This is a genomic window from Opitutus sp. sgz309028 (assembly GCF_059821195.1).
Genome location: NZ_JCAMRR010000002.1, coordinates 1,379,669 through 1,437,042 on the forward strand (window position 1 = coordinate 1,379,669; position 57,374 = coordinate 1,437,042).

48 protein-coding genes (2 of these 48 running past the window's edge) are annotated in these 57,374 nt (G+C 64.7%); 28 read left to right on the top strand and 20 right to left on the bottom strand.

The genetic code is table 11. From position 1 onward, the window contains the following. The 4 genes from AC6RV7_RS11410 to glmS form a co-directional block, all read right to left on the bottom strand. On the bottom strand, positions 1 to 406 hold the 5' portion of the coding sequence (locus AC6RV7_RS11410) for a glucoamylase family protein (RefSeq protein WP_500094103.1). 2,345 nt of this gene lie to the left of the window's left edge; only the first 406 of its 2,751 coding nucleotides appear in the window; it begins with the start codon at positions 404 to 406; its stop codon lies beyond the left edge, outside the window. Between the two features lie 324 nt (positions 407 to 730). Further along, positions 731 to 1,789, bottom strand: coding sequence for a sigma-70 family RNA polymerase sigma factor (locus AC6RV7_RS11415; protein WP_500094104.1), 1,059 nt, complete (start codon positions 1,787 to 1,789; stop codon positions 731 to 733). A 173-nt stretch (positions 1,790 to 1,962) separates the two neighbouring features. Next, positions 1,963 to 3,444 carry an anthranilate synthase component I gene (gene trpE, locus AC6RV7_RS11420; protein WP_500094105.1) on the bottom strand — a complete coding sequence of 494 codons (1,482 nt, stop codon included), beginning with the start codon at positions 3,442 to 3,444 and terminating at the stop codon, positions 1,963 to 1,965. 140 nt (positions 3,445 to 3,584) lie between these two features. Next, the gene (gene glmS, locus AC6RV7_RS11425) at positions 3,585 to 5,438 is read right to left on the bottom strand and encodes a glutamine--fructose-6-phosphate transaminase (isomerizing) (RefSeq protein ID WP_500094106.1); all 1,854 of its coding nucleotides are present in this window, start codon (positions 5,436 to 5,438) and stop codon (positions 3,585 to 3,587) included. Positions 5,439 to 5,518: 80 nt separating this feature from the next. Between glmS and AC6RV7_RS11430 the strand changes: the two genes are divergently transcribed. Continuing rightward, complete coding sequence (locus AC6RV7_RS11430) at positions 5,519 to 6,808, top strand: glucose-1-phosphate adenylyltransferase (protein ID WP_500094107.1); 1,290 nt, start codon at positions 5,519 to 5,521, stop codon at positions 6,806 to 6,808. A 70-nt stretch (positions 6,809 to 6,878) separates the two neighbouring features. Here AC6RV7_RS11430 and lgt read toward each other — a convergent pair whose 3' ends face one another. Continuing rightward, positions 6,879 to 7,700 carry a prolipoprotein diacylglyceryl transferase gene (gene lgt, locus AC6RV7_RS11435; RefSeq protein ID WP_500094108.1) on the bottom strand — a complete coding sequence of 274 codons (822 nt, stop codon included), beginning with the start codon at positions 7,698 to 7,700 and terminating at the stop codon, positions 6,879 to 6,881. A gap of 133 nt (positions 7,701 to 7,833) precedes the next feature. Between lgt and gcvT the strand changes: the two genes are divergently transcribed. The 4 genes from gcvT (at position 7,834) to AC6RV7_RS11455 (ending at position 13,770) form a co-directional block, all read left to right on the top strand. After that, the gene (gene gcvT, locus AC6RV7_RS11440; protein ID WP_500094109.1) at positions 7,834 to 8,937 is read left to right on the top strand and encodes a glycine cleavage system aminomethyltransferase GcvT; all 1,104 of its coding nucleotides are present in this window, start codon (positions 7,834 to 7,836) and stop codon (positions 8,935 to 8,937) included. Between the two features lie 30 nt (positions 8,938 to 8,967). Continuing rightward, positions 8,968 to 9,351, top strand: a complete 384-nt coding sequence (gene gcvH / locus AC6RV7_RS11445; RefSeq protein ID WP_500094110.1) for a glycine cleavage system protein GcvH — start codon at positions 8,968 to 8,970, stop codon at positions 9,349 to 9,351. A gap of 181 nt (positions 9,352 to 9,532) precedes the next feature. Next, positions 9,533 to 10,630 carry an efflux RND transporter periplasmic adaptor subunit gene (locus AC6RV7_RS11450; RefSeq protein WP_500094111.1) on the top strand — a complete coding sequence of 366 codons (1,098 nt, stop codon included), beginning with the start codon at positions 9,533 to 9,535 and terminating at the stop codon, positions 10,628 to 10,630. Then, a complete protein-coding gene (locus tag AC6RV7_RS11455; protein WP_500094112.1) occupies positions 10,627 to 13,770 on the top strand; it encodes an efflux RND transporter permease subunit in 3,144 nt (1,047 codons plus the stop codon). The genes AC6RV7_RS11450 and AC6RV7_RS11455 overlap by 4 nt, the downstream gene beginning before the upstream one ends. 70 nt (positions 13,771 to 13,840) lie before the next feature. Here AC6RV7_RS11455 and AC6RV7_RS11460 read toward each other — a convergent pair whose 3' ends face one another. The 4 genes from AC6RV7_RS11460 to AC6RV7_RS11475 all read right to left on the bottom strand — a co-directional run bounded on the left by AC6RV7_RS11460 (position 13,841) and on the right by AC6RV7_RS11475 (position 18,012). Beyond that, on the bottom strand, positions 13,841 to 15,181 hold the full coding sequence (locus AC6RV7_RS11460) for a pyruvate dehydrogenase complex dihydrolipoamide acetyltransferase (RefSeq protein WP_500094113.1): 1,341 nt from the start codon (positions 15,179 to 15,181) through the stop codon (positions 13,841 to 13,843). 50 nt (positions 15,182 to 15,231) lie between these two features. After that, positions 15,232 to 16,209 carry an alpha-ketoacid dehydrogenase subunit beta gene (locus AC6RV7_RS11465; protein ID WP_500094114.1) on the bottom strand — a complete coding sequence of 326 codons (978 nt, stop codon included), beginning with the start codon at positions 16,207 to 16,209 and terminating at the stop codon, positions 15,232 to 15,234. Between the two features lie 57 nt (positions 16,210 to 16,266). Continuing rightward, positions 16,267 to 17,364 (bottom strand): pyruvate dehydrogenase (acetyl-transferring) E1 component subunit alpha, encoded by a 1,098-nt coding sequence (gene pdhA, locus AC6RV7_RS11470; protein ID WP_500094115.1) that lies wholly within the window; start codon positions 17,362 to 17,364, stop codon positions 16,267 to 16,269. A 144-nt stretch (positions 17,365 to 17,508) separates the two neighbouring features. Further along, a complete protein-coding gene (locus AC6RV7_RS11475) occupies positions 17,509 to 18,012 on the bottom strand; it encodes an NUDIX hydrolase (protein ID WP_500094116.1) in 504 nt (167 codons plus the stop codon). 316 nt (positions 18,013 to 18,328) lie between these two features. Here AC6RV7_RS11475 and pilM point away from each other — a divergent pair, with 316 nt between their 5' ends. Genes pilM through AC6RV7_RS11500 form a run of 5 tightly spaced genes read left to right on the top strand, consistent with a single transcriptional unit; the run spans position 18,329 to position 24,566 of the window. Continuing rightward, positions 18,329 to 19,990 (top strand): pilus assembly protein PilM, encoded by a 1,662-nt coding sequence (gene pilM / locus AC6RV7_RS11480; protein ID WP_500094117.1) that lies wholly within the window; start codon positions 18,329 to 18,331, stop codon positions 19,988 to 19,990. 11 nt (positions 19,991 to 20,001) lie between these two features. Then, positions 20,002 to 20,811, top strand: coding sequence for a hypothetical protein (locus tag AC6RV7_RS11485; protein ID WP_500094118.1), 810 nt, complete (start codon positions 20,002 to 20,004; stop codon positions 20,809 to 20,811). A gap of 10 nt (positions 20,812 to 20,821) precedes the next feature. Then, the gene (locus AC6RV7_RS11490; protein WP_500094119.1) at positions 20,822 to 21,637 is read left to right on the top strand and encodes a hypothetical protein; all 816 of its coding nucleotides are present in this window, start codon (positions 20,822 to 20,824) and stop codon (positions 21,635 to 21,637) included. Between the two features lie 5 nt (positions 21,638 to 21,642). Then, positions 21,643 to 23,553, top strand: coding sequence for a type II secretion system protein GspD (locus AC6RV7_RS11495; RefSeq protein WP_500094120.1), 1,911 nt, complete (start codon positions 21,643 to 21,645; stop codon positions 23,551 to 23,553). Between the two features lie 59 nt (positions 23,554 to 23,612). Continuing rightward, a complete protein-coding gene (locus AC6RV7_RS11500; protein WP_500094121.1) occupies positions 23,613 to 24,566 on the top strand; it encodes a 5'-3' exonuclease in 954 nt (317 codons plus the stop codon). Between the two features lie 80 nt (positions 24,567 to 24,646). Here the strand turns inward: AC6RV7_RS11500 and AC6RV7_RS11505 are convergent, their stop codons facing one another. Continuing rightward, the gene (locus AC6RV7_RS11505; protein ID WP_500094122.1) at positions 24,647 to 25,399 is read right to left on the bottom strand and encodes a response regulator transcription factor; all 753 of its coding nucleotides are present in this window, start codon (positions 25,397 to 25,399) and stop codon (positions 24,647 to 24,649) included. 161 nt (positions 25,400 to 25,560) lie between these two features. Between AC6RV7_RS11505 and hisG the strand changes: the two genes are divergently transcribed. The 7 genes from hisG (at position 25,561) to AC6RV7_RS11540 (ending at position 33,836) form a co-directional block, all read left to right on the top strand. Continuing rightward, complete coding sequence (gene hisG / locus AC6RV7_RS11510; protein ID WP_500094203.1) at positions 25,561 to 26,421, top strand: ATP phosphoribosyltransferase; 861 nt, start codon at positions 25,561 to 25,563, stop codon at positions 26,419 to 26,421. Positions 26,422 to 26,508: 87 nt separating this feature from the next. Further along, positions 26,509 to 27,393, top strand: a complete 885-nt coding sequence (locus AC6RV7_RS11515; protein WP_500094123.1) for a carbon-nitrogen hydrolase — start codon at positions 26,509 to 26,511, stop codon at positions 27,391 to 27,393. A 202-nt stretch (positions 27,394 to 27,595) separates the two neighbouring features. Then, positions 27,596 to 28,600, top strand: coding sequence for an agmatine deiminase family protein (locus tag AC6RV7_RS11520; protein WP_500094204.1), 1,005 nt, complete (start codon positions 27,596 to 27,598; stop codon positions 28,598 to 28,600). 180 nt (positions 28,601 to 28,780) lie between these two features. Further along, entirely contained in the window at positions 28,781 to 29,293 is a 513-nt protein-coding gene (locus AC6RV7_RS11525) for a hypothetical protein (protein ID WP_500094124.1), read from the top strand. A gap of 211 nt (positions 29,294 to 29,504) precedes the next feature. Next, on the top strand, positions 29,505 to 31,166 hold the full coding sequence (rpsA, locus tag AC6RV7_RS11530; protein WP_500094125.1) for a 30S ribosomal protein S1: 1,662 nt from the start codon (positions 29,505 to 29,507) through the stop codon (positions 31,164 to 31,166). Positions 31,167 to 31,335: 169 nt separating this feature from the next. Continuing rightward, entirely contained in the window at positions 31,336 to 33,138 is a 1,803-nt protein-coding gene (locus AC6RV7_RS11535; RefSeq protein WP_500094126.1) for a GMC family oxidoreductase, read from the top strand. A 50-nt stretch (positions 33,139 to 33,188) separates the two neighbouring features. Next, positions 33,189 to 33,836, top strand: coding sequence for a gluconate 2-dehydrogenase subunit 3 family protein (locus AC6RV7_RS11540; protein WP_500094127.1), 648 nt, complete (start codon positions 33,189 to 33,191; stop codon positions 33,834 to 33,836). Between the two features lie 4 nt (positions 33,837 to 33,840). Here the strand turns inward: AC6RV7_RS11540 and AC6RV7_RS11545 are convergent, their stop codons facing one another. Continuing rightward, entirely contained in the window at positions 33,841 to 34,071 is a 231-nt protein-coding gene (locus AC6RV7_RS11545) for a hypothetical protein (RefSeq protein ID WP_500094128.1), read from the bottom strand. 278 nt (positions 34,072 to 34,349) lie between these two features. On the opposite strand from AC6RV7_RS11545, the gene AC6RV7_RS11550 reads away from it, so the two are divergent. The 3 genes from AC6RV7_RS11550 to AC6RV7_RS11560 all read left to right on the top strand — a co-directional run bounded on the left by AC6RV7_RS11550 (position 34,350) and on the right by AC6RV7_RS11560 (position 36,528). Next, on the top strand, positions 34,350 to 34,538 hold the full coding sequence (locus AC6RV7_RS11550; protein WP_500094129.1) for a hypothetical protein: 189 nt from the start codon (positions 34,350 to 34,352) through the stop codon (positions 34,536 to 34,538). Positions 34,539 to 34,703: 165 nt separating this feature from the next. Next, positions 34,704 to 35,165, top strand: a complete 462-nt coding sequence (locus tag AC6RV7_RS11555; protein WP_500094130.1) for a hypothetical protein — start codon at positions 34,704 to 34,706, stop codon at positions 35,163 to 35,165. Between the two features lie 79 nt (positions 35,166 to 35,244). Next, positions 35,245 to 36,528: a class I SAM-dependent methyltransferase gene (locus tag AC6RV7_RS11560; protein ID WP_500094131.1), complete on the top strand. Its 1,284-nt coding sequence runs from the start codon at positions 35,245 to 35,247 to the stop codon at positions 36,526 to 36,528. A gap of 22 nt (positions 36,529 to 36,550) precedes the next feature. Here AC6RV7_RS11560 and AC6RV7_RS11565 read toward each other — a convergent pair whose 3' ends face one another. From AC6RV7_RS11565 to coxB, 6 genes are read right to left on the bottom strand one after another with little or no spacing between them, the layout of a single operon-like run. Then, on the bottom strand, positions 36,551 to 38,005 hold the full coding sequence (locus AC6RV7_RS11565) for a cytochrome b N-terminal domain-containing protein (RefSeq protein ID WP_500094132.1): 1,455 nt from the start codon (positions 38,003 to 38,005) through the stop codon (positions 36,551 to 36,553). Next, positions 38,002 to 38,559: a QcrA and Rieske domain-containing protein gene (locus AC6RV7_RS11570; protein ID WP_500094133.1), complete on the bottom strand. Its 558-nt coding sequence runs from the start codon at positions 38,557 to 38,559 to the stop codon at positions 38,002 to 38,004. Before AC6RV7_RS11570 ends, AC6RV7_RS11565 begins: the two co-directional genes overlap by 4 nt. Beyond that, the gene (locus AC6RV7_RS11575) at positions 38,534 to 38,782 is read right to left on the bottom strand and encodes a hypothetical protein (protein ID WP_500094134.1); all 249 of its coding nucleotides are present in this window, start codon (positions 38,780 to 38,782) and stop codon (positions 38,534 to 38,536) included. Before AC6RV7_RS11575 ends, AC6RV7_RS11570 begins: the two co-directional genes overlap by 26 nt. Continuing rightward, positions 38,779 to 39,549, bottom strand: a complete 771-nt coding sequence (locus AC6RV7_RS11580) for a cytochrome c oxidase assembly protein (protein WP_500094135.1) — start codon at positions 39,547 to 39,549, stop codon at positions 38,779 to 38,781. Before AC6RV7_RS11580 ends, AC6RV7_RS11575 begins: the two co-directional genes overlap by 4 nt. Beyond that, positions 39,546 to 41,777, bottom strand: a complete 2,232-nt coding sequence (gene ctaD, locus AC6RV7_RS11585) for a cytochrome c oxidase subunit I (protein ID WP_500094136.1) — start codon at positions 41,775 to 41,777, stop codon at positions 39,546 to 39,548. The genes AC6RV7_RS11580 and ctaD overlap by 4 nt, the downstream gene beginning before the upstream one ends. Then, positions 41,774 to 42,709, bottom strand: a complete 936-nt coding sequence (gene coxB / locus AC6RV7_RS11590; RefSeq protein WP_500094137.1) for a cytochrome c oxidase subunit II — start codon at positions 42,707 to 42,709, stop codon at positions 41,774 to 41,776. The genes ctaD and coxB overlap by 4 nt, the downstream gene beginning before the upstream one ends. A 171-nt stretch (positions 42,710 to 42,880) precedes the next feature. On the opposite strand from coxB, the gene AC6RV7_RS11595 reads away from it, so the two are divergent. The 3 genes from AC6RV7_RS11595 to AC6RV7_RS11605 all read left to right on the top strand — a co-directional run bounded on the left by AC6RV7_RS11595 (position 42,881) and on the right by AC6RV7_RS11605 (position 45,697). Further along, entirely contained in the window at positions 42,881 to 43,531 is a 651-nt protein-coding gene (locus AC6RV7_RS11595) for a DUF47 domain-containing protein (RefSeq protein WP_500094138.1), read from the top strand. Positions 43,532 to 43,624: 93 nt separating this feature from the next. After that, on the top strand, positions 43,625 to 44,083 hold the full coding sequence (locus tag AC6RV7_RS11600) for a DoxX family protein (RefSeq protein WP_500094139.1): 459 nt from the start codon (positions 43,625 to 43,627) through the stop codon (positions 44,081 to 44,083). A gap of 69 nt (positions 44,084 to 44,152) precedes the next feature. Then, complete coding sequence (locus AC6RV7_RS11605) at positions 44,153 to 45,697, top strand: glycosyl hydrolase family 28-related protein (protein WP_500094140.1); 1,545 nt, start codon at positions 44,153 to 44,155, stop codon at positions 45,695 to 45,697. A 78-nt stretch (positions 45,698 to 45,775) separates the two neighbouring features. Here the strand turns inward: AC6RV7_RS11605 and AC6RV7_RS11610 are convergent, their stop codons facing one another. From AC6RV7_RS11610 to AC6RV7_RS11620, 3 genes are all read right to left on the bottom strand, one after another. Next, positions 45,776 to 47,458 carry a GH39 family glycosyl hydrolase gene (locus AC6RV7_RS11610; RefSeq protein ID WP_500094141.1) on the bottom strand — a complete coding sequence of 561 codons (1,683 nt, stop codon included), beginning with the start codon at positions 47,456 to 47,458 and terminating at the stop codon, positions 45,776 to 45,778. 166 nt (positions 47,459 to 47,624) lie between these two features. Then, positions 47,625 to 48,074 carry a Fur family transcriptional regulator gene (locus AC6RV7_RS11615; protein WP_500094142.1) on the bottom strand — a complete coding sequence of 150 codons (450 nt, stop codon included), beginning with the start codon at positions 48,072 to 48,074 and terminating at the stop codon, positions 47,625 to 47,627. A 127-nt stretch (positions 48,075 to 48,201) separates the two neighbouring features. Further along, entirely contained in the window at positions 48,202 to 48,573 is a 372-nt protein-coding gene (locus AC6RV7_RS11620; RefSeq protein WP_500094143.1) for a response regulator, read from the bottom strand. A 225-nt stretch (positions 48,574 to 48,798) separates the two neighbouring features. Here AC6RV7_RS11620 and AC6RV7_RS11625 point away from each other — a divergent pair, with 225 nt between their 5' ends. The 5 genes from AC6RV7_RS11625 to AC6RV7_RS11645 all read left to right on the top strand — a co-directional run. After that, positions 48,799 to 50,949, top strand: a complete 2,151-nt coding sequence (locus tag AC6RV7_RS11625; protein WP_500094144.1) for a DUF4838 domain-containing protein — start codon at positions 48,799 to 48,801, stop codon at positions 50,947 to 50,949. Between the two features lie 167 nt (positions 50,950 to 51,116). Further along, entirely contained in the window at positions 51,117 to 52,286 is a 1,170-nt protein-coding gene (locus tag AC6RV7_RS11630; RefSeq protein ID WP_500094145.1) for a DegT/DnrJ/EryC1/StrS family aminotransferase, read from the top strand. Beyond that, complete coding sequence (locus AC6RV7_RS11635; RefSeq protein WP_500094146.1) at positions 52,280 to 52,924, top strand: sugar transferase; 645 nt, start codon at positions 52,280 to 52,282, stop codon at positions 52,922 to 52,924. The genes AC6RV7_RS11630 and AC6RV7_RS11635 overlap by 7 nt, the downstream gene beginning before the upstream one ends. Then, positions 52,905 to 54,752 carry a polysaccharide biosynthesis protein gene (locus AC6RV7_RS11640; RefSeq protein WP_500094147.1) on the top strand — a complete coding sequence of 616 codons (1,848 nt, stop codon included), beginning with the start codon at positions 52,905 to 52,907 and terminating at the stop codon, positions 54,750 to 54,752. Before AC6RV7_RS11635 ends, AC6RV7_RS11640 begins: the two co-directional genes overlap by 20 nt. 259 nt (positions 54,753 to 55,011) lie before the next feature. Beyond that, positions 55,012 to 57,374: the 5' portion of a PAS domain-containing hybrid sensor histidine kinase/response regulator gene (locus AC6RV7_RS11645; protein WP_500094148.1), read on the top strand. Its footprint extends 28 nt past the window's final position; only the first 2,363 of its 2,391 coding nucleotides appear in the window; the start codon lies at positions 55,012 to 55,014; the stop codon falls past the right edge of the window.

Below are 57,374 nucleotides of genomic sequence, written 5' to 3' on the forward strand. Positions count from 1 at the left end.
TTTCCATGAAATGGTAGAAAAATCCGTGCTGCCGCTGCGCCCGGGTGGCGAGGAAGTGGAGCATCTGGCGAACCCGCTCGAGTGCGCGCGGGCGGTCCACCCAGCCTCGTTCCGTTGCGACCGCCCAGGAGGCGAGGGCGAAGCCGGACGCGGAAATGCTGGCCTTGCCCTCGCTTGGCGAACCATCAGCGCGGGCGCGGTCCCGGATGAGACCCGTCTCGGGATGAGCCTGCTCGACGAAGAACTGAAACGATGCGCGCTGGAGATCCTCGAGCAGCGCGTGATCGTCGGCGTCGAAGTTGGCGGCGGGATTCAGACGTAGTGCCAATCTGGAGACGGAGTCCGCGTTCCCGGGCTGCGCCACCAGCGGCGGCGCGAAACCGCACGCGGAAGCAAGCAGAGGCACGAACGCGAGGTGCCGAAACCGTAGGGGCAAAAGAAACGGCATGGGGGCAGGGCGATGAAGACGATGAAGGTCATGATAACGTTTGCAATGCAAATGGAAATTTTCCATCGCGGGCCGAATCAGCCGGCCGGCACCCTGGAGAACGCCGGATTATCACAGGTAAACGGCACGAAACCGGAGGAGCGATGCGGAGGCCGGGAGGCTCTCGACCGGGCAGCGCGCGACGATGACTGCAAAGCTTGTCTTGCACGGCTTGCGCGGCGGTGGACGCAAAAAAGCCGGCGCGGGTGGCGCCGGCTTTGATTCTACAAAGTGCGAACGGGATCAGTTGCGACCCGCGCGGGCGTTGCGTTTGGACTTCGCCTCGATGAACTCGCGGATCACGTCCATGCGCTGACGGGCGCGGTCTTCCTCCTGGATTTCCTCGCTGGAGCGGATGGCTTCGTGCTTGGCCATGGCCTTCCGCATTTTCGACAGGGCCAGATACTCGAGCTGGCGGATGCGCTCGCGGGTGACGTGGAAGCGTTTGCCCACCTCTTCGAGAGTGAGCTCGTCCTTCCCATCGAGGCCGAAACGCAGGCGGATGATTTCCGCCTCGCGGGCATCGAGCGACGCGACCATCGCGTGGAGGTCGAGATTCATGTTCTTGTCACGGAGACCCTCGAACGGATTCAACGCCGATTCGTCGCCGACGATCTCGCCGAAGGTGGCGGAATCGCCTTCGTCGCCGACCGGTGCGTCGAGCGACGCCGGGCGCACGCTGACGGACTTCAGGTGAGCGACCTTGCTCGTCGGGATCTGGAGCTCGATCGCGAGCTCCTCGTCCGTCGGTTCGCGGCCGAGTTCCTCGGTCAACGCCATCGCGGTGCGGCGCATCTTCGAGATCTTGTCGACGAGATGGACGGGCAGGCGGATCGTCTTCGACTGGTTCGCGAGCGCGCGTTTGATGGATTGCTTGATCCACCAAGCGGCATAGGTCGAGAGCTTGCCGCCCTTACGCGGATCGAAGCGCTCCACGGCCTTGATGAGGCCGATGTTGCCCTCGCTGATCAGGTCGAGCAGCGGGAGGCCGAAGTCTTTGTAATCCATCGCGATTTTCACGACGAGCCGGAGGTTGGCCTTGATCATGTGATCGCGAGCCTCCTTGTCGCCGCGGCGGATGCGCTTCGCGAGCGCGATCTCCTCGTCGATGGTCAGAAGCGGCGTCTTGCCGATCTCCTGAAGATAAAGTTGGAGGTTGCTGCGGTCGCCATGGGCCACGGTTTCCGCGGGCGCGCGCTCCTGTTTCTCCAGAAAAGAAGGCGGAGCATCGGGCACGTGAAGTTCAGCCGGCACAAAAGCGTCGAGTTCCTCAGTGGACAGGGTCTTGGATTTGAGGGGCATGATTGTGTGATGAGTTAGAAGGCTGGGCTATGCGTTTTGTTCCCGAACTGTAGCTAAGCCTGTTCCAATTACATTTACGCACGGCACCCTCGAAGGTTTCACAAAACCGCACCTTTATGCGTGCGAAGGTGGCGCGTCTGCGCCGGGTGGGCGCGCCAGCATGGCGCAATGCCCTAGAATCTCTCCGCCATGGCCACCGCTTTGAAAAGTGCGGAAGCTTTGTTGATCGTTTCCTGATATTCGGAGCTCGGGACGGAATCGGCGACCACGCCTGCGCCCGCCTGGATGTGAATCCGACCGTTTTTCAGGAGCGCGGTTCGCAGCATGATGCACGTATCCATATTGCCGTCGTAACCGAAATAACCGAGCGCACCGGCGTAGAAGCCGCGTTGGGAAGGCTCGTATTGCGCAATGATTTGCATCGCTCGGATCTTGGGCGCGCCGCTCACCGTGCCGGCGGGAAACGTGGCCCGCAGCAAGTCATACGCGGTGCGTTCGGGTGCGATGTCGCCTTCCACCTGCGAGACGATGTGCATGACGTGCGAGTAGCGCTCGATCACCATGAGCTCGGGCACGCGGATCGAACCGAAGCGGCAGACGCGGCCGATGTCGTTTCGCGCCAGATCGACGAGCATGAGGTGCTCGGCGCGTTCCTTCTCGTCGGCGAGCAAATCCTTTTCCAGCGCAAGATCCTCGGCGGGCGAGGCCCCGCGTTTCCGGGTGCCGGCGATCGGGCGAATCTCCACCAAACCATCCGTGAGCCGTACGTGCACTTCAGGCGAGGCGCCGACGATGGAGAAGTCGCCGGTCTCGAGGATGAACATGTAGGGCGAGGGATTCACCGTCCGCAGCGCGCGGTACAGATCGAGCGGCGATTTCTTGAATTCGCGCGAAAAGCGCTGCGACGGCACGAACTGGATGATGTCGCCGGAGCGGATGAACTCCTTGCCGTCGTCGACGACTTTCTCGAACGCCGGCTGCGTGAAATTTCCGTCCGGCACCGTGACCGGTCCCGGTTCGATCAAGGGTGCAGGGGCGATCTCGCGCGGATGTTTCAGAATCGCGTAGAGGTGCTGCAGCTCGGCCACCGCGGCTTCGTAGGCGGCCGCGGCGTCGCCCCGAATGTGGGCGTTGACGCAGAGGCGCAGGGTTTGCTTCGCGCGATCGAAGATCAGCAGCGAATCCGAGATCATGAAATAGAGCAGGGGCAGGCCGAGTTCGTCCTGCGGCGCAGCCGGCACGGTTTTTTCGATGCGCGTCACGTATTCGTAGCCGACGAATCCCACCGCGCCGCCGGTGAAACGCGGCAGTCCGGGAAGCGCGACCGGCCGGTAGCCGTGCATTTCCTGCTCGATCAACGCGAGCGGATCGGCCGGCGTGGGCACCGTTTTCGTGGCTTCGCCGGGCGTGCGGATTTCGGTCGTGTGCGGGCCGCAGATGAAGATTTTGCGCGGGCGGCAGCCGATGAAGCTGTAGCGCGAGAGGGTCTCGCCGCCTTCCACCGATTCCAGCAGGTAGGACGGACCGGCGTCCTTCAACTTCGCGTAGGCGGAAACAGGAGTCTCAAAGTCCGCCATCAGGTCCGCGCAGACGGGCACGACGTTGCCCTGTTTGGCGAGATCGGCGAACGCTTCGCGGCTCGGGTGAATGTTCATCTTCGGTGGGGGCTTATGCGGGCGGCCGCGACGCCGGGCAAGGTCAATGCGGGTCCTGGAACTGTGGCGTCGCGAATTCGCCGCCGTTGTTTCGGCGTGCCGGATGTGACCGCGCCGCGACGAGGAGCGCGGCGGGTTTGCTATTCGACCGTGACGGACTTCGCGAGATTGCGAGGCTTGTCGACGTCGCAGCCGCGTTCGACCGCGATGTAGTAGCTCAGCAGCTGCACCGGGATCGCGGCAACGATCGGCAGCACGGCCTCGTGACAGGCGGGAATCGAAATCACTTCATCGGCCAGGTCGGGCGGCAGCTCGGCGCCTTCCGTCACGATCGCGATCACCTCGCCGCGGCGGGCTTTGATCTCCTGCATCGAGGAGACGATCTTGTTGAAGATCTCGCTTTGGGGCGCGAAAAACACGCTTGGGCAATCTTCGCTGATGAGCGCGATCGGGCCGTGTTTCATTTCCGCCGCCGGATACCCCTCGGCGTGAATGTAGGAGATTTCCTTCAGTTTCAGCGCACCTTCGAGCGCGAGCGGGAACAGCGACAGCCGGCCGAGGAAAAGCATGTCCGACGCACGCGCGTAGCGCTTCGCGATCCGGCGGATATGCGGCGCCTGCTCGAGGACCTTGCGCACGAGATCGGGCGCGCCCTTCAGCGCGTTCACATATTGCACCCCGTCCGTGAAACTCATGTCGCGCATGCGACCGAGATAGAGCGCGATCATCGCGCCGATCAGGATCTGCGAGGTGAACGCCTTCGTCGACGCCACGCCGATTTCCGGGCCGACGTGCTGGTAAATGCCGCCGTCCGCCTCGCGCGCGATGCTCGAACCGACGACGTTGCTGACGGCGAGGACACGGTGGCCCTTGCGCTTCGCCTCTCGCAGCGCGGCGAGCGTGTCGATCGTCTCGCCGGACTGGCTCATGACGAAGAAGAGGGTGTTCGGATCCAGCGGCGAGTTGCGGTAGCGGAACTCCGACGCGTAATCGACCTCCACGGGCAGACGCGCGAACCGCTCGATCAGGTGCTCGGTCACGAGGCAGGCGTGCCACGCGGTGCCGCAGCCGCAGAACATGAAGCGCTCGATCTGGCGGAATTCGCCCGGCGTGACGTTGAGGCCGCCGAACTGCGCCGTGCTGCCGTCGGCCGAAAAACGGCCGCGCATCGCATTTTCGAGCGCCGCGGGCTGCTCGAAAATCTCCTTCTCCATGAAGTGCGCGTAGCGGCCTTTCTCGGCGTCGGCGATCGACCACGTGATCTTGTCGACCACTGGTTCGACGTCGGACTGGTCGTTCGTCGAAATCGAGAACGTCGACGACGTCAGGTGCACGAGCTCGCCATCCTTGAGGTAAACGACGTTCTGGGTGCGGCTGATCAGCGCCGATGCGTCGGATGCGATGATGTATTCGCCGTCGCCGACGCCGAGGATCAAAGGCGAAGCCTGGCGTGCCGCGACGATCTCCGCGGGGAAATCCACGCAGAGCACCGCGATGCCGTAGGTGCCCTCGACATGGCGAAGTGCCTTGCGCACGGATTCGAGAAACACGCTGTGGCCGTTCTGTCCGGCCGTTTCCTTTGCGTAGTGATACGCGATCAGATTGCAGAGCACCTCGGTGTCTGTCTCGGAGCTGAAGGTGTAGCCCTTCTCGAGGAGGAAGCGCTTGATGTGTGCGTAATTTTCGATGACGCCGTTGTGAATCAGCGCGAACTTGCCGTCGCTGCTCAGATGCGGGTGGGCGTTGGCGTCCGTGACGCCGCCATGCGTCGCCCAGCGCGTGTGGCCGATGCCGGTCGTGCCGGTGAATTTGCGATTCGCCGCTTCCTTGACGAGGGCGTCGACGCGTCCGGTTTTCTTGGCGACGTCAAGCCGGCGATCCTGCAGCACGCAAAGGCCCGCGGAATCGTATCCGCGATACTCGAGGCGTTTGAGCCCCTCGAGAATGATGCCTGACGCCTTTTGCTTACCCACATAGCCGACGATTCCGCACATATTTCCGATTTTTGTTTGGCGAAATTAAGCGAGCCGGCCAATCGTGCTTCAAGGTTTTAAACCCCCAAACCCGCTTTCTCATGACCACTCAGAAACGTGTGCTCGCCGTCATCATGGGAGGAGGACGTGGCACCCGCCTGCATCCCCTCACGCAAGAACGCTGCAAGCCGGCTGTCCCGCTCGCTGGTAAATATCGTTTGGTCGATATTCCGATCAGCAACTGCATCAACTCCGACATCAATCGGATCTTCGTGTTGACCCAGTTCAACACCGCGTCGCTTCACCGCCACATCCAGAACACCTACCACTTCGATCCGTTCGGCGGCGGCTTCGTCGACATCCTCGCGGCGGAGCAGACCGAAAAGAGTCTCGACTGGTATCAGGGCACGGCCGACGCCGTGCGCCGCAATCTCCTGCACTTCCGCTCCTTCCCGCACGACATCGTGCTCATCCTCTCCGGCGACCAGCTCTACCGGATGGATTTCCGCGAGATCATCGAGCAGCACCTGCGGACGAACGCCGACGTCACGATCGCCACCGTGCCGTTTCCTGTATCCAAAGTGGAAGGACTCGGCCTTTGCCGCGTGAACGATGATCTCTCCATCACCGAATTCGTCGAAAAGCCGAAGGATCCGGAGATCATCAACGGGCTAGCCTTGAGCCCGACGCTGGAGGCGAAGCTGAAGACGCCCTCGAAGGAGCACCACTGCCTTGCGTCGATGGGCATCTACGTGTTCAACCGCGGCGTCCTCGCCGACGCGCTGGACAACACCATGACCGATTTTGGCCGCGAGGTGATCCCCGGCCTGCTCGGGAAACAGAAGATCTTCGCGCACATCTTCGAAGGCTACTGGGAGGACATCGGCACCGTGCACGCGTTCTTCGAGGCCAACCTCGCGCTCGCGCAGCCGCTGCCGCCGTTCAACTTCTTCGAACCGAACGCGCCGATTTACACGCAGGACCGCTACCTGCCGGCCTCGAAGCTCAACAAGTGCGACATCAATCACGTCGTGATCGGCGACGGCTCGATCCTCACGGATTCCTCGCTCACGCATTGCGTGCTCGGCATTCGCTCGTTCGTGGGCGAGGGCAGCGTGCTGGAAGACGTGGTGATGATGGGCGCGGATTATTATGAAACCACGGAGCAGCTGGCCGCCAACGTGGCGCAAGGCCGCCCGCATCTCGGGGTCGGCAAACGCTGCCGCGTGAAGCATGCGATCATCGACAAGAACGCCCGCATCGGTGATGACTGCGTCTTGAGCGCCGAAGGCAAAGCCGACGGTTCCTACATCGGCGGCGCTGTGATCATTCGCGATGGCGTGCTCGTAGTGACGAAGGGCGCGATCCTGCCGTCGGGCACGGTCGTCTGACGCGAGGGGACGCGTTTCAAACTCTCACGCCTCCTTCCGGTTTTCGCTACCGGAGGGAGGCTGGCGACAGTCACGCGGCGGCCTTGCGTCGCGCATGCACGATCATCGCGACCCCAACCGCCACGAGGAAGATCGAGTAAAACGTTCCGCGGCTGAGGCCGAGGATCAGCGACGCATCCGGCTCGCGGAAAATTTCCCCGATCGAGCGGACGAGCGCATAAAGAATGAAGAACTCGCCCGTGAGCCGGCCGGGCGTCTCTTTCACAGCGTCAGTTTTCCAGAAACGCCACTGCATCACGCCGAGCAACAACAGCCCTTCGAGGGCGGCTTCGTAGAGTTGGGAAGGGTGACGCGGAAAAGGTCCGCCGCCGGTGTTCGAAAAGATGATCGCCCACGGCACGTCGGTCGGTTTGCCCCACAATTCGCCGTTGATGAAATTCGCGATCCGGCCGAACAGCAGACCCGCCGGCGCCGTGGACGCCACGAGGTCGCCGAGATGCAACATCGGGATGTGGTGGCGCCGGCTGAACCACCACAGCGCGATCGCGACGCCCGCCATGCCGCCGTGACTCGCCATGCCGCCTTCCCAGACGCGAAAGAAACTCAGCGGATCGTGAATCAACTGCTCCGGGTGGTAGAGGAGAAACGAGCCGAGTCGTCCGCCCACCATCACGCCGACCACGAGGGTGACGATGAAATCCGACACCTTCGCCGCGGGCAGTTGCGAGCGGCCGGCGTGCCAGTATTTCGCGAGCAGCCACGCCGCGACGAGGAAGCCCATCAGATAGGCCAGCCCGTAGTAGCGAATCCCGAAGTTGTCGGTGAAGCGGATCAGGAACGGGCTCAGGTCGTGCGTCCAATACGCGGCCGGAAAACGGAGAAGAATCGACATGGTCTCGCGGAGAAACGGCCGACATTTGCGCCGGCCCACCGGCCGAACAATCCAATTCGCTGCCGCCACCGCGTCGACGCACACAAGAAAACCTTGCAGATCGCGGCGCGCGGGTGAGCGTAGCGGGCTCAAGATGAGCGAACTGAAACGCACACCGTTGCGCGATTTCCACGCGGCCCATGGCGGCCGGTTGGTCGACTTCGCCGGTTGGGAAATGCCGGTCCAATACCGCAGCATCCTCGAGGAGCACAAAGCGGTGCGCCGCGCGGCGGGTATGTTCGACGTCAGCCACATGGGCGAAGTCGACGTGCGCGGGCCGGAAGCGGCGAAATTCCTGAATCACCTCGTCACGAACGATGTCACGAAGCTGTTCCCCGGCCGCGTGCTCTACACGCCGATGTGCTACCCGAACGGCGGCGTCGTGGACGACCTGCTCATCTACCAGCGGGCGCCGGACGACTACCTGCTTTGCATCAACGCGGGGAATATCGCGAAAGACCTTGCCTGGATCCGGGAGCAGGCGACGGCGTTCCGGGTGGACATCACCGATCGCTCCGACGACTACGCGCTCCTCGCCGTCCAGGGACCGCGCGCCGCGGAAATCGTGCAGTCACTCACGGGCGCGAAGCTCGGCGCCGTGAAATACTATCATTTTGTGGAGGCGCCGGTCGCCGGCGTGCATTGCCTGGTGAGTCGCACCGGCTACACCGGCGAGGACGGTTTCGAACTTTATCACTCCGCCGAAGAAGCCGCGCAGCTGGCGGAGGCGCTGCTCGCCGCCGGCCAGGCCCACGGTTTGGAACTCGCCGGACTGGGAGCGCGGGACAGCCTGCGGCTCGAGGCCGGGTATCCGCTTTATGGACACGAGATTTCGGCGGACATCTCGCCGCTCGCGGGCGGACTGGGGTGGACGGTGAAACTCGAAAAAGGCGCCGACTTCATCGGTCGCGCGGCGCTGCTCGCCGAGAAACAGCAGGGCCCGGCGCAACGCATCGTGTTTTTCAAGACCGGCGACCGCCGCATCGTCCGCGCGGATACACCGGTCGTGAATGAGGCCGGTGTCACCGTCGGCCGCGTCGTTTCCGGCACGCTGTCGCCGATCCTGAACGAAGCGATCGGCTCGGCGCTCGTCGCGGCGTCGGCGGCGACACAGCCGTTGTCCGTGGATATCCGGGGGACGAAGTTGACGCTGCAGCTCACGAAGCCGCCGTTTGTCCCGCTGAAACAGGGCGCCTGAACGTTTTTCCTTCACCGATCCTCAAATCCCATGAGCAATATTCCTGCCGGTCTGCGCTACGCGAAATCCCACGAATGGCTGAAGCTGGAGAGCGACGGCACCGCGAAGGTCGGCATCACCGACTACGCGCAGAACTCGCTCGGCGACATCACCTACGTGCAGTTGCCCAAGGTCGGCGCGACGTTGACCGCCGGCCAGACCTTCGGGGTCGTGGAGTCGGTCAAGGCCGCCAGCGATCTTTACGCGCCGGTAGCCGGCACGGTCGTGGCGGTCAACCCGGCCTTGGACGCGGCGCCGGAAACGTTGAATCGCGACCCGTATGCCGAGGGCTGGATGCTGCAGATCAAAGTTTCGAATCCGGCCGAGGCCGACGCGCTGCTCGATGCGTCTGCCTACGAAAAAACGCTGGGTTGAGGGCCGGATTTAAGGCGTCGGGTCATTGTCCGACGCCGGTCCTGACGCCCGGCGAAAAACGGTAACAGTCCGGCCGAGGCACCGTCTTTCGGCGGCAACGGCGCGAGCTGCCCGCATCCTTAATCGCTGCATTGCGTCAGGCGGGCCATTGCGACTGCGCAACTCATTTCATTTCACCTTCATGTTTCCCGGTAGACTGGTTTCGGTCGTGTTGACGGTTGGTTTCGCCCTGACGGGCTGCGCCAAAAAGCAGGCGCCGGTGGCGCGCATGTCGGACCAGTTGCAACCGGTGGAGGTGACGCGGTTGTCGCGACAGGATCTGGAAGAAACCGTGAGCCTCGTCGGTTCGGTGGCGGCCAACGAAGCGGCGACGATCCGGCCGGAAACGACCGGCCTCGTGCGCGAGATTCATTTCGAAGAGGGCCAGCGCGTGAACAAAGGCGATCTGCTGGTGAAGATCGACGACGCCGAATTGAAGGCGCAGTTCGCGCAAAGCGACGCTCGTTACCAGTTGGCGGAGCAGAACCTGCAACGCGCGGAGCTGCTCGGCGCTTCCCAGAGCAACAGTCTGGCGGAGGTCGACCGCGCGCGCTCCGAGTTCGCCGCCGCCAAATCGGAGCGGGAACTCATCCGCGTGCGGCTCGACCGCTCGGAAGTGCGCGCGCCGTTCGATGGCGTGCTCGGCGCCCGCACGCTTTCGCCCGGAGATTACGTCAATCCCCAGTCCGTGATCACGACGATCGACGATCTCTCGCGGCTGAAGATCGAGTTTCAGGTGCCGGAACGGTTCGCGGCGAAGGTGCGACCAGGCACGAAGTTCGCGCTGCGTTCGTCGGCGCTGCCGGCGGACGCGGCGTTGAGCGGCGAGGTCTATTTCGTCTCGGCCGTCGTCGATCGGGAAACGCGGTCCAGCGCGGTCAAAGGCTACGTCGTCGCCGCGGACTCGGGGCTGAAGCCCGGCATGTTCACCAACGTCGATCTCGTGCTCGATGTCCGGCGCGGCGTGCTGACGGTTCCGGAAGGCGCGATTCTCACGACCACGGCGGGCACCCAGATCGTGACGGTGAATGAAAGCACGACGCCGCCGACCGCCGCCTTCGTGCCGATTCGCACCGGGTTGCGCGCGAAGGGCGTGGTCGAGGTCGAGCCGTTGCAGGGGCAATTGTCCGATGCGACGCAAGTGGTGGCCTCCGGCGTCGGCGCGTTGATCCTTTACCCCGGGACCAAGCTCGAGCTGAAGCCGCAGGTGAAGGAACTGCGCACCGCGTCGCTGCCATGATCCTGTCCGATGTTTCCATCCGGCGTCCGGTCGTGTGCCTGGTGGCCTCGATCTTGGTCGTGCTGATCGGCGGCCTGTCGTTCAGCCAGCTCGCCGTGCGCGAGTATCCGAACATCGATTCGCCGATCGTTTCGGTGCAGACGTCCTATCCCGGCGCGTCCGCCGAGGTGATCGAAACCAAGATCACGGAGCCGCTCGAAAAGGAGATTTCGTCGATCGACGGGATCCGCGTCATCCGCTCCGTGTCGCGCGAGGAACGCTCGGAAATCACCGTCGAGTTCACGTTGAAACGCGACGTCAACGAGGCCGCGAACGACGTGCGCGATCGCGTGAGCCGGGCGCGCGGGCGTTTGCCGGACGAGGTGCTGGAGCCGCAGGTCACGAAAACGGAAGCCGATGCGGATCCGATCCTGAGCTTTTCGCTCAACTCCGACCGCTACTCGCGTCAGGAGCTTTACGATATCGCGGAGCGTTTCGTGGTGCAGCGGATCCAGACGGTGCCAGGCGTCGGCTCGGTGCAGATCCGCGGTCCGCGTTTTGCGATGCGGCTGTGGATCGATTCGGACCGGCTGGCGGCCTACGGGCTGACCGTCGCGGACGTCGAGCGAGCCCTGACGCAGCAGAACGTCGACATTCCCGGCGGACGCATCGAATCCGTGACGCGGGAGTTCACGGTGCGGACGCAGGGCAACATGACGGAGGTGCCGGATTTCGAGAACCTCGTGCTGGCGGTGCGCGGCGGCTATCAGGTGAAGTTTTCCGACATTGGGCGCGTGGAGTTGGGCAAGAACGATTATCGCGGCGAAAGCTTTTTCCGCGGCCGGCCGACCGTCGGCATCCAGGTTTACCGGCAGTCGCAATCGAACCTGCTCGATCTGGCGGAAGGCGTGAAGGGGCAGATGCCGAACATCATGTCCGACCTGCCGCAAGGCGTGAGCATCGACGTCGGCTTCGACAGCTCGGTGTTCGTCGAACGCTCGGTGGGCGAGGTTTACAAGACGCTGTGGGAAGCGGCGGGGCTCGTGATCCTGATGATCTTCATTTTTCTCCGCGACTGGCGCGCAACCTTCATCCCGCTGCTCGCGATTCCGGTGTCGGTGATCGGCTCCTTCGCGGTGATGAGCTGGCTCGGTTTTTCGCTGAACGTGCTGACGCTGCTTGCGCTCGTGCTCGCGGTCGGCCTCGTTGTCGACGACGCGATCGTGATGCTCGAAAACATCTACCGGCGCATCGAGCTCGGCGAGTCGCCGATTTATGCGGCGGTGCATGGCGCGCGGCAGGTGGCGTTTGCGATCATCGCGACGACGCTGACGCTGGCGGCGGTGTTTCTGCCCGTGGCGTTTCAATCCGGCCAGACCGGGCGGCTGTTCTTCGAGTTCGGCGTCACGCTGGCGATCGCCGTGATGGTTTCGGCGTTCGTGGCGCTGACGCTCACGCCGATGCTCAGCTCGCGGATGCTCAAGACCAAGGTGGTCGATGGCGAGCGGCGGCACGGCTGGCTCTACGAGAAAACGGAACCGTTTTTCGCGACGATCAACCGCTGGTATTCATCCTGGTTGGACGCCGCCTTTGCGCACAAGACGTGGGTGCTGCTGGGCGCGGGCGCGATCGCGCTGCTGGGACCCTTGCTTTATACGCAGCTGCAGCGCGAGCTCACGCCACTCGAGGATCGCAGCTCGTTTCGCGCGCAGTTCATCGCTCCGGTCGGCTCCACGCCGCAGTATTCCCATTACTACACCGGCAAGATGGAGGAGATGATCCTCGCGGTGCCGGAGATGGATCGCACCTTCCGCCGCAGCGGCGACAGCAATCGCGCGTTCATCTACGCGACCTTGAAACCGTGGGAGGAACGCGAGCGGACGGCGCAGGAGGTCATCCTCGAATTGCGCGAAAAATTCCGCAGCGAAATCACGGGTGGCCAGGCGGTGCCGATCGCGCCGCGTCCGTTTGGCCAGCGCGGCGGCGGCTCGGGCGTGCAACTGGTGCTGCAGGGATCCGATTTCGACAAGCTCCAGCAGCTCGGCGAGCAGATGCTCGCGGCGATGCGGGAGACGAACCTGTTTTTCCAGCCGCGGCTGGATCCGTCGCCGACCAAGCCGCAGCTCGACGTGCACATCGACCGCGCGAAAGCGGCGGATTTGAGCGTGCCGGTTTCCGCGATCGCGACGACGCTGGAGACGCTGTTCGGCGGCAAGCAGGTGACGACCTTTCAACGCGGCAATCAGGAGTTCGACGTCATCGTGCAGGTGGCGGATCAGGATCGGATGACGCCGTCGGACCTCAGCCGGGTTTACGTGAAGTCGAGCACCGGGCAGCTGATCCAGTTGACGAATCTGGTGCGGGCGAACGAAGCCGTGGTGCCGGAGAATTATCCGCATTTCGCGCGGTTGCGCGCGGTCACGATTTCCGCGCAGCTCTCGGGCAACGCGACGATCGGCGATGGAGTGGACTTTTTGAAAGCGGAAGCCGATCGCATCCTGCCCGCCGGCTACACCTACGCGTGGGACGGGGAAACGCGGGAATACGTCGAGAGCGCCAGCGACACGTGGATGCTGTTCACGCTCGCGCTCGTGTTCACGTTTCTCGTGCTCGCGGCGCAGTTCGAATCCTGGATTCACCCGATCACGATTTTCACCGGCATCGTGCTCGCGCTCGCTGGCGGCGTGATCGTGCTGTATTGCACGCGCTTCTTCGGGCCGGCGATGACGGACAATCTCTATTCGCGCTTCGGGTTGATCATGCTGATCGGCCTGGTGGCGAAGAACGGCATCTTGATCGTGGAGTTCGCGAACCAGCTTCAGCTCGAAGGGCGGTCGGCGTTCGAGGCGGCGCGCGAGGCGGCGATTCTGCGCTTCCGGCCGATTCTGATGACTGCGATCGCGACGGTGCTCGGCGCGGTGCCGATCGCATTTGCGAGCGGCGCGGGCGCGGAAAGCCGCAATCCGATGGGCATCGTGATCGTCGGCGGCTTGAGCATCGCGACCTTCCTCACGCTCTTCGTCGTGCCGATCTTCTATATTCTCGTCGATCGGTTGTGCGTTCGCGTCACCGGCCACTCCAGCGCGCATGGCTTGAAAAAGGCGCAGGAGATCGAGCGTGAGACGGCGACGACGACGCCCGAGATCGCGCTGGCGAAGTAAGCCGGCCGGATAAAAAGAAAGCGCCGGCGAAAAGCCGGCGCTGAATCGGAAGGGCGCGGACGCGACAGGCTCAGACGAGCAGAAGCGCGGGCGCTTCGAGGATCTGCTTCAATGCCGCGAGGTATTGCGCACCGACCGCGCCATCCACGACGCGGTGATCGCAGGAAAGCGTGAGCACCATCGTCTGGCCGATTACGATCTGATCGTTTTTGACGATGGGTTTTTTGACGGTGGTGCCAACGGCGAGGATCGCGGCGTTCGGCGGGTTGATGATCGCGCTGAAGCGGGCGACGCCCATCATGCCCATGTTCGAGACGCAGAAAGTGCCGCCGGTGAACTGGTCGGGCTTGAGCTTCTTGTCCTTGGCGAGCTTGCCGAGGGACTTCGCCTCGGTGCTGATTTGGAAAACGCTCTTCTGGTGCGCGTCGCGGATGACCGGCGTGATCAGGCCGTCTTCCATCGCGACGGCGAACGCAACGTGCGCGGCGCCGAAGTAGCGGATCTGGCCCTGGCCGGACGCGGCGGTTTCCCAGGAGGCGTTGACCTGCGGCACGCGCCGCAGCGCCTCGGCGCTCGCCTTGAGGATGAAGTCGTTGACCGAGAGTTTGACGCCTTCCTTTTCGAGCCCGGAGTTGAGCTGTTCGCGCAGGGCGAGGAGCGGGGCGGCGTCGATTTCGATCTCGACGTAGAAATGCGGATATTGCGTCTTCGATTCGACGAGCCGCCGGGCGATCGCGCCGCGCATGTTGGAAACCGGCGTGGTGCGCTCTTCTTGAATGGGGCCGGTGCGGCTCGGCGTGCCGCCGGTGAACGCGCCCGCGGCGGGCCGGGGCGCCGGCGGGTTCTTTTCGGCGGCGAGGATATCCGCGCGAACGATACGGCCGCCGGGACCGCTGCCGGTGACCAGGGTGTAGTCGATTTTCTTTTCGGCGGCGAGTTTCCGGGCGAGGGGAGAAATCTTGACGCGGCCCTGCGGAGCGGGAGCCGGGCTGGGCGCCGGACTCGGGGCCGGTGCGGCGCTCGCGGGAGCGGTGGCGGGGGCCTGGGTCGGACGGGCTTCCACTTCGTTCTTCGAAGTCGTGGACGCGCCGGCGTCGCTCGGCTTCGTTTCGTCCGAGGGCTTTTGTGCCGGCGCCGGCGCGGCCTTCGGAGCGGGGGCGTCGACCTTTTCGCCGGGCTTGCCGATCGCGCACAGCGGGTCGCCGATCGCGACCTGCGAGCCGTCCGCGACGAAGATCTTCAACAGCGCGCCGTCGAAGAAACTCTCCAGCTCCATGGTGGCCTTGTCCGTTTCGACCTCAGCGAGCATGTCGCCGGACTTCACGGCATCGCCTTCTTTTTTCAGCCACTTGACCAGCGTGCCCACCGTCATGGTGTCGCTGAGTTTCGGCATTTCGATGATGTTGGCCATGGAGGGAAAAGCTAGGGACTGGGACGAAGGGTGGGGAGCGGAGCGGCGGTTCAGCCGGCGAGTTCGAGCGCGGCCTTGAGGACGCGGGACGGATTCGGGAGCTGCTCGATTTCCACCGGCGGGCTGTAGATCGCCGGCGCGTCGACGGTGGTCACGCGGTGAATCGGGGCGTCGAGTTCGTCGAACGCTTCCTTCTGGATCATGAACGCGAGCTGCGAGCCGACGCTGGCGAACGGCTTTTGCTCCTCGACGATCAGAACGCGGTGGGTCTTGGCGACCGAGGCGCGCACGGTGTCGAAATCGAGCGGACGGATCGTGCGCAGATCGACGATTTCCGCGGAGATATCGTGTTCCTTCTCGAGGAGCTCGGCGGCCTTGAGCGAGTGGAGGACGGAGCGGCCGTAGGTCACGATGGTGAGATCGGTGCCCTCGCGTTTCACGTCGGCTTTGCCGAGCGGAATCAGGTATTCGCCTTCAGGCACCTCGCCCTTTTCGCCGTAAAGCATCGTGTTCTCCAGGAACATGACCGGGTCGTTGTCGCGGATGGCGGATTTGAGGAGGCCTTTCGCGTCGTAAGGCGTGGCGGGGACGACGACCTTCACGCCCGGGTGATTGGCGAGAACGTTTTCCGGCGTGTGCGAGTGGGTCGCGCCGACGTTCGTGCCGCCGTTGGCCGGGCCGCGGATGACGATGGGGCAGTTGATCAGGCCGCCGGACATGTAGCGGACGTTGGCGGCGTTGTTCAGAATCTGGTCAAAGGCGACCGAATAGAAGGACCAGAACATCAGCTCCATCACGGGCCGGATGCCGAGCATGGACGCGCCCACGCCCAGGCCGATGAAGCCGGCCTCGGAGATCGGCGCATCCACGATGCGCTGCGGGCCGAATTTGGCGAGAAGGCCTTCGGTGACCTTGTAAGCGCCGTTGAACTGGGCGACTTCCTCGCCGATGACGACAACGTTGGCGTCGCGCTCGAGTTCCTCGGAGAGGGCGTGACGAACGGCTTCGCGGTAATTGATGACGGGCATTTTAAAGGACCTCAGATCTGAGATTTGAAATTCGAGATTCGTGCGCAGCGCGGCCACTCAGTCGAAGAAGAGGCGGCCTTCCGATTTCCGCTGCGACGGATTGTCGGCTTCCCAATACACGTCCTTCTGAATGTCCTCCACTGTCGGGAAGGGGCTCGCTTCCGCAAACTCGGCGGCGAGGTCGGCCTCGGCGCGCGCTTCCTGGTCGATTTTCTCGATCAGCGCGTCGTTCAACACGCCTTCCGCGACGAGCTGCGTCTGGAGCACCTGGATCGGATCCTTCGTGCGGCGGTATTCCTCGATCTCGGTCTTGCTGCGATAAGTGTTGTCCGGATCGGCGACGGAGTGGCCGCGGTAACGGTAGGTGTCGATCTCGACGGTGCTCGGGCGGGATTTCTCGCGGGCGAGGGTGAGGAACTTGGCCATCGTGGCGCGCACCTCGTAAACGTCGTGGCCTTCGCACTGGCCCCATTCCATGTCGTAACCGGCCGCGCGCGCGGCGAGTTCGCCGGCGGAGGAACGCGCCTGGCTGGTGCCCATGGAGTAGCCGTTATTTTCGATCACGAACACGACCGGCAGATTCCAGAGCGAAGCGAGGTTGTAGGCTTCGTGCACGGCGCCCTGATTCACCGCGCCATCGCCCATGAACGCCATCGCGGCGCCTTTCAAACCCTTGTATTTGATCGCGTAGGCGAGTCCGGTGCCGAGCGGGATCTGTCCGCCGACGATGCCGTGGCCACCCCAGTAATTCTTGTCGGGCGCGAAGTAATGCATCGAGCCGCCCTTGCCCTTCGAGCAACCGGTCACCTTGCCGTAGAGCTCGGCCATCAGCGGCTTCGTTTCCATGCCGACCGCGATCGCGTGACCGTGGTCACGATAGGCGGTGATGACATGATCGTCCTTACCCATGAGCGAGCAGCAGCCGACGGCTACCGCTTCCTGGCCGATATAGAGGTGGAGGAAGCCGCCGATCTTCTTGCCCTGGTAGGCGCGAAGGCTGCGTTCTTCGAAGCGGCGGATGCGCACGATCTTCCGGTAAAGCTCGATTTTTTCCTCGTTCTTGAGCGAGGCGTTGATCGGCGCGCGGCTGAAGTCCGGGCGTTTGGCGCTCTCGGCAGGCTTGGTTTCGGCGGTGGTGCTCGGTTTCTTGCTCACGGAAAGGGAAACGATTGGGTTGAACGAAAAAGTGTCCGTCGCGCGCCGGAGAAATCAAGAGCGGATTGGCCCGCGTGGCGCGCGCAACACACGATCACTGCGAGCTTCCCCTCGCAAACCGGCGCGCGGGTTTTACCGGTGGATTTATGACGGCGTGATCTCCTCGATGTCCACGACCACGGGTTTGCCGGGAGCGCAATCCGCACGCATCGCGACGAAGCGGTCGCGGTAACGATCATACGTGGGCCACAACGCCGTGCGGTCCGTCTCTGGGATCGGGAGTTGATCGATCGCCGCGCGGCTGAAGAAGCCAAAGCGACCTTCATGCATATCGGCCGGCAGCGTCGCGATCGGCTTGCGACAGCGAAATAGAAACATGAGCCAGTGCGAACTGCCCTCGTAGGCCTTTTCCGCAATCATTGCGAAAAGGTGCAGGTCGGACGTGGAGATCTCGAAGCCCGTTTCTTCCCGCGTTTCGCGCACCGCGCATTCGAACGGCGACTCGCCGATCGCCGTTTCCAGTTTCCCGCCGATCGGGCTCCACACGCCGAGATTCGGCGGCTTCGCGCGCAAAAGCAGCAGGTGTTCGCCTGAGGCGTTCTCAAGGAAAACCAGCACGGCGATCTTGTAGGAGAGCGGCGTCGACATCGGCATCTAAATTTCGGCGTGACGTTGCAGGATGATTGCACCACGGTGCGCCGTCCACTTCATGAAACGCATCCGACTAACAATAATTGTCGGCCGTTCGCGCCCGCATTGGCAAAGCGGGGACGCAACGCGAAGGGCAGGCAGGCGGCGGTGGTTTGAAGTGGAAAAACCCACGGTTGGCGCCGAGGCATGGTGCCACGTCGACGGTCAGGTCAATGCGAAACCGGTCGATCGCCGCCGCGGTGGACCTCGCGTCGCCGCCCGGTCGCGCCAATCGCGAGCCTCGGGTGTGCGCCGGGTTCCTTGACGCGACGCCATGCTGCAACGTCACACACGCGTCCCCGGTCTGATCGTCGCCGATCTCGGCGCGGCGCACGTTGCTGCCGGAAGATTCACCCGCTCCCGTTCCGGCGAGCTGCGCCTCGACGCCCTGGAGTTTGCGGCGACAAATCCCGATCCTGACAAAGACGATGCCTCGCGAGCGACATACGCCGCGTGGTTCGGGCAGTCGACTTTGACCGACGCGTCGCGGTCCCATCTTCGCGTTGCGCTGCCGGCGCACCTGGTCCTGACGAAACGCATCGCCACCCCGCGGGTGCCGCGGTCCAAACGGGCGCGCGTCCTCGCGTTCGAAGCCGCCCAAAATACGCCGTATCCGCTCGACGAAGTGGTATGGGATTATGGCGCGGTGACGGAGCACGACGGCGAACTCGAAGCGATCCTTGCGGTCGCGAAGCGGGACGCCCTCGCGCCGCTTGAGGCCGGTTCGCGCTGCGGTCGGATCGCGGCCGCGATTCCGGCGCCTTTCGCCTTGTGGCATTGTTTCCGCCTCAATCATCCCGAGCAGACCGACTGCACCGCGATCGTTTCCGTGGGTGCGCGTTCGACGACGCTGCTGCTGGTCGAGGGTGAACGCTGGGCGGTGCGCGCATTCGGATTGGGCGGTAACGCCGTCTCGCAGGCGATCGCGGAGGCGCTGGGTCTTTCCTTCACGGAGGCGGAGACGCTGAAACTGGCGGCGAATGGCTCGTCCGGCGCGGATGCGGTTCGCGAAACGATCGGCCGGGCGACGACCGAGTTTGCGGGAAAACTCGGCGCCGAGGTCGTGCGCTCCGTGGCCGCGCTCCGCCAGCAGGCGAAGCTGGGGCAACCTCGCGCGTTCTTTCACTGCGGCGGCGCCGCATCGCTGGCCGGTCTGCCGGCCGCACTGGAGGAAAGGCTGCAGGTGCCGGGACGACCGCTGGAGCCGTTTCGCCGTGTTCAGGTTTCGGATACGATCCAAACGGAGGCGCGGCGGCGGGCGGCGAGCCTGGCGGAGCTGGTTGGGCTGGCGGTGGCGGGAAACCGCAGCGACTGCCGGCCCAATCTGCTGCCGTCGGACCTCAAGCGCGCGGCGGCGCAAGCCCGGGGACTGCGCACGGTCGTCGGTGTCGCGGCGCTCACTGCGCTCGCGCTGCTGCCGCCGGTCGTTTTCTATCGCGGACAAAGCCGCCACGAATCGGCTGCGCTCGCCCGGCTTCAATCCGAGGTCTCCGCGCGGCGAGCCTTCGTTCCGGAGATTCGCCGGAGCTCCGAACGACTCGAAGCCGAGGCGACGCTGCTGACGGAGTGGCAGCAACGGCTCGCGGCACACTCCAACTGGATCGCGTGGCTGGCGGATTTGGAACGCCGGCTGGCGCAGGTCGGCGACGTGTGGATCGACCGTTTCGGTCCCGTGCCGGCGGAGGCGTTGCCGGTCACGGAGCCGACGGCGGCCAGCCGTCCCGTGCGTTTCACGCTCGACGGCCGGATGCTCGATCGTGCTCATCCCACGCACCGCGTGAGTGCGGCGGCACAGGTTCGCGTGCAACAACTGCTCGCCGCGCTCGGCGCCTCGGAGTTCGTGGTGGGCGTCGAAAACGAGCGCTTCGACAACCGGCAGCCCGGCATCCTGCGGTTCAGCCTCGTGCTGGTGCTGAACCCCGCAACGCCGCTCTAGATCGCGTGCGCATGCTGCAGACCAATCCGATGCTGAGCGCAGCCGCCTGCGGTGTGGCGCTCGTGCTCGCCATCGAAGTCTGGTGGTTGCACGCGGCGCTCGCGCGTCTGGCAGAAATGCAGGCGGCGCGCCTGGAACTTGTGCGCGAGACGGAGCGGCTGAGTCGAATGCAACCGGCGCCGACCACGGCTACGCTCGCCGCGATCGACAGCGAACTCGCCGACGTGCGCCACGCGCGGGCAAGCCTCGCCGCGCGTTTCGCCTGGACCTCGCCGGATCGCGCCGCAGATGTTTCCGGATCGGTTGCAGATTCGGCGCGCGCTTATTTTGCGGCCGCAGGTTTTGAGGATCGGCTGCGTCGGCTGGCGGCACAGCGCGGCGTCACGGTTCCGGCTGACGCTCGATTCGATTTTTCGCCCGGTAACGACGCGGTCTTGGAGCCGGAGGAGGCGCGGCAGCGCGAGCAGGAGCGGGCGGCGTTGGAGCCGCTGCTCACCCGATTGCTCGAGGCACAGCCGCGCGAGTTTCTTGGGCTGACGCGAGTCGCCGAGGACCCGCGGGCGCCTGATCGATCGACGCTGGTTCTGCGGTTTTCCGCTACGACCGAGGTGCTGCGGGTAACGTTGAACTCGCTCGCGGATTCGAACGTTCTGTTGTTCATCCGTTCGCTCGCGGTGACGCCCCTTGCGGCCGCAGACGACACGAACTCCGCGGTTCCAAATCCGGACGCGCGACGAAAGGTGGTCGCCCGCACCCCATCGCGCTTCGAGCTGTGGCTGGATTTTCGAGAGATTCCGGCCGAGGCGGCCGACGCTCGGTGAAGCCGCAAACATGACCACCGCGCGCGCCAGCTTGTGGATGGGAATCCTGATCGCGGCGGTGTCGACGATTTGGTTCGCGTGGCGTTGGCGAAGCGAAGGGAGCACATCGCTCGCCGCGTCGACCCTGGCGTTCACAGGATCGGATTATCTTCCGCGTTCGTGGGCAGCCGAAAACCGCGCGGTCGCGCGTTGGGAGCGGAAACGGACGACGGCGAGCGAAGTCGAATCGGATCTGTTCACGGCGCCGGAGGTGTATTTCGATCCGGCGTCCGGCCAATTCGAGAGGGGCGCGCGGATGCCAACGGAGCGCGGCGCGGCGGCTACGGCGGGTGCGGAACGGCTGCAGTTGATCGCGGTGGAGCGGGAGCTTTACCGGCTGCAGTTGATCGGCGTGATCGGCGGCGAGGAACGGAGGATCGCAGTGTTTGAGGACCTCGCGACGGGGGCGACGTTGCTCGGCGGACGCGGCCAGCGGGTGGTCGACGTGCTCATCGAAGACGTGGTGGTGCACCGCACGGACGCGGTGGCGCGGTTGCAGGCTTCACCTCGGGGCGAACACCTGGAGCTGAGCACCAAAGAGCGCGCGTTCACCGGCCGACTGGTGGCGCTTGTGCGCAAGGCGGACGCGGACGATGCGATCGCCGTTCACGAAGGCGAGACGCTGACGATCGGCGATGCCACGCTCTGCGTCGAACGGCTCCAACTCACGCCGCCATCCCTCACCGTCACGTTCGCGGAGCCGGAAAACGCCGCGCCCGCATCGATCACGCTCACGCCCGCGCGCACCGCGCAGAGCGCGCCGAATCCCGATTCACCTTCCAGCTAAAGCTCATGAACCGATCGATCTGCCGTCTGCTTACGTTTGCCGGAGTTTGTCTGCTTTGCGTTGCGCGATTGCCCTCGGCCTCCGCGGCGGATCCGGCGAAACCGCCAATCACGCCGCGCGAGCAGACGCGCACGGAGCTGTTGCGTGAGGTGGGGCGCAGTTGGGCGCGACCGAACGCGGGAATGACGCTGGCAGCGGTCCCGGCTAGTGCGTCCGTGCCACCGCTGGCGAGGAAGCTGGACGAGATCATGCTGCCATCGATCAGTTTTACGCGCGCGGAAATCGGACACGTGGTGGCGGCGCTCGGCGCGATCTCGGAAGACTACGATCAGACCGGGATCGGCGCGAAAGGGGTGAACATCGTGCTGATCGATCCGGCCGCCCGCGCGCCGCAGGTCACGCTTACCTTGCGCAACACCTCGCTCAAACGGGCGCTCGATTTCGCGACCGAGGCGGTGGGCTACCAGTATGAAGTGCAGGCGGACGCGGTGGTGGTGCGCCCCGGCGATCAGCCTGCGGCGCTCGAAACGGCGTTCTTTCCGGTCGCGCGCGCCACCGTGCTGCGGATGATGGGAGGCGCGGGCGTCGCGCCGCCCCCAGGTGCGGCCCCGGATCCGTATTCCTCGGCGCGAACGAACCGGGAATCCGGACCGCTCACCGGCACCGAAGGCCCCGCGATCCGCACGTTTCTCCAGCAGGCCGGCGTCGATTTTCAGGGCGTCGCCGGGGCGAGTCTCGCTTACGACGGCTCGGCGCTGATCGTGACGCAGACGCCGCGCAACAACGAGCGTATCCGAAACATCATGACGCGTTACCGGGATGTCCGGCAGGTGGAGATCGAGGCGAAGTTTCTCGAAGTGCAGGAAGGCGCGCTGGAGGAGCTCGGGGTGAACTGGAATCTCACGACGAAACCGACGCAGCGCAGCGCGGGCGCCCAGGCGACGTATGCCACCGGCGGACGCTCGCTCGCGAGTGCGTTCGGGAGCTTCGGATCGAATCAGCAGGGCCGCATCGTGCGGCCTTCGGTGTTCAACGATCGCAACGGCAACGGCAGCCAGGAGGAGGGCGAGGAAACGCTGCAGCAGGAAATCGACCTGCCCATCCTCAATCCGTCGCCGCGGATTCCCGGTTCCGCCGATCTGGCTTCCGGCGCGGGTCCGCTTGCCACGATTGCGGGAGTGGTCGGCGAGTTCGACGTCAACGCCGTCGTGCGCGCGCTGTCGCAGCAGCAGGGGACGGATCTGTTGAGTGCGCCGAAGGTGACCGTGTTGTCCGGCAACCCGGCCACGATCACGGTCGCGCAGGAGATGCGTTATCCGCAGAGCTTCGGGCAGACGCAAAGCCAGGTCGGAACGGGCAACGCCAGTGGGGGCGGTTCGGCGGGCGTGGCAATCACGGCCGGGACGCCGCAGGAATTCACCGCGCGCAACGTCGGTGTGGAGTTGAAAGTCACGCCCACGGTCGAGGAGGACGATCGCAGCATCAGTCTCGATCTGAATCCCACCGTCACGGAGTTCGACGGCTTCGTCGAATACGGCGGGCCAAGCATCGCGATCTCAGGCAGCACGACGGTGACTGTGCCGTCGGGGTTTTATCAGCCGATCTTCTCGGTGCGCGACATTTCCACGCGGGTGACGATCTGGGACGGCGCGACGCTCGTGATGGGCGGGCTCACTCGCGAGGAGGTGAAGCAGGTGAAAGACAAGGTTCCGATCCTCGGTGACATTCCGCTCCTCGGACGGTTGTTTCAATCGAAGGGAGAAACCGCGCAGAAACGAAATCTGTTGATCTTCGTAACCGCGAATCTCGTGGATGCGGCCGGCGCCCCGACGCGGTTCCAGACGCTGCAGATCGGCCGGGCGGAGTCGCCGGATCCGGCGGCGCTCGAAACGGAAGCGATCGCGACGGCCCGCTGAACTCCGGGCGTCGGCTGGAATTCGGTTGCGCGGCGGCGGTTTCGATCTTGCGTGAAGCCATGGCGAAATGGCTGCTCGTTGACGGATTCAATCTGGCTTATCGCTGCTTTCACGCGCTGCCGGAGTTGACGCGCGCGGATGGCTTTCCCACCGGGGCGCTGCACGGCTGGGTGAAGTCGCTCTGGAAATTGATCGATCAGGAAAAACCGGACGCGACGCTCGTGTTTTTCGATCTGGGCGAATCGCAGGACCGGCTCGCGCTGCTCGCGGACTACAAGGCACAGCGGAAGCCGATGCCGGATCCGCTGCGTCAGCAGATCGAGCCGATCAAGGCGCTCACCCGTGCGATGGGTCTGGCCGGTATCGAGCAGGACGGCGTCGAAAGCGACGACTTGCTCGCGTCCGAGGCGGTGAAACTCGCCGCGCAGGGGCAGGACGTGATCATCGTGAGCAGCGACAAGGATTTCGCGCAGATCGTCGGCGATCGCATCAAGATCATGCTGCCGCCGCCCTCGGCGAATCCGAAGCTCGGCTGGCGTTTGCTCGATGCGGCCGGCGTGCAGGAAAAGTTCGGCGTGCCGCCGGCGCAGATCGCGCACTACCTCGCGCTCGTCGGCGACACGTCGGACAATATTCCCGGCATCGAAGGCGTGGGCCCAAAGACGGCCGCCAAGTGGCTCGCCGAGTGCGGAGGCAGCGTCGAGTGCGTGATCGAGAAAGCCGCGGAATTGAAGCCGGATCGCTTCCGGGAAACGATCGCCGCCCAGGCGGAGCGGCTGCGCGTGAATCTGAAATTGACGACGTTGAATCTCGCGCTGCCCGAGGTGAAGCCGGAGTGGCGCACGCCACAGCCGGAGGAACTGTTCAAGCTGCTCGACGGATTCGAAATGCGCTCGACCGCGGCCGACGCGCGGAAACGTTACAGCGCGGAACCGATCAGTGCCCCTTCGCCAACGCGGCTGTCATCCGTTTCCCCGCCGTCGACGAAGGCAACGCAAGGCGAACTGTTTTGAGCCAGGGGAGCCCGACGTCTCGTCGGAATTGGCAACGTTTCCCGCCAAATCGAGCCCGACGAGACGTCGGGCTTCACGCGTTATTCGCGGCCTTCCTTCGAGATGCCGGCGGGATCGAAGATGTAGCCGATGCCGTGGACGGTGCGGAAATTGGAGAGATCGAGGCCGTGCTCCTTGAAGAGCTCGCGCACCTTGACGACGTATTGGTCGAGCGAGCGGCTGCGGACGTCGGCGTGGATGCCCCAGACGGAATGAATCAGCGCCTTGCGCGTGATCACCGAACCCTGGTTGGCGTTGAGAAACGCGAGAATGCCGAGCTCCTTGCGGCCGAGTTTTTGAATCGTGCCGTCGGGAAACGAAATCTCGAGGCGGTCGGGAATGATCTTCGCGCCGCAGAAATCGAAGGGCTGATCGCCAACGCGCACGTTCTTGGTGAGATTGAGGTCCGACTTCGATTCGGCGCGACGGAGCACGGCGCGAATGCGGGCGGTGAGCTCGGCGTAGCTGAACGGCTTCGTGATGTAGTCGTCCCCGCCCATATCGAGACCGCGGATCTTCGTGGTTTCCTGATCCTCGCCGGTGAGAAAAATCACCGGCACGCTGATATCGGCCGCTTTCAGTTCCTCCAGTAAACTGAAGCCGCTGCCGTCGGGCAGGCTGATGTCGAGGAGCAGCAGGTTCGCGAAATTGTGCTTGAGAAACCGCATGGCGTGCGCGGTGCGATTGCAGATCTGGGTCTGCATTCCGGCGCGTTCCAGATGAGCGGCGATGAGGTTGGCGAGTTCGACTTCGTCTTCGACGACGACGACGAGCGGTTTGGGTTCAGCGCGCATGAGGTGACCGCGAAGTAGGTGGGCTATTTAAAACGGGTGGGGATTTTGTCAAAAGCGAATGCCGCCATCGAGAACGCGGCGCGGGCACTATTCGAGAATTTTCTTGAAGGAGGCGGGTGCCTGGTGAGGTTTGCCGCGTGTCCGCTCGCAAACCGCTCCTGATGCTCGGCCTGCCGAAAGGCAGTCTCGAGGAATCCACCAAGAACCTGTTCGCCAAAGCCGGCTGGAAAATCACCACCAGCTCGCGCTCCTACAAGCCGTCGATCGACGACCCGGAGCTCGATGGCCGCTTCGTTCGCGCGCAGGAGGTGAGCCGTTACGTCGAGCACGGCTTCTTCGACTGCGGTCTGACCGGCTACGACTGGATCCAGGAAAACGGTTCCGACGTCATCGAGGTGTGCGACCTGATCTACAGCCGCGCGTCGGTGGTGAAATCCCGCTGGGTGCTGTGTGTCCCCGAAGCCTCCGACATCACGAAACCGGAACAGCTCGCGGGCAAGCGCGTGGCGACGGAGCTGGTCGGGACGGTGAAGCGCTATTTTGCGAACAAAGGCATCGCAGCCGACGTGGAATTTTCGTGGGGCGCGACGGAGGTGAAGGTCCCCGATCTCGTCGACGCGATCGTCGACATCACCGAGACCGGCAGTTCGCTGCGCGCGAACAAGCTCCGGATTGTGGATACGCTGCTCGAGACGAACACGAAGTTCATCGCCAACAAGGCCAGCTGGTCGAATCCCGAGAAGCGGAAGAAGATCGAGACGATCGCGCTGCTCCTGCGCGGTGCGCTCGAAGCGGGAAGCAAGGTCGGTTTGAAGATGAATCTTCCGAAGGCCGCGCTCGAGGCCGTGGTGAAAGCGCTGCCGGCGCTGCGCAATCCCACGATCTCGCAGCTGAGCAACAGCGATTGGGTGGCGCTCGAGACCATCATCGACGAGAGCGTCGCGCGCGAGATCATCCCCGAGTTGAAGGCGCAGGGCGCCGAAGGGATTGTCGAATATCCGTTGAACAAAGTGGTTTATTGATTCCGTTGCGCCGTGGCGCGCGGCGTTGTCGTCCGCGTCGCCGTTCCCGAACCCTTTAACGCGCCGCTTGCGGCCAACCTTCACGTCATGTCCACAGTCAAGCTCGGTCTCCTGCAACACGCCTGCTCCGGAAAGCCGGCGGAGAATCTCAAGAAAACCCTCGCGCTCGCCGAAAAAGCGGCGAAGCAGGGCGCCAACATCATCTGCACGCAGGAGCTGTTTCGTTCGCAATATTTCTGCCAGAGCGAGGATCACGAGAACTTCAAGCTCGCGGAGCCGATCCCCGGCCCCAGCACGCAGGCGTTCCAAAAGATCGCCAAGAAACACGGCGTCGTGATCATCGCCTCGCTCTTCGAGAAACGTGCGTCCGGCCTGTATCACAACACGGCGGCGATCATCGATGCCGACGGCAAGCTGCTCGGCGTTTACCGGAAAATGCACATTCCGGACGACCCGCTTTACTACGAAAAGTTCTATTTTACGCCGGGAGATACGGGTTTCCGCGCGTGGGACACGAAATTCGGCCGCATCGGCGTGCTCGTCTGCTGGGACCAATGGTATCCGGAAGGCGCGCGGCTCACGGCGATGCAGGGCGCCGAAATCCTGTTTTATCCGACCGCGATCGGCTGGCATCCGGGCGAGAAGGAAGAATACGGCGTGAACCAGCACGGCGCGTGGGAAACCATCCAGCGCAGCCACGCCGTGGCCAACGGCTGCTACGTCGCGGCCGTGAATCGCATCGGCACCGAAGTCATCGAAAAGGTGGGCGGGGCGGGCATCGAATTCTGGGGCCAGAGTTTCGTCGCCGGCACCAGCGGCCAGATCCTCGCGAAGGCGAGCGTCGACCGGGAAGAGATCATCATCGTGCCCGTCGAGCTCGGCAAGGTCGACGTCACGCGCACGCACTGGCCGTTCCTGCGCGACCGCCGTATCGACGCCTACGAGAACCTCACCAAGCGGTTCATCGACTGAGCAAACCTCCCTCGTGGCGGAACGCGTGAGCGTTTCGCGCGCAACGTCATCCTCCTCGAAAGCCTCACGGCTTCAGCTTCAACTTTTCCGAAAGTCTCAGGGCTTTCGCTACAACCCGGCGCGCACCGTGGCCAAAACTCCCAACTCGAAAACCAAAACGCGAAACCGCGAAAACCCGACGCCGAAGGCGCTGGGCTTCCGCATGCCGGCCGAGTGGGAGCCGCAGGAAGCCGTATGGCTTTCGTGGCCCCATAATCGCGCCTCGTGGCCCGGCCAGTTCCGCCCCGTGCCGGCGGCCTTCGCGACGTTTGTCGCCGCGATCAGCCGCTTCGAAAAGGTGCGCATCAACTGTGCCGCGACGCTCCAGCCGCGCGCGCAGCGCCTCTGCGCGAAGGCCGGAGCGGATCTGGCGCAGGTGACGTTCTACGATCATCCGACCAACGACGCGTGGTGCCGCGACCACGGCCCGATCTTCGTCAAGAACGACAAGACCGGCGAGGTCGCCATCACCGATTGGGCTTACAACGCGTGGGGCGACAAATATCCGCCCTACGATCTCGATAACGAGATCCCCCCGAGCATCGCGCGGAAGCTGAAGCTCCGCCGCTTCGTCAACGACATGGTGCTCGAGGGCGGCTCGATCGACGTCAACGGCCGCGGCCTGCTGCTCACGAGCGAGCAGTGCTTGCTGAACGAGAACCGCAATCCGCACCTCACGCGCGAGGAGATCGAGCGCAACCTGAAGGATTACCTCGGCGTGAAGACGATCCTCTGGGTCGGCGACGGTATCCTCGGCGACGATACGGATGGCCACATCGACGACATCACGCGTTTCTACAAGGCGGACGGTTTTGTGACCTGCGTCGAGACGAACCGCCGCGACCCGAATCACAAGATCCTCGCGGAGAACCTCGAGCGCCTGAAAAGCTTCCGCACGCCGAAGGGAAAGCCATTCGACATCCTCACGCTGCCGATGCCGAAGCCCTTCGCGTTTCGCGGCCAGCGCGTGCCGGCGAGCTACGCGAATTTTCTCGTGATCAATGGCGCGGTGCTCGTGCCGAATTTCCGCCAGCCGAAGCGCGATGCGGAGGCGAACGAAGTGCTGCGCGCCTGTTTCCCGGATCGCGAGATCGTGCCGATCGATTGCTACGACATCATCTGGGGCCTCGGCACGCTGCACTGCCTGTCGCAGCAGCAGCCTGCGTAAAGGAGCCGTCGCCCGCGCAAGGTGGAGCCCGACGTCCGCGCCGGGGTGTTTGCCAGCGTTTCGAAACGCGCTCAGCCCGACGAGGACGTCGGGCCACCGTTTTGAACTCTTTTGGGGCCTCGACCATTTCGCTTCGTTCGCGAAGCCAAAGCTGGTAGGCACAGCCCGTTCTTCGCCGCAATGACCCACTCCCTCCGCGCTCTCGTTGCCCTTGTCGTCGTCCTGAGTTCTCTCGGGCTTTCCGGTTGTGAAAGCGTTCCGACGCGCGTGCGCGAGCGCTTCGAGGCGCCGCAGCCGCAGCTGCGCGTTTATCAGGCGGAGCAACGCGCAGTGTTCGACGCCGCGCTGCGCGCATCGAAGCGGATCGGTTTCACCGTTTCACGTTCCGGCGCGGCGCAAGGAGTGATCAAGGCGCACAGCGCGCTGCGGCCGGGCGACGCCTTTGGGAAAGCGCGACAGAACTCGATCGACGTGAAAATCGAAACGCTCGATCCCGGACTGACGCAGGTGGCGGTCGTCTTGCGCGAGCAGGAGGAGAGCGAATCGTTTGCGGGAGCGACGGATCTCCCGTTGCGGCAGCATGCGCTTTATGCCGGATTTTTCGGGGGATTGGACGCGGAGCTGGGGCAAACGGGGATCGATCCCACGTCCGAACCGCTGCCGGTGCGCCTCTCCGAACCGGCGGTGAAATGAGCCAAATTGGGGCTTGCGGCGATTTCTCGGTTCCGAGACCGTGATCGTTCGCGGCAAGTACATCGGTCAGGTCGACGTCGCCGCGTGCTCCCGTCGGCCTCATGTCAGTTAACAGTCAACCCACGGTTACCGCTTAGCGGTGGCCTCCAGCCGGTGGACGGATGCTCTGGAGCAGGTGTCGGTTCGCGGGCTCCGTCATATGAGTTCAGTCATGCAAGAACTGCTCGCGCAGTCGTCCTTCGACAAGTTGAAGGAAGGCTCGATTGTCCCGGGCGTCATCACCGAAATCCGCCAGAACGAAGTTGTCGTCGACATCGGCGGTAAATCCGAAGGCCTGATCCCCGCGAACGAGTTCATCGACATCGGCGAGCTGCAGATCGGCTCCACGATTGAGGTCCTCGTGCAGAAGCTCGAAGGTAAGGATGGCGCGCCCGTGCTCTCCTTCGACCTCGCCGAGCAGAAGAAGAACTGGGACAACATCCTCACCAAGTTCCCCGAGGGCTCCGTCGCCACCGGCCGCGTCAAGGCCAAGGTCAAGGGCGGCCTCATCGTCTCGATCGGCGTCGACGCGTTCATGCCGGCCTCGCACATCGACGTGCAGCCGCCCAAGAACCTCGATCAATACGTCGGCCAGACCTACGATTTCAAGGTTCTCAAAATCAATCTCGAGCGGAAGAACATCGTTCTCTCGCGCCGCGAGCTCATCGAAGAGCAGCGCACCACGAAGCGCCGCAACCTCCTCGAGTCGATCCAGCCCGGCCAGATCCGCAAGGGCGTGGTCAAGAACATCACCGACTTCGGTGCGTTCATCGATCTCGATGGCATGGACGGCCTGCTCCACATTACGGATATGTCGTGGGGCCGCATCTCGCACCCGAGCGAAATGCTCAAGCAGGGCGAGGAAGTTCAGGTCATGATCATCGAAGTGAACCGCGAGAAGGAACGCGTTTCGCTCGGCCTGAAGCAGACCACGAAGAATCCGTGGGACGAAATCGACCGCAAGTTCCCCGTCGGCGCCAAGGTCCACGGCAAGGTCGTCAACCTCGTGCCTTACGGCGCGTTCGTTGAGATCGAGCCCGGCGTCGAAGGTCTCGTGCACATCACCGAGATGTCCTGGACGAAGCGCATCACCAAGCCCTCCGAACTCCTCAAGGTCGGCCAGGAATTGGACGCGGTCGTCCTCGGTATCCAGAAGGAAGAGCAGAAGATCTCGCTCGGCCTCCGCCAGCTGGAGCCGAATCCGTGGGATATGGTTCGCCACAACTACCCGATCGGCGCCCGCGTCCGCGGCAAGGTCCGCAACATGACGACCTACGGCGCGTTCATCGAGCTCGAGGAAGGTATCGACGGCATGGTCCACGTCTCCGACATGAGCTGGACCCGCAAGGTCAACCACCCGTCGGAAGTCCTCAAGAAGGGCGACGAAGTCGACGCGATCGTGCTCGACGTCGATCCGCAGCAGCAGCGCATCAGTCTCGGCATGAAGCAGCTCCAGACGGATCCGTGGTCGGACATCGATTCGTTCTTCCGCATCGGCGACGTCGTGAAGGGCACCGTCACCAAGATCACCTCGTTCGGCGCCTTCGTGGAGCTGAAGGACGGCATCGACGGTCTCGTGCACATCTCGCAGATCAGCGAGGAGCGCATCGACAAGGTGAAGGACGTCCTCAAGCCCGGCCAGGAAGTGACCGCGCGCGTGATCAAGATCGATCGCGAAGAGCGCCGTCTCGGCCTGTCGATCAAGGCGGCCAACTACTCGGCGGAGCAGCTCGCGGCGGAGACCTCCGCTTACGAGGCGCTCAACCGCAGCAGCGCCGGCACGGACATGATGAACCTCGGCGACATCCTCGACGAGGCGTCGAAGAAGGAATAACGAGCCCCGCGCTCGCGATCCTTTCTCTCCAAACTTCAAAGCCGCCCGGAAAACTCCGGGCGGCTTTTTTTTGCGCAAGTTCTTCGCTGCACGCTGCGGCAAATTTCGGTCGATGGAAATTCCCGCTTCACACCGGCGGCGATTAGCGTCCCAATCGAATTCCTTTCCCATGGCTTTTGTTACCCCCGAAACGGCGAAGCCGGAGTATGACGTAGTTGTGATCGGTTCAGGCGCGGGCGGCGGTCAGACCGCCTACACGCTGTGCATGGAGGGCGCGAAAGTCCTCATGCTTGAAGCCGGCCGCAATTACGACCCGGCGAAGGAGACACCGATGTTCCAGACCACGCGGGATGCACCTTTGCGTGGCGTCAGCACGCCCGACAAACCGTTCGGCTTTCACGATGCCACGGTCGACGGCGGGTGGACCGTGCCAGGCGAGCCCTACGTGAGCGATTCGTCGGACCCGCGCCGCGAGTTCAAGTGGTGGCGGTCCCGCATGCTCGGCGGTCGCACGAATCACTATGGTCGCATCACGCTCCGCAACGGCCCTTACGATTTCAAACCTCATAGCCGCGATGGCCACGGCTTCGATTGGCCGCTGAACTACGAGGATCTCGCGCCGTATTACGACAAGGTCGAGATGCTGATCGGCGTGCACGGCGAGAACGACGGCTTGGAAAACACGCCGAACTCCTCGCCGGGCGTGCTGCTGCCCGCACCCAAGCCGCGCATCGGCGAACTGCTCCTGCAGCAACGCGCGAAGCGGCTCGGCATCCCGGTGATCGCGTCCCATCGCGCCGTGCTCACGCAGCGGCTCGATCACGAAAACCTCCCGCGCAAGCTGCATCCGGGAAATCCCAAGGCGCAGCGAATCCTCGCGGAGGATATGCAGAAGCGGGCCGCCTGTTTCTGGGCGACGCCCTGCGGCCGCGGCTGCTCGATCCGCGCCAATCACCAGTCAACCACGGTGCAAATCCCGCCCGCGCTCGCGACGGGCAATCTCGACATCCTCACGGATGCGATGGCCCGCGAGATCACGCATGATGACACCGGCAAGGCCACCGGCGTGACGTATATCGACCGCACCACGGGCCGCGATCGCCATGTGCGCGGCCGCATCGTCGTGCTCGCCGCGAGCGCGTGCGAGTCCGTGCGCCTGTTGCTCAATTCCAAATCCACCCGCTTCCCGCACGGGCTCGCGAACTCCAGCGGACTCGTCGGCAAATACATCATGGACACCGTCGGCACGAGTGTCGGCGGGCAGATCCCGCTGCTGGAAAGCCTGCCGCCGCTCAACGAGGACGGCACGAGCGGCATGCACCTGTATTCGCCGTGGTGGCTCTATCAGCAACAGCTCGCGGGGAAGCTCGATTTTGCGCGCGGTTATCACATCGAGCTCAACCTCGGCCGCAGCATGCCCAACGCCACCACGTTCGGCGGCATGGAGAAGTTCACGCGCGGCAGCTATGGCCGCCAGTTCAAGGAGGACGCGCGCCGTTTCTACGGTTCGTTCATCTCCATGGCCGGGCGCGGCGAGATGATTCCGAACGAGGATTCGTTCTGCGAAATCGATCCGGAGGTGAAGGACAAGTGGGGCATCCCGGTCCTGCGCTTTCACTGGAAATGGTCGGACCACGAGATTCGCCAGGCCGCGCACATGCGCCAGACGTTCTGCGACATCATCCGCGAGATGGGCGGCACGCCGCGACTGGCCGGCAGCGACGATCCGCGCGATTTCATCGCCCGCGGCGGTTTCATCATCCACGAAGTCGGCGGCGCGATCATGGGTTCCGACCCGCGCAAATCCGTCACGAACCAGTGGGGACAAACCTGGGACGTGAAGAACGTCTTCCTCACCGACGGCGCGCCGTTTTGCTCCAACGCCGACAAGAACCCGACCCTCACTCTCATGGCCCTCGCCTGGCGCGCGGCGGATTACATGATCGACGAAATGAAGAAAGGGAATCTGTAGCGGAAGCCGTGAGGTTTTCGCTCAACGCGCCCGCGTTCCGCTCGCACACCATGAACATCCCCGAATTTCCCCGCATCGATCGCCGCACCGCCCTGAAGTGGATGCTCACCGCGTCCGCGAGCCTTGCGCTCGCGCCGCAGCTTTCGTTGGCGCAAAAGGTCACGACCGCGTTCACCGGCTCCGGCTACGGCACGGATCCGGATCTGCTGAAAAGCTACAATCCCGGCGATTTCTGGCCGCTGACCTTTACGCCGGCGCAACGCCAGGTGGCCACCGCGCTGTGCGATTTGATCATCCCGGCCGACTCGAAATCGCCCAGCGCCGCCGCGGTCGGCGTGCCCGACTTCATCGACGAGTGGATCAGCGCGCCTTATCCCGACCAGGTCGCCGATCGGGAAATCATCGTCAACGGACTCCAGTGGATCGACGCGGAGGCGCGGACGCGTTTCGGGATTCCGTTCGTCAACCTTATCCTCCGGCAAAAACGTGCGATCTGCGACGAGATCTGTTTCGCGGAAACCGCCAAGCCCGAGTTCGAGAAGCCCGCGCGCTTTTTCGCGCGTTTCCGCGATCTCACCGCGGCCGGTTTTTACACGACGCCCGAGGGGATGAAGGACGTCGGCTACATCGGCAACGTCCCGCTGGCGACCTTCGACGGCCCGCCGCGCGAGTTGATCGAAAAGCTGGGACTGGCCTGAACGTTCAGCGCGGCCGGCGGCGGGTGCGCGAGGACTTCTTCGGTGCGCCATTCGCCGGCTTCTTGCCGGCAGAGTTCATCGTTTCGGCGACGGACTTGGAGGAGGGAAAGAGGTTTTCCAAGACCACCGAGATCGGGGCCGAAATGATTGCGCCGACCACGACCGAGGATGTTTTTTTTGATTTCTTGAAAGCGTGAGCATCGTCGAACGAGCCGGTGAGGCGCGAGGTTTTCATCGGAAATCCTGACGGGCGGCGAAGGACAGAGTTCCCTCCGCGACATCGCTTCTTTGCCAGCCGTGCGGTTTGCGCCGGCGTCAGGCGGGAGCGTTGCAGATCGCGACGGTATCGGTCGCCGCGCCGGAGCCGGCCCGCGATCGGAGATTTTTTTACCCGGCGCCCCGCAGCCGCTTACCATCGCCCCACGGTCGCGGGCACGACCAAAGCTTCCTCAGCGGAAACGAACTGGCGCCTCCGGCCCGATCGGAAACGTCGCCACCGTAAACATCCGCAAAATGAAAACTTATACCCACACCCCGACCAAATCCACGCCGCAAAAGACCTCGCATAAACCCGAAGCGGGCGCCGGCCAGCGCCCGGACGACGCCTCGAAGTTGCAGCGCGAGGCCGAGGCTCGAAGCCGCGGCGACGCCCCGCGAGCGACGAAGCCCAGCGAGCGTTCGCCGCGCCAGGAAAACCTCTGAGTCCGGCTGAGCTTTCCCGGTCCGGTTTAGCCGCGCCTCCGCGAACCGGAGGCGCGCGAAAATCCTCGTTGTGCCAATGGAGGAGCGGGGCATGGCTTGGATCCCGAGGGAACGGTGGGCGAGCGTCCCGATGGCGCCACGCGTCGCGGCGCGGTAGTTTATCAGATGAATACGCCCATCCGGGATCCTGACCGGGTCCGTCGACACACGGCCGCAAACGTCAACGCGCGCATCGACAATCTCACCCGCCATCAACTGTGGCGTCACCGCGGCGCCACTCGCGCGGAGTTGTCGGACCGGATCGAAGAACTCGATCGGGAGTGGGACATCGAGCGGGTGTTGGAATTGAACGCCGCGTCGCTCGCGCTCGCGGGCGTCGTCGCTGCCGCGTCGGGCCGCCGCGGCGGATTGATGCTGTCGGGCGTGGTGCTCGGCTTCCTGTGGATGCATGCCGTCCAGGGCTGGTGTCCCCCGGTGCCGATCCTGCGTCGGCTGGGAATCCGGACCCGCCGGGAAATCGATCGCGAAAAGTTCGCGCTGAAGGTGCTGCGGGGCGATTTCGACGAAGTCGACCTGGGTAGCCAGCGTCGGGATCCCGAATCGGCTTGGGCGGCGGCGCTGGCGTGACCGGCGGACGCCTGCAAAAATCCGGCGTCAGCGACGAACTGGTTACTCACTTGAAGGTCCGTGGTTGGGTCCAATTCCAATGCCTTCAACCCTAGAGTCAGACACGCAATCCAGCGTGGAATTCCTGCAGGAGTTGTTTGGACAACTCTCGCTCGACGAGATCGGCGTGCGGCTATGGGACGGCACGCCGTGGCCCGATGCACGGCCGCGCGCCGCCACGATCGTGCTGAAGCATCCGGCGGCACTGCGGGAAATGTTTTCGTCCGGGACGGCGAAAGGGCTCGGCGAGGCGTTCTTGCGCGATGACTTCGATCTGGAGGGGGACATCGAAACGGCGGTGAATCTGGCGGTCGCACTCGAAGAACGGCCGATGAACTGGCTCTCGGGACTGGGCGCGTTCCTGCGCCTGCACCGGTTGCCGGCGAAGCGTCGCCAACGTGCGGATACACGAAACGGCGCCGCGCGAGAGGGACGGATCCATTCGCTCGAGCGGGACCGGACGTCGGTCTCGTTTCACTACGATCTCTCGAACGACTTCTACCGCCTGTGGCTGGATTCGCGCATGATGTATTCGTGCGCGTATTTTCGGTCGCCGGAGGACGATCTGGAGCAGGCGCAGGAGGCGAAGCTCGAGCATATCTGCCGCAAACTTCGGCTCTGGCCGGGGCAGCGCCTGCTGGATATCGGTTGCGGCTGGGGTGGGCTGGCGATTCATGCGGCCAAGCACCACGGGGTGCAGGTCACCGGCGTGACGCTCAGCCAGGCGCAGGCGGGCTGGGCGCGAGAGGCCGTCGAACGCGCGGGACTGGGCGACACGGTGCGGATCGAGCGGCGCGATTATCGCGAGGTGAGCGACTCCGACGGTTTCGATGCAATCGTGAGCGTCGGCATGGCGGAACATGTCGGCCGGGAGCATCTGCCGGAGTATTTTGCGACTGCGTGGAAACTGCTGCGGCCGGGCGGCGTTTTCCTGAATCACGCGATCGGTGAGGGGCGTCGCTCGAATCGCTTCCGGGGTCCGTCCTTCGTGGATGAATACGTGTTTCCCGACGCCGATATTCCGCCGATCCCGCTCGTGCTCGAAGCGGCGACCGGGGCGGGATTCGAGGTGCGCGATGTCGAGAACCTGCGCGAGCATTACACGCTTACGCTGCGGCACTGGTTGAAGCGCCTGGAGGCGGCGCACGCCGCGGCGCTCGGCTTCGTCAACGAAGCCACCTATCGCGTGTGGCGTTTGTATATGGCCGCGTCCGCGCACGGTTTCGATCACGGCGATCTCGCTATCTATCAGACGCTGCTGTCGCGGCCGACCGTCAGCGGGGGCGCGCACCTGCCGCTGACCCGGCGCGATTGGTATCAATGAGGCGGGGCGGGCGCCGCCGTTTTCACGGCGGAGTGGGGCCCGTGGCGTCGGCGCGGATCGGACCTGAGGAGGGAAGGGTTTTCCGGCTGCGGGTCTTCATGAACGCGACGAGGGCGTCGACTTCGTGCGCCTGCAGGATGTGGCCATACGCCGGCATACCGGTGCCGCCATTCACGATGCGGATGATGAGGTCGGTTTCGTTGAGCCGATCCGCGACCGTCGTGAGGTCGGGCCCGCGGCGGCCGCCGAGTCCCTCGATCAAATGACAGTTCAGGCAGGCACGGGCATGAAACAGTTCCGCGCCGCGTTCGATCAACGGATCGGTGCTGCGGACCACCGACGGTGGCAGCGGCTCCGCCTCGAAGTTCGGCGACCATGGCGCCTTCGATCCGACGATCCACAGCGACCCGATCATCAGCACCGTCAGCACCACCACCGCGATCGACCATGGGCGGCGCGACCAGTGTCGCTCGCCCTTCGAACCGAGAATCGGCGCGAGCAGGAGGATCATGCCCATGAGCACCGGCGCGAGGATCATCACCACGCCTTCCATCCGCTCCGGGATCAACGCGAGCACCGCGAAATACCACAGCAGGTACCAGTCGGGCCGGGGATCCGCCTCGAGGATGCTCGGATCCGGCGGCATCTCGACCGGCGGTGGACCGTAGACCAGCGCCAATCCGGCAATGAGCAGGATCATCGCCGTGCCGAAGACGAAATCGCGCCACGCACCGTCCGGCCAGAACGGGACGCCGGTGCGCTGCAGCTCGGCCTCGTAGTCGCGCCGGTAGGTGGCCGGGTGCACCGGCTTCCCGGGCACCGGCACATCCGAGATGCCATGGCGCAGGACGAGCCAGAGATGCAGCCCGATGAAGGCGAACATCAGTCCTGGAACAATGAATACATGGATCGCGAAAAACCGGCTCAACGTCGCCCCGCCAAGCGTCGACCCGCCGAGAATGAACCGCGCGAGCCAGTCGCCGATCAGCGGGACGCGTCCCGCCTGTTCCGCGGCCACGACCACCGACCACGCCGCCGTCTGGTCCCAGCGCAGGAGTTGCCCGGTGAAACCCATCACCAGCGTGAAACCCAGCAGCAGCACCCCCGTGCTCCAGCTCATCTCCCGCGGATACTTGTAGGCGCCGAAAAGAAAGGTCTGCGCCATGTGCGCACCGACCATCAACACCATCGCGGAGGCGCCGTAATAGTGCAGCCCTCGCATGAAGTTGCCGAAAGGCGCCTCCTCCGAAATGAACCGAAGCGTGTCGAAAGCCTGCGCCGACGACGGCACGAACGAGAACGCCAGCGCCACTCCCGTGATGACCTGTACGATGAACGCCGCGAGCGTCGCACTCCCGAACACATACCACCACGTCGCGTCCCGCGGCACGAGGTGCTTGAGCGAAGGACCGAACAGCGCGCTCAGGCCGAGGCGGTCGTCGAGCCACGACCAGACGGAGACGATCGTCCGCTTCATAGGGTCGTCGTGATCGGAAGGGCCGTGACCTTGATTTGTACTTCGCCCTGCACCACGCGCGTGTCGTAGCGGAAGAGCGGCAGCGGAGGCGGACCGGCGGCGACGCTGCCATCGGCGTAATACACTCCGCCGTGGCAGGGACAGAGGAAAAGCTTCGCGCCCGGCATCCAGCGCACCGGGCAGCCCAGATGAGTGCAGTGCGCCGAGAACGCGGTGAACGACTCCTCGCCGTCGCGGCGCATCCAGGCGGCCGCGCGCGCGGTCACGCCGGCCCATGGCAGCGGCGAGGGATCCTCGAAGACGACGCTGACCGTTTCGCCGATGGTCCAGTCATCGAGCTGGCCGACCGTGCGCCAGGCCCCGGCGACTTTGCGGAAAATCGGCGCGACCACGAAGCCGACCACCGGCACGCCGATGATCCCTGCGCACGCGACGCCGAGACCGATAGACAACCGGCTGAGGAAGCGCCGCCGCGACAGCAGCGCGACGGCTTCGCGCGTGGGCAAACCACCGGGAGCAGGGCCCGAGTCAGGAGTGGGGGTGTCCTCTTTCATGCAGGAAGTCGACGATCCAGCCCGCCAGCGAACCGGCGAAAACGATCAGTCCCAGGACGAACACGACCCACGACGTGATGACGCTCCAGCACAGCAGCGTGATCCCGAGACCGAGGCCGGCCGGCCAGAAGGTGGGCGCGGGCATGTGCTCGGCAGGCAACCGTTCCCAGCCGGCGGGAATCGGATCCGTTTCTTCGCGCGGGGCGTTGGACGCATGGTTCATGACGACAGCTCCTCCGCGGCGGCCGGCGCCCCGTGCCAGCGCGAAAGCTCGAGCATGATCGCCGCGACATACACGGAGCACATCGGGATCCACATCAGCAGGCCGCCGATCTGCCGGTCGTGTTGCGCGGAAAACAGCCCGCGAAAATCGGCCCACGGCTGCGAAGCCGCGAGCGGTGCCTGATACACCGAGCAAATCTCGACGGGTGTCAGCGTGAGGATCATGCCGAGCGCCGAGCAGCCGAGGCACGCGGTAAACAGATACGCGACACCATGCCCCGGCAGCAGGCGGTCGCGCTCGGCTGGGGCGAGAATGGGCCACCAGAACAACGTGCCCAGCGCGAGGAGCGAGAGGGTCTGGAGCGCGCGGACCGGGCCGCTCACCGCGGCGGCATTGCACAACGCCGGCGCGTGCCAGAGCCACATGGCGCCGATCCCTGCCGCCCAGCCCAGCAGCGGAAGACGTCGCGCCAGCGGATGCGCCATCCGGAGGGTGAACGCCCGCGGCAACGCCAGCAGCAGCAATCCCGGCGCGATCAGCAGCAGCAGGATGTGTTGCGTCATGTGCGCGCTGAACAACACGCCGTCGGCGAGGGCCGCGAGCGGCGAGAGCAGCGCCAGCACCACCACCGCGAGCGCCGCCATCAGCCAGCGCCACCGCGCGCGCGTGCCGAACGCACGGGCAAACAGCAGGGTAAACACGCTGCATCCGCCGAGCACCCACGGATTCGCGGACCAGCCTTCGAGGAGCAGGCGATTCAGGTTCATAGGAAACGCGGAAGGAAATAGACGGTCGCGAGGACGAACACCCAGACGATGTCCACAAAATGCCAATACAGCCCGATGGCCACGAGCGGCGACCGCCGTCCGGCAAACCGGCCGCCGGCGATCAGGCCGAACACGATGAGCAGCGCGATCAGGCCGGCGAACACGTGGAAGCCGTGGAATCCGGTGACGAGGTAGAATGACGACCAGAAAAGCTTCGACTGCAGCACTGCGCCTTCACGGTAAAGAAGCACGTACTCCATCGCCTGCCCGGCGAGAAACACGAGGCCGAGCCCGATGGTGAGGCCGAGCCAGCCGAGCGTCCCCGCGCGGTGCCCGCGCGCCTCGGCCGCCTCCGCGCGCCACAGCGTGAAGCTGCTGGAAAACAGAAAGAGGCTGAAGATTCCCGTCATTTTCAGATCGAGGCTGAACGCGGCCTCGCGTCCCGAATGCGGCGAAAGGTTGAGATAGATGAAGGCGAACAGCAGCGTGCCGAAGAACGCGGCCTCGGAGGCGATCAGGGTCCAGACGGAGGTCTTGCCGCGATCCGGAATAAGCAGCGGTCCCGAAGGTCCGACCGGCGGATCCGGCTGCTCCGGGTGAGCGCTGTCCCACAGCGGCCGGCGGGAGCGGAGCGGCGGCAGCGCGACAAAATTATGCGCCGGCGGCGGCGACGAAGTGGCCCATTCGAGCGTCCATCCCTGCCACGGGTTGTCACCTGCCGGCGTTCCGCGTCGCAGGCTTCGCAGGAGATTGTACGCGAGCACGAGTCCGGCGGCCGCCATGAGGCACGCGCCGACGGTGGAGACGAGGTTCATCCAGCCCCAGTGCGTGAAATCCGGATACGTGTAGACGCGGCGCGGCATGCCGACGAAGCCGAGCACATGCTGAATCCCGAAGGTGGCGTTGAAGCCCACGGTCATCAGCCAGAACGTCCAGTTGCCAAGCCGTTCGGACAGCATCCGGCCGCTGATCTTGGGAAACCAGTACTCGAGGCCGGCGAGCACCGCAAAGACCACGCCGCCGACGGCCACGTAGTGGAAATGAGCGACGAGGTAGTAGCTGTTCTTCGTCTGCCAATCGAGGGCGGCCGAGGCATGCGTCACCCCGCTCAGCCCGCCCAGCGTGAACTGGATCACGAACGCGATCGCATACTTCATCGCGACCGTGAGACGGATCCGTCCGCGGAACATCGTGGCGGTCCAGTTGAGCACTTTCACGCCGGTCGGAATCGCGATGAGCATCGAGGCGATCACGAAAAATGTGTCGGCCGCGCGGCCGAGCCCGATCGTGAACATATGGTGCGCCCAGACCGCGAAACTCAGCAGCGCGATCGCGACCGAGGAGAGCGCGACGAACTCGTAACCGAAGATCGGTTTTCGCGAGAAGACCGGCACCACCTCCGAGACGATCGCGAACGCCGGCAGGGCGAGGATGTAGACCTCGGGATGGCCGAACGCCCAGAAGATGTGCTGCCAGAGCACGGCCGAACCGCCTTCGCGATCGAGGAAGAACGACGTCCCGAACTGCCGGTCGAGCAGGAGCATCACGAGACCGGCGTTCAGCACCGGCAGCGCGAAGACCACGATGAACGAGTTGACGAAGTTGATCCAAACGAAGAGCGGCACGCGGCGCAGCGTCATGCCGGGAGCGCGCAGGCAGAGCACGGTGGCGATCAGGTTCACCGCGGTGGCGACGGAGCCGATGCCGAGGACGATCAATGCCAAGATCCAATATTCGACCCCGAGCTCCGGATTGTAGGGCGTCTCACTGAGCGGAGCGTAAGCGAACCAGCCGACTTTCGGCATCCCGGTGAAGATCGAGAAATGAAGCAGCGCGGCGCCGAGCGGAATCAGCCAGACGCTGAGCGCGTTCAACCGCGGAAACGCCATGTCACGCGCCCCGATCATCAGCGGCACAAAATAGTTCGCGAGGCCGAACAACGCCGGCATCGCGACGAGAAAGATCATCGTCGTGCCGTGCATCGTGAACAGCGCGTTGAACGTGTCCGGACCGACCAGGGTGTTGTTCGGCACCGCGAGCTGCAGGCGGATGAACAAAGCCTCGAGTCCACCGATCACGAAAAACAAGAACGCGAACAGCAGATAAAGGATGCCGATGCGCTTGTGATCGACGGTCGAAAGCCACGCGAGCCGCCAATGCGCGCGCACGGCCTCGCCGGAAAGTTCCGGACCGAGGGAGCCCGCGGGAGCGGCGGCGGCGTGGTTCATTGGAGTGTCTCCAGATACGCGAGCAGGTGGTTCAGCTGCTCATCGGTGAGCTTGAAGTTAGGCATCAGGACGCCCGGCTTCACGGCCGGCGGATCGGTGAGCCAGAGACGGAGATTCTCCGGCGTGTTCGGCATGAGACCGGCCCCGAGAAACCGTCGGCTGCCCAGATGGGTGAGGTCGGGCCCCGCGTTGCTGTCGCCGCCGACGCCCTTGATGGCGTGGCAATTCACGCAGGTCATTTCGCGGAACAACTGCTGGCCGCGCGCCGCGTCCGCCGTCGGCGGAGGTGGCGCCGCCTGCCGCTGATGTTGCACCCACGTTTCGAACTCCGCCGGCGACTCGGCGATGACTTCGAAACGCATCCACGCGTGCTGCGTGCCGCAGAATTCGGAGCAGACGCCTTGATAGATCCCGGGTTCGTCGGCCTGCAGTGACAGGTGATTGGACGCGCCCGGCACCGTGGTGAGTTTCCGGGTCAGGCGCGGTACCCAGAACTCGTGCAGCACGTCGGCGGTATCCAAGCGGATCGAAACGGGCACGCCGACCGGAATGTGGATTTCGTTGGCGGTGACATAGCCGAGCTTCGGGCTGCGAATCTCCCACCACCATTGATGGCCGATGACGATCAGGTCGGGCTCGGGCGGAGCGGGCGGATCCGCGACCTCCATTGCGGGCAGAGTGAGGACGAACAACAGCAGCACGATCGCGAACGGAATGACGGTCCACACGATCTCGAGTTTGAAGTGTCCTGAAACTTGGGCCGGTTCGCCGACGCCTTCGCGCCAGCGATAGCGCACCAGGCTGTAGCCGACGAGTCCCGCGACGATGGCGAAGATCGCTGCGCAGATCCACAGCGTGATCGAAAACAGGTCGGAGATCGCGTGCGCCGCCGGGGAAGCGGGGCTGAAAATGGATCCGGACTCGCCGTTCACGCGGGGACGTTGCGCTGGCTTCCTCACCGGCACAAATCGCGCGGCCGGCTCGAGTTTTCCTATTTGCCGATCAGGCGCGCACCCGAAGCGGACCGAAATAAACGCTCAGGAGCACCTGTGTTACAGCTTTGCGCGGACGGCCCGCAGCCCTACCGTCGCAGCACCATGCAAATGAGCACGACCCGGCGGTGGTGGCATAAACTGATCGGCAAGGACGATGCGTTCTACGATCTGCTGGAAGCCGGAGCGTTGGAGGCGCAGCGGAGCGTTCACCTGCTGAGCGCGCATTTACGCGCGATCGCGGAGGGCACGACGCCGCCCGACGCCCAGGCGCTGGCTGAATCCCGCCGCCGGCAGAAGGCGATTCGCATGCGCACCGTCGAGGAGTTGAATTCCTCGTTGATGCCGCCGTTCGATCGCGAAGACATCCAGGCGCTGGCTTTCGCGCTCTATCGCATCCCCAAGGTGATCGAAAAACTGGTCGAGCGGATCGCCATCTATCCCGGGCCGCTGCCGGTCCAGCCGTTTCAACAACAGGCCGAATTGCTGACGATCGCGGCGGACGCGCTGGTATTCATGATCCAGCAGCTTCCCTCGGGAGCCGACATGGTGAAGGTGGGCGAGGCCAATGCGCGACTGCAGGCGGCGGAGGGAACGGCGGACAAAACGATGCTCCAACTGCTCGGCGAGCTCTACCATAGCCAGCATAGCCCGAAGGAACTGGTGATCCTGCAATCGCTTTATGAGCTGCTCGAGCGCGCCGTCGATCGCTGTCGCGACGCGGGCAACGTGATCCTGAAGATTGCGCTTAAGAACGGTTGACGGAGTTGCTGTCCGGAACGGCCGGCGCCGTTCGTTGGAAGTGGAAAGCGGGTCTTTATCAGTCGACCCGTCCAACCGAAATCACACTTCCTTATGACCACCACCTCCACGTTACCGGTGTCCAGCCTCGAAAATCGCGGCGCGAAATCCTTCACCCGCTTCCTCCCGGCCATCGGCCGCATTTTGCTTGGGCTGCCGATGGTCATCTTTGGACTCAACGGGTTCTTGAACTTCATCCCGCCGCCGGAGACGCCGCTGCCGGAAGGGGCGATGGCGTTCGCCACGGCGCTGGTCGCCACCGGCTACATGATGCAGCTGATCGGTGCGACCCACCTGATCGCGGGACTGCTGCTGCTGACGAATCGCTTCGTGCCGCTGGCGCTGTTGTTGTTGGCGCCGTTTTTCGTCAACAGCATCGCCTTTCACGCCGTGCTGGAGCGTTCCGGTTTGGTCATGGCTCTCATCTTTTGCGCGCTCGAGCTGGCCCTGGCGTGGCACTATCGCCGCGCTTACGCGCCGCTGTTCGTCAGCCGTTATCGTCCGGCCGTCTAGATAAACGCCGGCGGCTGCGGCAATTCCGTCTGGAGCAGGAGAGGGACGTCGTCATGCTCACGACCTCGCATGACGAATTTATCCCTCCTGCCACCGTGCGCGTGGGTGCTCGCAGTTCTGGCCATCGTGGCGCCCGCGGTCCGCGCGGCGCATTCACAACTGTGGGGTGAACAGGGCGAGCGCTGGAGCGCGACCGGCCGACTCCCGGATTTTTCGTTCGCCGGCTACCATCGCGGCGAGGTGCCGCTGCCCGATGTGCCGGTGGCGACAAACGTGAAAGATTTCGGCGCGAAAGGCGACGGCATCGCCGACGATACCCGCGCCCTTAACGCAGCGATCGCGGCGACGGAGCGCGGGGCGGTTTTTCTGCCGCCGGGCCGCTACAAGGTTACGGACTACCTGCGGATCGAGAAAAGCGGGATCGTGCTGCGCGGTGCGGGGGACGGTCGCACCGTTCTTTGGTTTCCGCGTGGACTGGACGAAGTTCATCCCCGCGCGGGCCGCACCAGCAACGGTTCGCCGGCGAGCGGTTACTCGTTTGATGGCGCGTTCGTGAAAGTGTCGGGCAGCTACGGAGCGGAGACGGTGGCGCGCATCACGTCGGTCGCGTTACGCGGCAGCACCGTCGTCGAGGTCGACGACGCGCGCGGATTGTCGGTCGGGCAACCGGTCCTCGTCGTTCTCCGGGAAGCGGCGGATCAAAGTCTCAAAACGCATCTCTACGACGGCGATCCGGGCGACATCGCGCGGGGGAAATCGCTCGACACGAAGATGCTCCTGCGGATCACCGCGATCCGCGGCCAGCAGGTGCAGTTCGATCGGCCGCTGCGCTTCGACACGCGCGCGGCCTGGCAGCCGGAGCTGCGTCGCTTCGCGCCGACGGTGACCGAGTCCGGCATCGAAGCATTGACGTTCGAGTTTCCACCGACGCGTTACGGCGGGCATTTCAAGGAGAACGGCGCCAATGCGATCGAGCTTCGCCAAGTGTACAACTGCTGGGTGCGGAATGTCGTGATCCACAACGCGGATCTCGGCATCAACATCGTGGCGTGCGGCAACACGGTCGACGGGGTCGTGTTCACCGCGGACCCGGCGCGCGGCACCCCCGCGAGCGGCGTCGAGGCGTGCACGGGGCATCACGCGATCCAGTGCAAGGGTGCGGAGGACAATCTCGTGACGCGCTTCGAGCTGCGGACGAGCTATGTGCACGACCTCTCGGTCGAGCACGCGTCGGGCAACGTGTTCGCCGACGGGCGCGGCGCGGACGTGAATTTCGACCATCACAAGGACACGCCGTACGAAAACCTTTTCACCGCGATCGATTGCGGCGCCGGGACGCGCGTCTGGCGTTGTGGCGGCGGAGCGTCCCTCGGCCGCCAGTGTGCGGCGCGGGGGACGTTCTGGGGCATTCGCGCCGCGCGTCCGATCGCACCGCCGCCGGACGGCTGGGGCCCGGCGAGCATGACGTTCGTCGGGTTCGCGGCGTCGGTCGCGGAGTCGGCGAAATCGGATCGTTGGTGGGAAGCCATCGCACCGGAAGACTTGAGTCCGCGCGATCTGCATGCGGCGCAGTTGCGGCGTCGGCTCGGTCCGGCGACTGCGCCGGCACCTTGACGCCGCGCGGCCTTCGCCCGGCGCCGGCGTAAACAGAAGTTGAATACGCCGGGTGGGGGAGCGATACCCGGTCTGTCGTTACTCCTCGAGCACGAGCAGGGAGACGCCCTGCCGCGGTAGCGTGAAGTCCAGTCCCACGCGACCGTCTGCGACGGCGACTTCGGCCGGCGCGCTCAACTGCGCGAGATGACCCGCGTTCACGAGTTCTCGATATTGTGCTTCGTTCGGCTCGTGCGGCGATCCCATCGCCTGCCAGGCCGCCCAGGCGTTGCTGTGTTCGCCATCGATGCGGTAGTGCCGCACCCGGACCTTGGTTGCGGCGCCGAGCCCGGAGACCTGGAGCGCAACGGCCGCGTCCGGCCCCGGCACATCGTCATCGTGATAATGCCAGACGAGGACGCACACCCGATCGCCGTCGACGCTGGCGAGCGCCGAGATATCGGCTTCGCCCCGCACTCCCTGTTCGATCATGGTGTCGAGCGGCACCTCCGCGGAGCTGTGCGTGGCCACACGCTGACCGCTCATCCGGCTGAACATGCGAAACACATTCAGCACCGGCAGATCGATGCCGTTGGTCGCGAGCACGCGCTGACCCGCGAAGTAGGGCTGGTCCTCGAACTCGAACGCCCAGGTGACTGCGCCTTCGAGGTTCACGCCGTGCCGGGCTGCGAGCAGGTGCTTGCGGGCGAAACTCGCGGCCGTGTAGCTCGCATAGATCGAACCGACGCGATAGCCGAGCTGCGGCCCCTGGCATGCGGCGCAGCCGTCGGGATCCGATTCGCCGATGACGATCGGCTTGTCCTTGAGTGCGGGGACGGCGGCGATTTTGCGGAAGCCGTTATCGATGGCCTTGAGCTGGGCGTGAATGCCGAGACGCACGTGACCGTCGACGAACGTCGGCTGGCCTTTGGCGTGAAACGCCAGGAAATCCGTCGGCGTGCCGGTTTCGCCGGTGGCGTAGTTTTTGCCGCTGACGATGTGCTTGAGAAAATCGTCCATGAACTTGCCGCCGCTGCCGGCGGTGTGCGGGCCGCCGACGCGAGCGGTGGGCAGGGCGCGGCGGATGCCATCGATCGCGTAGTCGTGCAGCTTGTACCATTCTTCCGGCGTGCCCTTCCAATACGCGCCGTTCGCCTCGTTCCACACCTCCCAGTACCAGGTCTCCACCTCGGCACGGCCGTAACGCTCGACGCAGTGCTTCACCCATTCGTAGGCGAGCTGGCGCCAGGCGTCGTAATTCTTGGGCGGATACGCCCAGCCGGTGACGATCCGCTCGTAGGGCAGCCCCGGCCGCCACTCGTGCTGGTAGGGTTTCGGCGCGGTCGACAGCGCCTCGGGCATGAATCCGAGCTGTGCGAACGGCCGCACGCCGCGCGCGAGATAGGTGTCGAAGATGCGGTCGACGATCGCCCAGTCGTACACCGGCCGGCCGGTGGCGTCCTCGGTGTAAATGTTCGTGCTGCCCCATTTCAGCGCGGGCGTGCCGTCGCCGGACGTGAGCAGGTTGTGCGCACGGAAATACACTTCGCGCGGACGCAGTTCGCCGAGTTCCGCGAGGAGCTTGCGGCCGTCCTTCATCGTCGCGTAGTTGGGCTCGTCGGCTCCGAAGAAACGCCAGATCGGCCGCAGCTCGCCCAGCGGGCGGGCGGCGTCGACCTCGATCGAAACCGGGCGCGGGTTTTGCGCGGTCAGGGGAAGCGCGATCGCGAGACCGATGACGGCGGTCGCGAGGCGAAGAAAGAACGGGGGCGTGGGGTTCATCGGCAGGAGGGGTTGCGGGCGCGGCGGTGCGACGGAATTCGTCCACCGCGCCGGAAGTTTCGCGCGCGAACGCCGATGACGCCATCGCATTTCCCGCCGACTGTCCGAATGCGTGCCGGGAGTGCCGGCTGCAGTGACCCGCCTGACGACGCGGGCCTGCGAGCGTTCAGCTCGCCGTCGCGGCCGGGCTCTCGCCGAAGAACTCGACGACGTGCGAGACGTGTTTGAAGCCGCGCGCGCGGAGCATCTCCTCAACCTCGCGCACCGATGCCGCCAGGGAGGCCGTCACGCTGCTGTCGAGCTCCGTGATCCGGTCGCCGGCGCGGGAACGGATCGAGTACACCGGCTGGTCGCGCGCCACGGAAAACTCGGTCGTGCCGCTGAACTGATATTCGCGATGCACCAGTCCGATTTCCTCGAGCGTGCCGAGCGAACGGTAGACGGTCACGAGATCGCAGCGGCTGCCGAGCGCCTCATGAATCGCATCGATGCGTTTCGGACGGCCGGCTTGGAGCAAGACCTTGAGGATCGCGATGCGAGGTTGGGTGATGCGGAGGCCAGCGGCCTTCAACTTCGAGATTGCTGCATCCAACTCCGCGTGTGGTTCGTGTTTCATGTGGGGAAAACTAAAGGACCGTGTGTAGATCGGCGCAGACCTCTGAACCAACTTTAGTTGGTAGTCAACGACGCGGCCACGGAGTCCCGCACGAAAACGGCGATTCGGCCGTTCGAATTATTCGCGTTTATTCGAAGGTCGCGAGCACCGCGCAAACCGCCGAGACGAGCGCGGAGATCTGCACCGGTTTTTGGAGAACGGCATCGACGCCGAGCGCCTGATAGTGGCGGACCTCCTCGCTCGAGAGACTGCCGCTTTGTACGAGAATGCGTCCCGCGAACGGAATCTCACGCAGCTTCCTCACGAGGCCGAGTCCGTTGAGTCGCGGCATCTGGTGATCGGTGAGGAGAACGTGAAATCGCGCGGGATCGGCGGCGATGCGTTCGAAGGCGGCCTGCCCGTCGGGCACGGTTTCCACGCTGTGACCGATGCTGCCAAGCGACCATTTGATCAGATCGCCGAGTTGTTCGTCGTCTTCCGCGCAAAGAATTCGCCGCATGCGCCAATCGACGCGTTCCTCGGGAATTGGTGCCGTGCGGTACTTCTTCGGAAAGTCATGGGAGCCGTTCCTCCCGAGGAGGTGGCTCGATTTACGGTAGAAACAACCGTCGTTGGTTTTTGAGCGTATTTGACGCCAGCGCTTTGCGGCGTCGCGGTCCCGCCGATACGCGGCGGCCGCAATTCAGGTTGCTGACGCCGTGCTCCTCTCCGTTTCATCGCGCGAATGATGCGCTCGTCCGACTCTCTTTTATCTCCGGCTGATCGCGGGCGGGTGTGGACGATGGTCGGACTGGGGCTGGTCGCGATGCTTGCGATCCTACCGCACGTGCTCGTGCGGCGCGAGCGGTCGCGACAATTCGTTCCGGGCGAACTTGGCCGCGAGCCGGCGTCGCCATTGGCCGCGGATCGCGCCGCGCTTTCGCCGCGAGCCTATCTCACCCGGGCGCTCGGCGTGACCGAACGCGTGGAAGGCGGGGCTGAGTGGGCCGAGTGCAATCGGCTGACTCCGCGGCTGGCGTTTTCCCACAATCTCTCGCGCATCTTTCCACCGTCGTTGCAGGCAGAGCATCCCGAATTTTTTCCGCTGGAAGACGGCCGCCGCCTGACGCCACCGGCGGGCGCGGGTTGGTGGAATCCCGATCTGGGCCGCACGGATGTGGCGGAATGGGCGGCGGACGCGGCCCGCGTTTATTTCGCGGCGAATCCCGCGGCTGTGAGCTTTGCCGTCGGGGTCAACGATGGCCTGGTGTTTGGCGAGTCGTCGGAGACGCTGGCGGCGGTGTCGCCCTTGCGGTGGTTTCGCGAGCGGCCGGATTATTCCGACCTGGTGTTCGGTTTCACGAACCGCGTGGCCGACGCGGTGGCGCGCACGACGCCGGAAAAATATGTCGGGGCACTGGCGTATTACTGGGCCGAAAACGCCCCGCGGTTCCCGCTGCACCCGAACGTCATTCCCTTTCTTACGGCTGATCGCTCGCAGGGCTACGACCGTGAGTTCTGGCAGGAAGAGAGGGCGCTGCAGCGTCGCTGGGCGGCGGCGCCGCGGGCGATGACTCCCGCGCCGCCGCCCCCGCGAGCGGGATTGTACGATTATCTATACGGCCACGGTTTTCTGACGCCGCGGACGCACACGCGATTGATCGCCGAGCACCTGCGTCACGCGCGCCGCGCGGGCTTCACGGATTATTACGCGGAGATGAATCCGAACTGGGGGCTCGACGGGCCGATGCCGTGGCTCGTGGCGCAGCTGCTGCAGGATCCGGAGCAGTCGCCGGAGGTGCTGCTCGACGAATACTATCGCCGCTACTTCCGCGCCGCCGCCGGGCCGATGCGGCGGTTCTTCGAGCGTTGCGAGCGTCAATGGATGCATCAGCCCGGTCCTGCGTATTGGTTGAAACACTACCGCAACGAATCGCAGGCGGCGCTGTTTCCGCCGGCGACGTGTGGCGAGTTGCGGGGCTTGCTCGCGGAGGCGGAGCGCTGCGTTGCGGGCGACGAGATCGGGCGGCAGCGGGTTCTGCTGGTGAGCGCCGCCTTCGGCGTCACCGAGCGGCTGGTGGCGTTGAGCGAGACCCGCATCGCGCTGAATCGCGCGGCGTTCGCGGACCAAACCCCGTGGCGCCGCCTGCTGGCGCTCGCCGAGCGGGCCGCCGTGGCGAAACGGGAATTCACGAGCTTCACGCAGCGGCTGCGACGCGAGTCGCCGCTCGCGATTGCGGCCTTCAACGACGAGGACTATGTACGGCACGAGCCCGTCGCGAATGCGGTGATTGAGATTCACCGGCGCGCCTCAGCCGAGGGCGAACTCACGGAAGCGGAAACGGCGCTCGCTGACGCGGAGCTCGGAGAGGGCGGGCTCGTGTGGCGTGCGCTGGCGGGACCGGAGGGTCGCGCGCAGTTGCGCGATGGCGCGCTCGCGGGAGAGCTGCAGCGACCGCGGCGTATCGCCGGCCTGGACTACGGCGTGGCGCTGCCGGCAGACTGGCTCAGCTCGGTCGAACCGGGGGAAGGGCAGCAGGCGGTGTTCGATGGGGAGCGCACGTTGCGGCTGACTCGTAACAAGGAAACTTCGATTTATCAGTGGAACGCCGTCACGATGGCGGGGCTGCATGTGGCCTCCGTGCGGGTGCGAGGTCGCGTCTCGCCCGGGAATGTCGTCAATCTGACACTGGGCTGGCTCGACGAGGCGCAAAAGCGCGTCGGATTGGAGGTGCAACGGCTGCCCGACGGTGAGTGCCCGGAGTGGGTGACGCTGCGAGTAGCCCGCGTGCCTCCGCCCGGGGCGCGATGGGTCGGCGTGAGCGTGCGCCTGCAGAATCAATTGCCCGGCGATTGGGTGGAGGTGCGGGATTTCTCGCTGGTTGCGAGGGAGTAAGACGGTGGCATCCCCGCGACGCGGCGGGGCCGGCGAGCGTGTTGGCAGGTTGAATACAAAGAATTCGCAACGCATGTCGCCGGTTTTTTGACACAGAGTTCGCTGAATTTCCCGGCCGGATGCTTGCTTTTCCTAGGGCAACCTAGGAAAAACCCCTACGCCAGCCGATGACTACACCGCGGATTTATCTGTCGCCGCCCCATATGGGCACGGCGGAAGCCTCCTTCGTTCAGGAGGCGTTCGAGACCAATTGGATCGCCCCGATCGGTCCGCAGATCGACCACTTCGAGCGGGAATTCGCGGCCAAAGTCGGGGCCAAGCATGCAGTCGCGCTGTCGTCGGGGACGGCGGCGCTGCATCTCAGCCTCCACCGGCTCGGACTGCAGCGCGGCGACGAGGTGTTCTGCTCGGACCTGACGTTCGCGGCGAGCGCGAACCCGATCGTCTATGAAGGCGCGCGTCCGGTGTTCATCGACAGCGAGCGGACGAGTTGGAACATGGATCCGGCGCTGCTCGCGGAAGCGCTGAGCGACCGCCGGCGGCGCGGCCGGCGGCCCAAGGCCGTGGTGCTGGTGCACCTTTACGGACAGCCGGCGAACCTCGATCCGATCGCGTCGTTGTGTTCCGAATACGAGATTCCGCTGATCGAGGACGCGGCGGAGGCGCTGGGCGCTGGCTATCGCGGCGCGGCCGGCGGAGCGGAGATTGCGCCGGGCACGCGGGGACTCACCGGCATCTACTCGTTCAACGGTAACAAAATTATCACTACGTCGGGCGGCGGCATGCTGGTGACGGGGGACGCGACGATCGCGGAGCAGGTCCGTTTCCTGTCGACGCAAGCGCGGGATCCGGCTCCGCACTACGAGCACTCGCGCATCGGTTTCAACTACCGGATGAGCAACGTCCTCGCCGGGATCGGCCGCGGGCAGCTGCAGGTGCTCGACGCCCGCGTCGCGGCACGGCGCGCCAATTTCGAATTTTACCGCGAGGCCTTCGCCGACGTGCCCGGGATCGCGTTGATGCCGGAGGCGCCGTTCGGACGTTCGACGCGCTGGCTCACATGCGTGCTGATCGACCCCGCGGAGTTCGGCGCGGATCGCGAGGCGGTGCGGCAGGCGCTGGCGGCGGAAAACATCGAGGCGCGCCCGGTGTGGAAGCCGATGCATTTGCAGCCGGTGTTCGCGGAGTGCGCCTGTTTCGGCGGCGCGGTGAGCGAGGATCTGTTTGCGCGCGGGCTCTGCCTGCCTTCGGGCTCGAGCCTGACACGCGGCGAGTTGGAACGCGTCGCCGCCGCGGTGAGGCGTTGCGCGAGAACGCGAATTTCGGCCCCATGCTGAAGCGCGCCTTCGATCTTTCCGCGGTGATCCTGACGGCGCCCGGCTGGCTGCCGCTGTTGCTGATCGTGGCCTGGCTCGTGCGCCGAAATCTCGGGACGCCGGTTTTCTTTCGCCAGCCGCGACCGGGAAGGCACGGCGAGATCTTCGAGATGATCAAATTTCGCTCGATGCGCGAGGCGCGCGATGCCAGCGGCCGCTTGTTGCCCGACGCCGAGCGGCTGACGCCCTTCGGGCGCTGGTTGCGGTCGACGTCACTCGACGAACTGCCGGAGCTGTGGAACGTGCTCCGCGGTGAGATGAGCCTCGTCGGGCCGCGGCCGCTGCTGGTCGAATATCTTCCCCGCTACACGGCGCGGCAGGCGCGTCGTCATGACGTGCGGCCGGGTCTCACCGGGCTCGCGCAGGTGAACGGCCGCAACGCGCTCGGTTGGGAGCAGAAGTTCGAGTGGGACGTGCGCTACGTCGAGCAGCAGGGTTTCCTGCTCGATCTGAAGATTCTCGGCGCGACGGTGCGGCAGGTGTTCCGGCGCACCGGCATCAGCGCGCAAGGCGAAGCGACCATGCCGGAGTTCCGCGGCGCACCGGCCGACCTCCCGCGTCCGGCCACCACTTCCAGCCATGTTCAACGTCTCGCTTAACCGCCGCAGCCTGCTGCTGGCGGTGGTCTATGCCATCATTCTCTCGATCGGGTTCTACCTGTCGTATGAGGTCCGGTTCGATTTTCTGGTGCCGGAAAACCAGCAGGCGGAGCGGCTGCGCCTCCTGGGTATTTCCGTGGGGGTGAAGGTCATCGCGCTGGTGCTGGTCCGCCAGATCGGCAGCATGATGACGTATTTCAGCATCCCCGATCTTCTGCGGGTGGTTTGGGCGATGAGTGCGTCGAGTCTGGTTCTGTTGCTGCCGCGGCTGATGGGGATCAATGAGTTTTCGCCGCCCCGCGGCGTCCTGCTGGTCGATTATTTTCTCAGCGTCGGCGGCATTTGCGCCGTGCGTCTCGCCACGCGCATCTTTCGCGAGCGCATCGTGGCGAGCCGGCGCGGCGAACACGTGCCACAGCAGCGCATCGCGATCGTCGGCGCCGGCGACGCCGGGGCGGCGCTGGCGGCCGAGTTCGTCAATCACCCCTCGCGCGGTTTCAAGCCGGTGATGTTTTTCGACGACGACACGGACAAGCACGGCAAACGCATCCACGGCGTGCTCGTGGTGGGCGCGCCGGAGCAGATCACACGGATGGTGCCGCCGCCGGACATCGCGAAGATCGTCATCGCGATGCCGAGCGCCCCCGCGAAACGCATCCGCGAGGTCGTGCTGACGATGAACCGGCTCGGTTACAAGGTCGAGACCCTGCCGGGCATGGCCGATCTCGCCTCGGGCCGCGTCAAGGTCAGCCGCCTGCGTCCGGTCGAGGTCGAGGATCTACTCGGGCGGGAGCCGGTGAAGCTCGACGATGAGGCGATCCGGAACTCGATCGCAGGTCGCGTGGTGATGGTGACGGGCGCGGGCGGCAGCATCGGCAGCGAGCTCTGCCGGCAGATCGCGCAACTGAATCCACAGCGGCTGCTCATGGTCGAGCAATCGGAGGCGGCGCTGTTTTTGATCGAGCAGGAACTCAACGAATCCGGACTGGGGGCCGTCGCGTTGCCCTTGGTGGCCGACATTCTGGATGGCGACCGGATGGAATTCATTTTCTCGCGTTATCGTCCGGCGATCGTCTTCCACGCGGCGGCGCACAAACACGTTTTCCTCATGGAGCGGCAGCCGGCGGAGGCGTTTCGCAACAACGTGCTCGGCACGCGGCTCGTGGCCGAGACGGCGGCACGCCATCAGGCCGCCGAGTTCGTGCTTATCTCCACCGACAAGGCGATCAATCCCACCAGCGTGATGGGCGCCACGAAACGACTGGCCGAGATTCAGCTGCAATCCGTGCAGGCAGCGAATCCGCAGACGCGTTTTGCAGCGGTGCGGTTTGGCAACGTCCTGGGCTCGTCGGGAAGCGTCATCCCGATCTTCAAGCGCCAGATTGCGTTGGGCGGGCCGGTCAATGTCACGCATCCGGATGTCACGCGCTACTTCATGACCATTCCGGAAGCCGTCGGCCTGGTGCTGCAAGCGAGTGTGTTGGGGGAGGGCGGGGAGATCTTCGTCCTGGATATGGGCCGCCCGGTGAAGATCGTCGACTTGGCGAAGCAAATGATCGAGTTGAGCGGCTTCAAACCGGGCACTGACATCGAGATTCGTTTCACCGGCCTGAAGCCGGGCGAAAAACTTTACGAGGAGCTGCAACATCATGCCGAGCGGCACGAAGCGACAGAGCATCCGAAGATCATGCGTTTCGTCAGCGACCACCAGGATCTCAACAGCGATGGCGTGAAAGACCTCGCGGAGCGGCTTTACCGCTTGGAGGGGCACGAGATCAAGGCCCAGCTCAAGCGGCTCGTTCGCGAATACACGCCGCATCTCGACTGAGCGGTATTCGCAGCGCCGCTGAAACGGCAGTGGGTTGCAATCCGGCTGAACGCTTGCCGGGAACCGGTGGCTCGCGCCGTGTTCTGTGAATTTCCGTGACGACAAGGATTCACACTGACCGGAACTTTCGGTTTTTCCGGTCCCGCGGTTGCCGAATCGCCGGTGCGTCTCGAAATTTCCTCATGACATCCCCTTTCTGGTTTTTACCTGACGGCTGCCCGTCGACCGAACCCGTTCCCAGGAGGCGGATCCGCTGAGCATGCGCCATCGCCCGATCGCTCACGAAGGGGCGGCGTCACCGGAGGGTGGGGCTGGTCTCCCGCCGTTTGCCTGGCCTTCGGACCTGGAAGGTTTGTCGCAGGCGGCGAACTGGGAGGCTCTTCGCGAGGTTTTGCTCAATCTGCCGGTGCCGCTCTATGCCACCGATGCGGAGGGGCGGATCCAGCTCTTCAATGCTGCCGCCGCGGCGTTGTGGGGACGGTCGCCGGTCGTCGGGCGGGATCGCTGGAGTGGCGCCGCGCGGCTGCTGCACCCAGACGGATCCGAGATGCCGGCGCGCGATCATCCCATGGCCGCAGTCCTCGCCACGGGGCAAAGCTGCGACGATGTCGAGTTGCTGTTCGAACGACCCAACGGCGAACGGCGCCAGGTAGTCTGCCACCTCCGCCCGTTGCGCGACGTCGACGGTCGCATGGTCGGCGGCGTCGGCGCGGCGATCGACGTCACGGAGCAACGTCAGGCGGACGAAGCGAGGGCACGGCTCGCCGCCATCGTGGAATCTTCGGACGACGCCATCGTGAGCAAGGACCTGAACGGCATGATCCAAAGCTGGAATCGCGGCGCCGAGCGGCTGTTTGGCTACACCGCGGCGGAAGCGATCGGCCGACCGGTGACGATGCTGATCCCGGAAGACCGCGCGGGTGAGGAAGAGGAGATTCGGCGCCGGATCGGCCGCGGCGAGCGGGTCGAACATTACGACACGACGCGACGAAGGAAGGACGGCCGTTTGGTCGAGGTTTCGATCACGGTGTCGCCCCTGCGAGACCGGTCGGGACGCGTGATCGGCGCCTCCAAGATCGCGCGCGACATCAGCGAACGCCGGCGCGCCGACGATACCGCCCTGCGGCTGGCGGCGATCGTGGAGTCGTCCGACGACGCGATCGTGAGCAAGGATCTCAACGGCATCATCCGGAGCTGGAATGCCGCCGCGACGCGACTTTTTGGATACACGCCGGAGGAGGCGATCGGGCGTTCCATCATGCTGCTCATTCCGCCCGAACGGCGGGCAGAGGAGGACATGATTCTCGAGCGGATCCGCAGCGGGGCGCGGGTGGAACATTATTCTACGATGAGGCGGCGCAAGGACGGCGGGCTGGTCGAGGTGTCGCTCACGATTTCTCCGGTGCGGGATGCGAGCGGCCGCATCATCGGCGCGTCGAAGATCGCCCGGGACGTTACCGAAAGGAACCGGGCGCAACGCGAACTGCAGGTGGCGCATGCGCGCGCGCTCGCCGCGGTGCAGGCGAAGGACGATTTCCTCGCGGCACTTTCGCATGAGTTGCGCACGCCGCTCAATCCGGTGCTGCTGTTGGCCAGCAGCGCGGCGGAGGATCCCGCGCTTTCCGCCGACATCCGGCGCGACTTCGCCTCGATCCGCAAGCACGTCGAACTCGAGGCACGGCTGATCGACGACTTGCTCGATCTCACCCGAATCACCCGCGGGAAGCTGCCGCTCACGCCGGGCGTGCATGATCTGAATCTGGTGCTCGACGACGCGTTGACGACCGTGCGGCCGGATATTGCCGAAAAAGGGCTGCAACTGACGTGCGAGCTGGATCCGTGGCCGGCGCAGGTGCGGGCGGACGCCGTGCGGCTGCAGCAGGTTTTTTGGAACGTATTGAAGAATGCGGTGAAGTTCACGCCGGCAGGCGGCCGCATCTCGGTGCGCACGCGGGTGGATGGCAGCCGCCGCCGGGTGACGATCGAGGTGGCGGACACCGGCATCGGCATCACCGAAGCGGAACTGGGCCGCGTGTTCGAAGCGTTTGCGCAGGGCGATCACGCCGCCGCGGGTGGCTCGCATCGTTTTGGCGGCGTCGGCCTGGGCCTCGCCATCTCGCGCATGCTGGTGGAACTGCAGGGCGGGACCATTCGCGCGGAAAGCGGCGGCCGCGATCAGGGCGCACTGTTCGTGATCGAGCTTCCTCTGGCGACGGCCACCGGAGTTGCCGCGACGGCCGCAAAGCCCGGCCGCGGCGCCGGTCCGCCGAAGCGCACGCTGCCGCGGCGACGGGTGTTACTGGTGGAGGATCACGGCGCGACGCGCTCCGCGCTGGCGCGCATTCTCGGCCGGCGGAATTTCGAAGTGGTGACGGCCGGCAGCGCGGGGGAAGCGCGCGATGTCGCGCATGCCGGGAGATTCGATCTTTTGATTTCGGATATCGGACTGCCGGATGGCAGCGGCTACGAACTCATGGAAGAGTTGAATGCTGGTGGCGCCCTGCCGGGAATCGCGCTCACAGGCTACGGCATGGAAGAAGACATGGCGCGCAGCCGGAGATCGGGATTTCAGGCGCATTTGACGAAGCCCGTGGCCGTGGAAGACCTGGATCGTGCTCTTGC

Coding starts and splice junctions, on each gene's coding strand:
- AC6RV7_RS11415 (WP_500094104.1), bottom strand. CDS start 1,789: ATGCCCCTCAAATCCAAGACCCTGTCCACTGAGGAACTCGACGCTTTT.
- trpE (WP_500094105.1), bottom strand. CDS start 3,444: ATGAACATTCACCCGAGCCGCGAAGCGTTCGCCGATCTCGCCAAACAG.
- glmS (WP_500094106.1), bottom strand. CDS start 5,438: ATGTGCGGAATCGTCGGCTATGTGGGTAAGCAAAAGGCGTCAGGCATC.
- AC6RV7_RS11430 (WP_500094107.1), top strand. CDS start 5,519: ATGACCACTCAGAAACGTGTGCTCGCCGTCATCATGGGAGGAGGACGT.
- lgt (WP_500094108.1), bottom strand. CDS start 7,700: ATGTCGATTCTTCTCCGTTTTCCGGCCGCGTATTGGACGCACGACCTG.
- gcvT (WP_500094109.1), top strand. CDS start 7,834: ATGAGCGAACTGAAACGCACACCGTTGCGCGATTTCCACGCGGCCCAT.
- gcvH (WP_500094110.1), top strand. CDS start 8,968: ATGAGCAATATTCCTGCCGGTCTGCGCTACGCGAAATCCCACGAATGG.
- AC6RV7_RS11450 (WP_500094111.1), top strand. CDS start 9,533: ATGTTTCCCGGTAGACTGGTTTCGGTCGTGTTGACGGTTGGTTTCGCC.
- AC6RV7_RS11455 (WP_500094112.1), top strand. CDS start 10,627: ATGATCCTGTCCGATGTTTCCATCCGGCGTCCGGTCGTGTGCCTGGTG.
- AC6RV7_RS11460 (WP_500094113.1), bottom strand. CDS start 15,181: ATGGCCAACATCATCGAAATGCCGAAACTCAGCGACACCATGACGGTG.
- AC6RV7_RS11465 (WP_500094114.1), bottom strand. CDS start 16,209: ATGCCCGTCATCAATTACCGCGAAGCCGTTCGTCACGCCCTCTCCGAG.
- AC6RV7_RS11475 (WP_500094116.1), bottom strand. CDS start 18,012: ATGTCGACGCCGCTCTCCTACAAGATCGCCGTGCTGGTTTTCCTTGAG.
- pilM (WP_500094117.1), top strand. CDS start 18,329: ATGCTGCAACGTCACACACGCGTCCCCGGTCTGATCGTCGCCGATCTC.
- AC6RV7_RS11485 (WP_500094118.1), top strand. CDS start 20,002: ATGCTGCAGACCAATCCGATGCTGAGCGCAGCCGCCTGCGGTGTGGCG.
- AC6RV7_RS11490 (WP_500094119.1), top strand. CDS start 20,822: ATGACCACCGCGCGCGCCAGCTTGTGGATGGGAATCCTGATCGCGGCG.
- AC6RV7_RS11495 (WP_500094120.1), top strand. CDS start 21,643: ATGAACCGATCGATCTGCCGTCTGCTTACGTTTGCCGGAGTTTGTCTG.
- AC6RV7_RS11500 (WP_500094121.1), top strand. CDS start 23,613: ATGGCGAAATGGCTGCTCGTTGACGGATTCAATCTGGCTTATCGCTGC.
- AC6RV7_RS11505 (WP_500094122.1), bottom strand. CDS start 25,399: ATGCGCGCTGAACCCAAACCGCTCGTCGTCGTCGTCGAAGACGAAGTC.
- hisG (WP_500094203.1), top strand. CDS start 25,561: ATGCTCGGCCTGCCGAAAGGCAGTCTCGAGGAATCCACCAAGAACCTG.
- AC6RV7_RS11515 (WP_500094123.1), top strand. CDS start 26,509: ATGTCCACAGTCAAGCTCGGTCTCCTGCAACACGCCTGCTCCGGAAAG.
- AC6RV7_RS11520 (WP_500094204.1), top strand. CDS start 27,596: ATGCCGGCCGAGTGGGAGCCGCAGGAAGCCGTATGGCTTTCGTGGCCC.
- AC6RV7_RS11525 (WP_500094124.1), top strand. CDS start 28,781: ATGACCCACTCCCTCCGCGCTCTCGTTGCCCTTGTCGTCGTCCTGAGT.
- rpsA (WP_500094125.1), top strand. CDS start 29,505: ATGCAAGAACTGCTCGCGCAGTCGTCCTTCGACAAGTTGAAGGAAGGC.
- AC6RV7_RS11535 (WP_500094126.1), top strand. CDS start 31,336: ATGGCTTTTGTTACCCCCGAAACGGCGAAGCCGGAGTATGACGTAGTT.
- AC6RV7_RS11540 (WP_500094127.1), top strand. CDS start 33,189: ATGAACATCCCCGAATTTCCCCGCATCGATCGCCGCACCGCCCTGAAG.
- AC6RV7_RS11545 (WP_500094128.1), bottom strand. CDS start 34,071: ATGAAAACCTCGCGCCTCACCGGCTCGTTCGACGATGCTCACGCTTTC.
- AC6RV7_RS11550 (WP_500094129.1), top strand. CDS start 34,350: ATGAAAACTTATACCCACACCCCGACCAAATCCACGCCGCAAAAGACC.
- AC6RV7_RS11555 (WP_500094130.1), top strand. CDS start 34,704: ATGAATACGCCCATCCGGGATCCTGACCGGGTCCGTCGACACACGGCC.
- AC6RV7_RS11560 (WP_500094131.1), top strand. CDS start 35,245: ATGCCTTCAACCCTAGAGTCAGACACGCAATCCAGCGTGGAATTCCTG.
- AC6RV7_RS11565 (WP_500094132.1), bottom strand. CDS start 38,005: ATGAAGCGGACGATCGTCTCCGTCTGGTCGTGGCTCGACGACCGCCTC.
- AC6RV7_RS11570 (WP_500094133.1), bottom strand. CDS start 38,559: ATGAAAGAGGACACCCCCACTCCTGACTCGGGCCCTGCTCCCGGTGGT.
- AC6RV7_RS11575 (WP_500094134.1), bottom strand. CDS start 38,782: ATGAACCATGCGTCCAACGCCCCGCGCGAAGAAACGGATCCGATTCCC.
- AC6RV7_RS11580 (WP_500094135.1), bottom strand. CDS start 39,549: ATGAACCTGAATCGCCTGCTCCTCGAAGGCTGGTCCGCGAATCCGTGG.
- ctaD (WP_500094136.1), bottom strand. CDS start 41,777: ATGAACCACGCCGCCGCCGCTCCCGCGGGCTCCCTCGGTCCGGAACTT.
- AC6RV7_RS11595 (WP_500094138.1), top strand. CDS start 42,881: ATGAGCACGACCCGGCGGTGGTGGCATAAACTGATCGGCAAGGACGAT.
- AC6RV7_RS11600 (WP_500094139.1), top strand. CDS start 43,625: ATGACCACCACCTCCACGTTACCGGTGTCCAGCCTCGAAAATCGCGGC.
- AC6RV7_RS11605 (WP_500094140.1), top strand. CDS start 44,153: ATGACGAATTTATCCCTCCTGCCACCGTGCGCGTGGGTGCTCGCAGTT.
- AC6RV7_RS11610 (WP_500094141.1), bottom strand. CDS start 47,458: ATGAACCCCACGCCCCCGTTCTTTCTTCGCCTCGCGACCGCCGTCATC.
- AC6RV7_RS11615 (WP_500094142.1), bottom strand. CDS start 48,074: ATGAAACACGAACCACACGCGGAGTTGGATGCAGCAATCTCGAAGTTG.
- AC6RV7_RS11620 (WP_500094143.1), bottom strand. CDS start 48,573: ATGCGGCGAATTCTTTGCGCGGAAGACGACGAACAACTCGGCGATCTG.
- AC6RV7_RS11625 (WP_500094144.1), top strand. CDS start 48,799: ATGATGCGCTCGTCCGACTCTCTTTTATCTCCGGCTGATCGCGGGCGG.
- AC6RV7_RS11630 (WP_500094145.1), top strand. CDS start 51,117: ATGACTACACCGCGGATTTATCTGTCGCCGCCCCATATGGGCACGGCG.
- AC6RV7_RS11635 (WP_500094146.1), top strand. CDS start 52,280: ATGCTGAAGCGCGCCTTCGATCTTTCCGCGGTGATCCTGACGGCGCCC.
- AC6RV7_RS11640 (WP_500094147.1), top strand. CDS start 52,905: ATGTTCAACGTCTCGCTTAACCGCCGCAGCCTGCTGCTGGCGGTGGTC.